Here is a 57,126-nt window from a genome sequence, read left to right as displayed (position 1 = left end):
TATCCGTCCGCCCCACCGCGACGACGTGCCGCCCAAACCGCGGTAGCGCCCAGATAATGCCCTTGAATAGTTTCCGGACGAAAAGTCCATCCCGTTGAGCTGGTGTATCTCTTCGTCAAAATACTCATTGCCGCTTTCAAGGACGATAACTTTTCTTCCATTTTTCGCGAGGCGCGTGGCCAATAGCAGGCCTGCGACACCGGCTCCAACAACGCAAAGTTCTGCCGACAAGGATGACTTTGCGATATCGATCTGGTTGAGGTTAAGTATCGCCATCAACAAAACGTGATGACTTTTTTACTGGATGTAAACACGACCAAATTGCTTATGGCGTAATGTACCGGGGCATAGGGTATGCGGCCGACACCAGCACCTTCGCATATTACGCCACTATGTCCGTCCAGAAGGCAGCGTTACTATCTGCCACGTCATACGTACAAATGAATGAGAAGCTCCGTGATCCGAACAGCAAGAACCGTTTCGATCAGGGCAACCCCTATGCTTGCGGATATTGGCGATCCGTTCATCGTCATCTCATCCCGGTGGTTCGTGAAGCGATGCGCGCTGCCTCGCCGCGAAAAGCCTCAAGGGTAGAAGGGGTGACTTGCGGAAAGATTTCACCTCTCTGCGGCTCTTGAAGGAACCGCCCGGAGATCAGATATTTTCTGCTGTTGGGAAGTAGCGGCCAGAAAGGGGCCGCGCCAGAGTGGGGAGGACATGACCGTGATCCAACGTCACCTGTTGCACAACCACATCATCGGGCCTGATGAAATTTCCAAGCTCCAGTCGGTATTTGACGAGATTTGCCAACGTCGGAAGATCGATCCGGGCGGAGAGGAAGCGGCCGGATTGGCCCGACGTATTTTTGCACTGTTCCAAACCGGCATTCACGACCCTAACAAACTGCGAGCAATGCTCGACGAGACTTAGGCCTTGCGCCTGATCTCCAATGCAGCCGGAACCAGTCCGCGACGTGCGCGTTATTGGCTGTTCTGGATGGAGGTTGCCACGATGTATGACGGATTTGTCGAGCTTTCAGTCTTGGCGATCGCCCTGCTGTTCGTGCTCTTGTTGACGATCGTGCTGTAGCAAACCGCAACGGCGCTCGACGGCGATCAAATGAGCGCGCTCGCTTCGATCAGCCGAAACAGCCTCGACGCAACTGTAGATGACAGGGCTGTATGGTGCGTCCAAGGGTTACTTTCGTTCGGTGAGGTTCGAGGGCACAATATAGTTACCGTCGCAATTAATGAGTTGAGCTCCGACGGCATTCTCTTTTCCACCGGTTCGGAATGGGAAAGCGATGATTTCCAAGTCTGGACGGAAGACGATAATTCCAAAGCACGACAAGCATAACGCCATCGAACGGATCGTCGCTGCGGTTGCCACCGAACCGTGGTTTGAAGACAGACCGCCGCAGCGGGAGGGATTACGGTTCGCACTGTCCGACCTTTATGATCGCGGCCTGGTCTTGCGGGACGAGCTTGCTCTGTTTGCGCTCGCCCTCGCCAGGAGGCGCTATTGCAGACCGGAATTGAGCGCCGGGCAATACTTGGCCAAAGAGGGCGTTTTCGCGCCGGAAGACCTCACCCTCCTTCGGGTAATTTTCGATTTTGCCAGCAAAGTCGTTCCGGCGGGTAGTGCAGAGGCGAGCGCCCTCGGGCGTCGGGTGGTGCGCTTGTACAGAGCCGGATACCGCGATCCGTCGGCAATGCTGAACCTCCTCGACACGCTGAAGCGAACATAACTTGTGACGCCCGGTGCCCCTTTCCTGGTGGCGCTACAATTACCTATGGTCGCTCGAAAGAAAGCAGCGGCTGCCTCAGCAGGCAGCGATGTAGCGACGACCATATGCGTCCCGATAATAGCAGCGCCCGGACTGGCCAGCGACGCTGCCGATTGCAGCTCCCGACACCCCCCCTATCGCAGCCCCGACCGCCGCACCGCGCACGTCATTGGTGACCGCGCCGCCGATTACGGCTCCGCTGGCTGCGCCAATGCCGGCACCTTGCTCTGTTGCCGTGCACCCAGCTCCGGCGAGCCCCAAGAGTGCAATCGTCACAAGCAACTTAGTCATGTTCCATTCCTCCTTGTCACCACGCTACTGTGGGTAACAAACAGCGGTAGAAGATGTTCCATGGGGTATCGGCTCAGTGGAACTTTCCGCCATGCGCTCGGTTTTCCTGGCGGACAACAGAGCGCACCGTGATGGCGAGCATGTTTTCAATTCTCTTGGGTGCTGCACTGGTATTAGGCGGCGTTCTCTGCTTTTTTGGGAGGCGATCACGCGGCGCCCCCTCAGCGAATCTCACGGATCCACCCAAACCGGGACCAAGCGGACGCTTGAGCCGCGCGGACAGAAGCTCAGATTTCTCGGCTTGACCAGGAACTGGGTCGGCCTGTGCATGGCCGCCGCCGGAGCGATATTGCTGTTGTCTACAGCCGTCTAAAGCGCGTCGTGATCTTTCTTGGAAAGCGTGGATTGCATCCGCACCGACCATGGCCAGACATACCAGAGACCCATCAAAAGCACCGCTGTCCCTGCTGCGGTCACTGCCGCAAAGCGATAATCCCCTAACAGTTTGACCGTAACAACATGGATATCGGCAGCCAGACCCAGGGCGAGGAATATCGTTGCGGCCAGCAGAAAGCGGCTCGCGATCACGTAAAAATCTGGAACGGTCGCGCCATCGTATACGATCCGATGGTAGGCGGCCGGCGCCATCAACAGCATGGTCGCGAGCGCGACCGATGCGAGTGCTGCCCCATGCACAGCCTGCTCCGAATGGGGCAGTTCGCCAAAAGCCGACGTCAGGACAATAGCGAATTGGAACCCCAGCAACGCTTGGGCACCGGGCAGGACGACCCGGGCTTCGGTCAGCACAAAGTCGATCTTGGCATTGACGGACGTTTTCTCTAACGGGGCCATGCGGTCGTCCTGCGGTTTCCGCCTCAACGCCAGCGGTCCATACCATAGCAGCACCGCGATCAGGCCGCCGCATAGACCAACGGTAATGCCGACATGCGTGCCGAGGCTGCGTTGAGCCGCGATTGTCAGATCGATCGTAAGAGCAATTGCGAATGGAGCGAGAATCACATCGGCCACTGCCGTGACGAACCGGTTCACGCAGACTGTCGCTTCACCCTTGTCGACGATCCTGTGGCGGGCGGCCGGTGCGATCAGAAGCCCAATGACAATCACCATCAAGTAGAGCGCAATCGCCATGTTTATGCGCTGCATGCGGGTCAGACGTGAGAATGCATCCTGAAATGGCGCGTGGAGCTGGAACCCAAGCAAAATTTGCGCCCCCAGCATCAGCATGCGCAGTTCATCAAAGGCGATCTTGGTTCTCTCGATCAGCGACATGTCCTCTTTCCCGTCGGACAGCGACGGAAGAAACAGCGCGAACCTTATGGTGGCGCCGCGAGCGACGGATGTCCGCTGTCCGATCCGGCCTGGTGCAGAAGCGTCATGAGCTCAGGCTCGTCCACCAGCAAGGCGGCATCGTTTGGTTGGAGCCACTTCCTCAGCCGCTGATGCCGTTCTTTCCAACGCGAACGGGTCCGTTTCGCCTGCAACGGGTAGACGGTTACCCGGACCGGGATGAAGCAGCGGTCGATCCTTTTCCAGTAGAAATAGCTGCCAATGGATTTGCGCGCGATCTTGCCCTCGACACCTGCCTCTTCCATCGCCTCGATGCGTGCCGCCTTGTGGTCGCTCTTTCCTTTCATTCGCCATCCCTTGGGCAGTGTAAACCGCTTGGTCTCACGCGACGTGATCAGCATAACCTCGAGGCTGCCGTCTTTGTTGGTTCGGTACGGCAGTGCACCTACCTGCTGCAAGATGGCACCGCTTTGAGCGGCACGCTCCCTTCTCCTGTTTTTGTCGTCGCTCATCTTCTGTCCTCCGGACCCTCGGCTGCGAGAATTAACTGGCGCTCAAAGGAATAGTTCCGCCGCCGGGACCCACCCTTGCAAACGGCGGGAACAAATTCCGGATTTGTTCCAGCGTCGTTTCAGCATCCAGTCGGAGACTCTCTCGATGGGCCAGTTTCTGGCGGACGCGTCGGCGGGGCACCTCTGACCCGGGAATCTTTCAGAACGGTTGGCGCCCCCAGGAACCTTGCTCCTACGAGCACGTTAGCAACCAGCGTTGAGTTTGCACCGCGATCCCCAACAACGAAAGAGGAGAAGGAAAAGTGGCTATGCAGTCAAAAGACCTCCATGACCTGTTCCACGACACGCTCAAGGACATTTTCTACGCTGAGAAACAGATTCTAAAGGCTTTGCCCAAGATGGCTCGCGCCGCCCAGTCCAACGAGCTCACGGCGGCATTTGAAAAGCATCTGGACGAGACCGAAATGCAAGTCGAGCGGCTGCAGAAGGTGTTTGAGCTGCTGGACAAGCCCGCCCGCGGCAAGACCTGTGAAGCGATCATCGGCATCGTCGATGAAGGCAAGGAGATCATGGACGACTTCAAAGGATCGCCCGCGCTCGATACCGGACTCGTTGCCAGCGCGCAGGCGGTCGAGCACTGTGAAATCAGCCGATACGGAACGTTGATCACCTGGGCAAAAACGTTGGGTCAGAAGGAGATCGCCGATCTTCTGTCCCAGACGTTGGCCGAGGAAGAAGCCACCGACAAAAATCTCACGAAACTTGCGGAGGCCTCCGGTCAATGCGAAGGCGGCGGCCTGACCGCGGATTCTCCAGCCGGTCGTCGAATGGCGACCGTCTGAGCGGGTGATAGACAATGACCAACATACGCACGCATGGTTTTGACAGTCCTGCTCAACTCCGCGAGCATTGGGCCGAGTTGGAGGACGAGGCATTCGATGCGATGAAGGCCGGCGAGGTTGAACGGCAGCTTTCCAAACTCCGCCGGGAAGTTGCCCAACTGCGCATCAGGCTTGCCGAACGGAGAAGCGCCGTCGCGTCGGTTGACCGAAGCGTTCCTTGGCTTTGGGTAACGGGCACGATCACCGCCGTCGTCGTTCTGAGCGCGCTGTTCAAGCGCCGCTAGGCCAGCTTTTGCATCCCCGCTGCGTGGGGAAATAAAATCTTGTTCGGCCCATGGTTGCTATCTTTCGTTGGCGATCACGCCCATACTCCGCCATCGTTGGCAAATGGCTAGGGCGCTGACGGCAGGGAGTTGGCTTCTTCCGCCCCCGTATGGGAGGGAGTCATGGGCTCTAAAGTCCTGCAGAAGGCATTCATCCAAAACGACCAGAAACTCGAAGAGATCGAACGCATCGTCACCGCGATCAGCCGGTACGGCTGGTTCGAAGACGAGGATCGCCACCGCACCTGGCTGCGCACTTATCTCCTAGGCCTTTATGGTCGGGGATTGGTGCTTCGAGACGAGCTGGCGCTCTGCGGACTGGCAGCCGCCAAGCATCGGTTCCGTTACGACGACACCGGGCGGGAAAGAACGGCGGCGGGTGCTTATGGCCCCGAGGATATCAAGCTGATGGGGGCGATCTTTGGTCTCGCCAACCGAAATCCAACAGTGCCGAAAGACAGCATTGAGGCGAGGACGTTGGCGCGCCGCGTCATGCGGCTGTACAAGGCCGGCTACCATGATCCCGAGAGCGTCCTCGAGCTGCTGAAGAGCCTCTAGGGAGCGGTTTTTCAGACCCACGCAGATGCCGGGTGGGCGCCCGGCGCTATGTCCGCCACTCCATCTATTTCTGGATGTGCGCCCCAGTCACCGACGCTGGGTCTTGCGGCATCGGTGCAGAACCGTGCGCGAGGCAGATCAGGAACAAGTTGGCGCACGACCCTCGCCCCGGCCGCTTCTGACTTCCCAACGACGAGCGATGAACGCACCAGCACCGCCGGACCGGTCGGGCTTTGACTGACGTGTCTCCGCACGTTTGAGCGACGTTGCGATGAATTCCGGCCCGTCGACTGGGAACAAAGCATTCACCGCCACAGTTATTGCGGTTCATTGGGCTCAAGACGACCAGAGAGTTCTGGCAGGAGGTATGAAATGGGCCGAGGTATCTTGCTGTGGCTGCTCGGTATTCCGCTGCCGATCGTCATCCTGCTTCTTTTGTTCATGCGATAAGGGGAAGCAAATGGCGACCTTTGCGGCGAAAGACGATGTGACGCCTGTTGAATCGACCAGTTCGGCGGTGAGCTGGGCAGCGGTATTTGGTGGAGCGGTTACGGCCGCTGCCGTGACCCTTATTTTGCTCCTGGTTGGTTCGGGCCTGGGCTTGACGATGGTTTCTCCCTGGAAGGCGGAGAGCGCATCGGCTGAAACGATCTCTACGACCGGAGCCATCTGGCTGGTCGTCGTGCAGTGGCTGTCCGCGGCCCTGGGAGGGTACCTGGCGGGACGCTTGCGGACGAAGTGGGTCGGGGTTCATACGGATGAGATCTATTTTCGCGACACAGCCCATGGTCTGCTGGCGTGGGCGGTGGCAACGCTTCTGGTTGCGGCGCTCGTGAGCTCTGCGGCTACATCCGTCGCCCGCGGCGTGACCGGCGCGGCGGGCGCGGTTGCCGGAGCGGCGGGTGCCACTGCAGTTGCAACGGGGGAAAATACAAACAACATCACTCAGTATTTCTCGGATGCGCTGCTGCGGCCCGCCAACCCGGCAAATCCGCCCCAGGGCCAGGTTCCATCTGGCGCTTTGGGAGAAGTCGCGCGGATTCTTTCAAATGCCGCGGTGGCCGGCGCCCTGCCGGCCGACGACCGAAGCTACTTGGAGAGGCTCATTGCGGCGCGCACCGGCTCGAGCGAGGCAGAAGCAAAGGCGCGCATCGATGCGGTGCTGAAGCAGGCCGAAGATGCAAAAGCCAAAGCGCAGAAAGTGGCGGATGACGCCCGCAAGACGGCTGCCACAGTCGCGCTCCTCGGTGCGCTTTCGCTCATGGTCGGCGCCTTCATCGCCGCCGTCAGCGGAGCCCTCGGCGGTCGTCAACGAGACGACGATCCGGATGTGATGAAGAAATACTAGAGACCCAGCCCGCGGCTTCTGGAAATGACGTCGGACCCAGCCACAAACAGGTATGCCATGAAATTTTTGACCGTTCGCAATGGAAGGCAGGCGATCGTGGCCATCCTGATTGTCTCGACAATGATCGTGGCAGCAGTGTACCTCGCCAGCCTCCCGGTCACCGAACCGGGCGGCTCGGTTGACCCAAAGGAGACCCTGGTCGGCCCTGACTAGTCCGCCTAGCGTGAACGATCCGGCTCAGTCTCGTCAAAATTTATGTCCCAGTCCCGTTCGGGTTCCTCACCCGGGGGTGTGCGATGTCCGGTCACGTCTTCCGGTCCGGTAATCACAGTCGGCTTTGCGCTGTCGACGCCGGTGCTTTCGCGGTCGGCCTGGGATTTTGCGAATTGACCTCTCGCATCCTTTTCCGGCCCGGCAGGGTCCCTCTTGATAGCGCCCGACGTGCGCTCTCGGTCCCGGTTGTTCTCGCCAACCGCATCGCGATCGATGTCGGGATCATCCTTGGCCGGAAGGTACCCGCGCGGCCGCGTTTCCTCAGGTCCTTCCCAGCGCGGGGATTGGTCGGTTGTACCAGGCGCACCGTCTCTCGGTTTGTTCATGCCCATGATCGTTCTCCTTTCTGCAGAGCCAATTGATGGGAACCGCAGAAGTTCCTCGGCTGAGTGGAGCAGCGGGGTCCGGCCACGCTTGCAGACATGCGCAACGACTATTCACCTGCCCGACAGGATCGGCTGTAGGGCACTTTTTCGCTGTTGAAATGCATCATTTGCGAGCCTCGGACGTTTAGGGCCAACGACGCCAATCGGAGGTCCCGATGTCTCAGCACCGAAACGGCGCGCGAAAGGCTCTGGTATTGGCGGCGTTGGCACTTGCGGCCGGCGCGCTGTTGCCGAAGAAAAGCGGCAAGGGCGAGCGCCGCGTATACCGTTCCGCCACGGGATCCACCCAGGGCGAAACACAGGGCGACGGCCACGGACGGCGCGCTCGGGCACCGAAGGAAATTCCACCGCCGGGTCTACGCGACGTTTTTTGGCGGCTCGTCGGCGAAGTCGCTGATGATCGCGTCACGCTGATTGCCGCGGGCGTCACCTTCTATCTGCTCCTCGCCCTGTTTCCCGCTCTTGCAGCCCTCGTGTCGCTATATGGCCTGCTCGCCGACCCTGTCGCCATCCAGGATCATATCCGGGAGATGGCGAGCGTTCTGCCGCAGGGAGCTTTCGAGGTCTTCTCGAACCAACTCCAATCCCTTGTGGAACGACGGGACACCACGCTCGGCATCGCGTTCTTCGTCGGATTAGGCGTGGCGCTTTGGAGTACGCACAACGGCACTCTCGCAGTCTTCGACGCAATGAACGTGGCCTACGACGAGGACGAAAAACGTGGGCTGCTCCGGCTTAACCTCATCGCGCTCGTTTTCACGATCGGTGCCATGCTGGCTGCGGTCATAGTGATCGGCGCCATCGCTTTGATGCCGGCGATCGTGTCCCGCTTGTCCAGCTCCTTGCAGGAAACCCTGGCACTCGTTGTTCGCTGGCCATTCCTTCTGGCGATGATGTTCGCGGCGTCGACGGCGGTCTACCGTTTCGGGCCGAGCCGACAGCCAGCCAGATTCCGATGGATCACCTGGGGTGCGGCACTGTCGACCGTGGCCTGGTTCCTGATGACCTTGGCCTTCTCGTGGTATGTCAGCAACTTCGCCAACTACAATGCGACCTACGGCACGCTTGGAGGGCTTGTCGGATTTCTGGTCTGGACATGGCTCTCGGTAGCGATCCTGATCGTCGGGGCAGAATTGAATGCCGAACTGGAGCACCAGACCGCTCGCGACTCGACGACGGGTGCACCATTGCCGATGGGCGCGCGGGGTGCGTCCATGGCCGACCATCTGGGAAAGACGGCGGACTAAGAATCTGGGATGGGCGGCGCTGCGGCATCCGGCATCTTGCCGGCCTGGCCAAGGCTCGAGGCCGGAGCGCGAGCAAGGAGCGCCGTTGTCAATTCTGCTACCAGGCGCTTGGTGTCAAAGGGCTTGGATACGAGCGGAAAATCTCGAAACCTCGCAGGCAAGCCCTCGCGCCCGTAACCGCTGACGAAAACAAACGGTATCCGCTTGGCCGCGAGCAGCTCCGCCACCTCATCCACCCGCGCACCGCCCAGATTGGCATCCAGCAGGACCGCATCAAATTCATCCCCGGCAGCCAGCTGAAGCGCGCGCTTCAAGTGGAAAGCCGTCGCGGCAACTTGAAAATTGTTGGTCCGCAATACCTCTTCCATCTCCATTGCAATCAATGGTTCGTCCTCGACGATAAGAACCCGCGGCTGGCGATGGAAGGCAAGGTCGGTGGGCTTCAACTGATCTTGCGCGGATGCATGTGCCGCGTCGGAAGCTGAAGACCGTTCCTCCGGTAACGGGAACTCGATTTCGCAGGAAAGGCCCTCGCCGGCATAGGATAGTTGTGCGCTGCCGCCATAGGGCAGAAGGCTTCGTTCGATGATGGTCGTGCCAAAGCCTGAGGTTTTCGGTGCTGCCACCTGAGATGCGCCGGATTCACACCATCGGAGCCGCAATACACGGGCGGCCATGTCCGAGACCGTCCAACTGATGTCCAAGTGGCCGGTGCCCGTCGAAAGCGCCCCGTACTTGCGGGCGTTCGTTGCAAGTTCGTGCAGGACCAATCCAAGCTGCACCGCAATGCGCGCTTCCAGCCTTACGTCCGGCCCTCGGTATGCAATCTGCGCTTCCCTTTCGCCAAGGGCGACCTGGTTTTTGACGAGTTCCTCAACGGTCGTGCCGGACATCTTCCGGTCGACCAGCAGATTATGGGCTCGCCCAAGGGCGTCAATCCGCCCGACAAAACTTTCGACGAAACGTTCCGGACTGGGGGACTTCCGCAGCGACTGCCTTGCCAGCGACTGGATGATGGCCAGTGTGTTCTTTACGCGATGGTTCAACTCGTCGAAGAGCAGGCGCTGCAATCGCTCGTGTTGCTTCCGTTCGCCGATATCCCGCGCGATCTTTGACGCTCCCACGACCCGACCCTTGCAATCATGGATCGGGGAAATCGTCAGCGACACATCGATGCGGGTGCCGTCCTTGGTGATGCGAACCGTGTCATAGTGGTCAATCCGCTCGCCGCGGCGCAGCTTCGCCAGGATATTGTCTTCCTCGTCCCGTAGCTCCGGCGGGATCAACCTCGTTATGGAGGTTCCAATCATTTCCTCAGGACGGTAGCCGAACATCCGCGTCGCACTGGCATTCCAGGACGTCACGATGCTGTCCAGGCCCTTGCTGATGATCGCATCATCCGACGTTTCGACGATCGCAGCGAGACGCGCGGAGGTCAGCGCAGCCCGATTTCGCTCGGTAATGTCGCGAGCCACTTTCGAGGCACCAACCAATCGTCCGCGCTTGTCGCGCGTCGGCGAAACCGTGATCGACAATTCTACCAACCGACCGTCCTTTGCAATGCGGACTGTCTCGAAATGTCGAATGTGTTCTCCTCGTTTCAGGCGGAACAGGATCTCGTCTTCTTCGCTCTGAAGGTCGGCCGGTATGATTTTGCGGATCGACTGGCCGATCATTTCCTCGGCGTCGTAGCCCAAAATTCTGGTCGCGGCAGTGTTCCAGGAGGTGATGACGCCCTCCAAGGTCTTGCCAATGATCGCATCGTCTGAAGAAGAGACGATCGCTGCCAGCCTTGCGTCGGCGGCTTCGGCGCCGTTGGAGTCCGCCAGTTCAATCAGGAGATTTACCGCACCAATGACTTTGCCGGTGTCATCCTTGACGATATTGGGGTGGGATTCGAACGCAACTTCGCTGCCGTCAGGGCGTTGTGCGATCATTTCCTCATCCGCAACGACCTCTCCTCTGACAACCCTGGCCATTGGACAATCGTTGCGCTGCATCGGGCGACCGTCGCCATGAAAAAGCTTCCAGGAACCGCACCATCGCTCGGTTCCCACGACAGGACGTCTGCCCCACAGAGCGGCGGCAGCTTCATTGAAAAAAGTGATCCGTCCCTCGGTGTCGGTACCGTACACCGGAACCGGGATGGCCATGAGGTGATTCAGCATTCCCCAACCTCGTTTCGTTGGTCAGCAATGCGGGATCCATCGAAAAGTTCCCGAAGATGAAGCGGAAACCTCGCTTCGTTGCAGCAATAGCGGCCGCGCAATCGGTCTGGGCCGGGGTCACGGAACACTGAGAAACCCTTCCACGTTGCTGCCGCGAATGAGAAACACGTCTGCCTCGCGGGTCGCAGCGCCGGCCGCTCCACACAAATATAGCCGCTTTCGAAAGGCGGCTGTCTTCCGCCAACTCGGCCCTGGCCTTGTTACAGGCGCAGCCGACGACGACCCGAGCGGTATTGCCACTTATTCTCAGGCTGGCGCGCAGTTCGGCTTCAATATGCTCTGGACCATGGTGTTTACCTATCCGCTGATGACGGCGATCCAACGCGTCAGCGCCAGGATCGGCCGCGTCACCGGCGCCGGCCTGGCCCAAAACATCGGCCACATCTGGCCGAAGAGCGTTGTGCTCGGACTTGTCGGTCTCCTGTTTATCGCAAATACGATCAACATCGGAGCGAACCTCGCTGCGATGGGTGCGGCCGGAGAAATGCGGTTCCGTTTATGGTGGCGATGATGTCCGTCGTTGGCAAACGCTCGGTGATGAGAGAATTCACAGCACCTCCGATGCTGAGAACCGGAGGGTGGATGGCGACGGTTGCGATGGCTGCCGCGGTCGCAGGCATGGCCCTGTTCTGACGGCAGACGCCGGCGCGATGGAAGCGAATGTCCTCGAAAACCAGCCCAAATCTCCCTGTGCAGCAGTAAAACGCCGCCGCGGGCCTCTCTTCCCATCTTAGCCGGCATGAGCAAAGGGTCTTGTGAGATTGGCGTCGAGGATGAGCGGGGCGGCAGCGCGAATGCGGGCCGCTACATAATCGTCCAGTTCAGCGCCCTGCAGCGGCTTTCCGAACAGGTAGCCTTGGCCATAGTCGCACCCATGGGCGCGCAGATAGGCGCGTTGGCGCTCGTTCTCCACGCCTTCTCCCACCACCCGCAAGCCGAGGCTATGGGCAAGGCCTATGATCGCCCTCGAGATTGCGGCACTGTCCGGGCTGGTTTCGATGTCGCCGACGAAAGATCGGTCAATTTTCAGTCGGTGCACCGGAAAGCGTTTCAGGTGGATGAGCGAGGCATAGCCGGTGCCGAAATCGTCAAGCGCGATGCTGACGCCGAGCCGGACGAGTTGGTCGAGAGCCGGGGCGATCGTGTCGACGCCCCGATCAAGCAGGATATTTTCGGTGATCTCCAGTTCGAGGCTGGAAGGCGCGATCTGGAACCGGTCCAGCATCGCTGCAACCTGCCCGACGAAGCCGTCGAGCTTTAGTTGTGCGGCTGCTACGTTGATCCCGATCGTGCCGAAGTCGAAACCCGCTTTCTGCATGGCTCTTACCGAGGCGAGCGCGGTTTCCAGCACGAAGGTGCCGAGCGGGACGATCGCGCCGGTCTCCTCCGCCACGGGGATGAATTCTTCCGGAGAAACCGGTCGGCCGTTGAAACTCCACCGTGCCAACGCCTCGAAGCCGACATGCCGTCCATCGGTGAGTGAGACCTGCGGCTGCAACGCGATGGCCAGACGCCCGGTCGAAAGATCGCCCTGCAGCGCTGCGGCGAGCCGTTCGCGCCGCTCCAGTGCCGAGCGCATGGCTGTGTCGAAGATGCGCCAACCGCCGCGATTGTTGCCCTTCGCTTCGTAGAGCGCGATATCGGCGTTCTTCATCAGGTCGTTGGGCGTGATGGCCTGATCGGGAAACAGGCTAACTCCGAGGCTGCAATTGGGCACGACCCGATGCGAGCCGATGGCGAAGGGCTGCGCGACCTCCTTGCGCACCCGGCCCAATAGCCGCTCGAGCGACGCGCGGCCGGCGATCTTCGGCAGGATGATGGCGAATTCGTCGCCGCCGAGGCGCACGACGATGTCGTTTGCGCGCAGCGCCGCAACGAAGCGGTCGGCCAGTTCCCGGAGAAGGGCATCGCCGGCATCATGACCGAGCGTGTCGTTGATCGACTTGAAATTGTCCAGGTCGGCGACGACCAGCGCGCCCATGTAGCCGCCGCGCTGGGCGCGGGCGCAGGCCCGCTGCAAGCCACCCGTGAGCACCGAGCGATTGTAGAGCCCGGTGAGCGGATCGCGCTCGGCCTGCTGCTTGATGGTGAGTTCCGCCCGCTTGAGATCGGTGATGTCGGTGCGCACTCCCACCGTGTTGCCGGAGTTCGAACGCCGCTCGCGCACCTGCAGCCAGCGATCGTCGCGCAGGTGCTGGACGATTGGGCCGGTTGGCTTGCGAAATGCGGCGAGGCGGTCGGCAAGCCAACCGGCGGCGCCTTCCTCGGAGTCGTCCGAAAGTGCGAACTGCCCGCGCTCAAGGGCGAGCTTCATCAGGTCCTCGAACCGCGCGCCCGTGTCGATATCCTGCGCGATGGTGTCATGCAGTTCTCGGTAGGCCCTATTCCAGAGGATCAGGCGCTCCTCGCTGTCAAAGGCGGCGACGCCGTCGGGAATGGTTTCGATGATGTCGCGGAGCAGGGTTTCGACGCGTTCGCGGCGTTTGTTCTCCGCGCTCAGGCGTACTTCGGCCCGCTTGCGTTCGGTGATGTCGTAGCGGATGGAGACATAGCCGCCGGTGCGGCCGGCGTCGTCGAGGTAGGGCACGATAGTGGTGTCGACCCAGTAGAGCGTGCCATCCTTTGCGCGGTTCTGGATCTCGCCGCGCCAGCTCCTGCCGCCAGCGATGTCACGCCACATGGCGGTAAAAAAATCCTTCGGGTGGTGGCCGGAATTGACGATGTTGTGGTGGCTGCCGATCAATTCGTCGCGCCCGTAGCGGCTGATGCGGCAGAAGGGTTCGTTGACATGGGTGATCCTGCCCTGGCGGTCGGTGATCGCCACGATCGCATGCTGGTCGAGCGCTGTCTTGTAGGCTTCGAGCACACCGGTCAGCGCCTGGATCGGCCGCGTGACCCGGGTAACGACGATGAAGAAGGCGAAGGCTCCAAGCGCCACGGTGATCGCCAGCGCGGTGGAGCTTACGACGAAACTACTGAGGCCGCTGGCCTCCACTTCCCTGGCGTAGTTGCCGGTCGTCTCGCCGATGACGTGCGACAGAGCGAGCAGGCTGTCGATGGCACGCGTCGCCGCCGTCACCCATTCATCGCCCCGGAGCGCATAGGGGCGGCCCTCGGCGCTCGCTTTGTAAACGCTCCGGCGCAGTGCGCCGAAGGTGCCGAAGAACTCTGCTTTGGCGGTTTCGATGGCCGTAACCACTGCCGGATCGGCGAAGGAACGGCCGGCATAGGCCTCGATCGTAGCCCAGGACTGTTCGAGCCGGCCGCGATATTCGGCGAGCGTGGCGAGGTTTTGGTCGTTGAGCCGCTCCTGGCGGGCGATCATGGCGCCGATCATCGCCCGCTCACGGCCGGCATATTCGCTGACCACCCACATCGCCTGCCTCAGATCGAGCATGACCTGGGTGCGGGCGAGCCCAGTGGCCGGCACTTCCTGTGCGGCGATGCGCAGGTCCTGTGATGACATGATGAGTGCGGTGACTGCGGGCACCCAACGGCCAACCAGAACGCTATCGCGGGCCGACGCGGGAAGCGGCAGCTGCCGATCGATGGCGCGCCGAAGCGCGACCAGCGCGTCCCGGTTCTGGAGCACGGTGGCGAGCAACACGTCTTTCCTGGCAAAATCGGGGCCGTCGCGCAGGCGTGCGAGTGCCGAAGCGAGGGCCACTTCGCCGCGGCGACGGACGACGGTGATCCGCATGAGCGTACCGGTGTCGGCAGGAGATGCGCCGGCCAGCGCGGTATTGGTCACGCCGCGTTCCGTCGCGAGCGACCCGGCGCTGGTCAGGAAGAGAGCACCAATCTCAGCATTGTGCTGCATGGCACGCGCGCTGCGCATCGTATCCCACGCCGAGAGCAAGTTGGCCGAAGTGGCAAACAGCAGACCGACCACAAAGACCGCCATGATCGACAGAAGCAAGGTGCGGATCGCCAAAGAGGTTCGGCGGTCCTGCGCCGGCTCGGCGTCGTCTGCCTTGTAGATCGTGGATACACCGAGGGTATTCATTCGACTTCCTTCAGTGGCGGGATCGCGGTGTGCCGTTCGGCGGGAGTGCGTCACTCAGGCTCCTGCGGGGTGCACTCTCCCTTGGAGCCGAAAGGGCAAAACAACGGCGGACTTCATTCTCGCTCGTTGTTCGCGCAAGCTACAGGACCGTCGCAGCAGCGGTTCGTGGGCGGGTCGTCATATATCGACTCCCGACCCCTTCCTCGATCCCACGCCGGACTGTCCGGGTCTAATCGTGATCTTCTATGTACGGCACCGTATATATGCACCGTTAATCAGCAATTAACGCGAACAACCTCAAAGGAGTATGTGTAACGCCGGTATTGCTCGCCCGAGACATCAGTATTGTCGGCATGAAGGGCTAAATTAGAGCCGAGTTCTGACGGGGAGATGCCAGGCATCACTCGCGGCCCCAAAGCAGCCCCTCAAATCCCATCAGTGATGTGACGCCATGGACCGCATGAGCATGCTCCAGCAACGATGCTGGATGGACATCTTGGTCAAGCAAAAGAATGCGCGAATTGCGCGAGAGCGGGGCGATCGAAGTGCCCTCGCCTTCGGCCAGCTATCACTTCCGGATGAACCTTCAGGATGACCGTGCAGTCCGGGGCCGCATCGAGCATGCAATGAAACTGTGCGGCGTCAGCGAGGCCTTAACGAATCGAGGCATCGCCAAACGCCATGGTGTCCAGAACGATCACCGCAATTATCTGCTCTTCCGTAAATCTCTACATCTCATTCGTCCGTCCTCAATGGGCCGGACTCTACTTCATTCTGGTTGCAGGTCAGCAGCCTTCAATTGCCCACCGCCGGAAAGATGAAACATTCCCATGGGCACACTCGTTGTCGTTGGCTCGACATGTTCACGGAGTGATGTGATTCGTTGGGTAAAAGCATTAAAACAGGCGCTTGAGCTTCCGTTTTGCGTAAGACCTTAAACGGGACAACTTGGATGTTCCCAACCGTGAAATGCGTCTTTCGATTCGATCCAATCTTCCATCGAGGCTTGCATTCATTGCAATGAGTTTCTTGAGGCGGCTATCACGCTTGCGATTGCTTGCAGTTAGTCTTTCTGCTTTTCGCTCGCTCTGCGTGACCTGCTTTTCCAACTTGCGGAGTGTCAAAAGAGTCTCACGGCGGAATTTCCCCAAACGTTCAATGATTACGTCCGGAGCACAGGTCTCCGCTGCCTTTGGGAACCTCTCGGTAGACAGACGACGGTCAAACTCTTCCGCTTTGCCAGGAAAATCATAAATGCAAGGCAGATTGTTCTTTTTGATAAACTTGACGTAGTTCTCAAAAAGTGCCGAATGACCATTCAGCATTCTTGAAAAATCCGCTGACTCAGCCAACTCTCTTGCGTCAAGATTTTCATCTATTTCGTCCATTCTTCGATATGGAATATGGAACAACTCGGCAAGCTCACGTGTACGAGAATCGGGTGCTAAGATAAATGCAGGGGTTCCACCCAGTATCGATGCGATATTTCCATGTAATCTTGTGCCGAAGGAAAATTGGAATTTGCTCAGATAGTCAAACCAAGTCGATGGATCAACGAAAAATTTTGCTCGCTTATTCGCGGTAAGTTCGTAAATGCTTTCCGGAGAAATCCCATCAAACTCCGAACCTTTTCCGCCTCCCCACAGCATCGTTGTCAAAGAGCGCGATTCTTGGCAGATTACAACTGAGTTACGGTACTTCTGGATATGATTGTCCGCTAGGTGCAGCATCAAATCCAGCCCATTGCGGAAGCATCCCTTCTTAAAAGCAGATGTCACGTTAATGGAGATAGGTGAATCCAAAGAAATTGTGCCAGGGTCTCGAATTGCAAGATTTTCTCCGTACATAAACATCGATGGACAACCAATGATGTCGATGGACGATTCAGGGAACCCCAGTTTCTTCAGGTACGCCGCTGAACATTCCCCTCGAACGCCGATTGAAGCGGAACGATCCAATACAGCGGAGACAAAGCGCCGCGATATATCATCAATCGGTTTTAGGTTGTCGAGGTTGTAGTCTAAGTCAGTTTGAACTCCTACGCCGGCTACGATTACAGGAATCTTCAGTCGGCGAACTAGTTCATAATAGTTCTCAAGTGCCGGGGCCCATGCGACGCGGAAGCTATTTGCCATCGGTAACACAACGGCATCGTAGTTTTCATTGATAAAGTCTGCTCGCTTCGGGTTCGCTCCATAGCCGTGCCTACCGATTTCAACATCATCGATGGAAAGGGTCTTAAACACGGATTGTGCAAACAACATGTTCCCAGAATTGGTGCCTGCGACGTCCCTCTCGTCAGATTCCAGTATGTTTACGACTTCAAAAGGAGCTTTCCCAATTCTTAGAAGAATTCTTTTAGGCACAGACGGTTTTCCCATTTTTCGAGGACCGAACTCCCGGTCCAAATTCAATTACACGTTTAGCTCTCGCAGTCAGTTGATCTGGGCGAGTAGGCGGTAAACCCAAGATTGCATATGATTCGAGCGCAGGTAGTATCGGCCGTTGCAGCGCTTCACGATCTCTTTCATCATGTGCCGCAAGTTGGGCGTCGTTGTAAAGAATTTGATCTAGGCCTTTTTATAGAATTTTTGCGTAGTGACCGCGGACGACTCTGCGAACGCAGTTACGGGCTGGCCGTTGCGATCGAGAACCTCCGGCAGCGCAAGCAAAACGTCGCCTGCCCGGGGGCCCTCATGACCTGGGATCAGTCCTTGCTCTCTACCCGGCGATAGGCAATGCGGGCCGTTATGGCCGTCACTGTGATCAGGGTCAGGATGACCGAGATCGCCGCAATCGCCGGGTCGATGTTGTCGCGCAGTCCCATCCACATCAGGCGCGGCAGCGTGATGGCATTGACGCTGGTGATGAACAGCGTGACGCCGATCTCCTCCCAGGACAGCACGAAGGACAGGAGCCATGCGGTTGCTATTCCGAACTTGATGTTGGGGATGATGATCTTCGTCGCCCGCTCCCATGTGGACGCGCCGAGACCGCGCGCGGCAAGGTCGATGCGCCGGTCGACCTGGCTTAGCGACACCAGGATCAGCACCACGGCGAAGGGCACGGTTACCACGACGTGCGCAAGCACCACGCCCAGCCAACTGTCATAGCCGATGGCGCTGCCGATACCCGACATCGACGTTAGCAGGAAATAGAGCGTGATCGCCGAAACCACCGGCGGCACGATCATCGGCAGAAGCACGAAGCCGACCAGCAGCGCGGCGAAGCGCGGTCGGAACATCCAGATGCCGAGACTGAAGGTCAGGGCGAACAGCGTCGCCAGCGTGCTGGAAACGATGCCGACGCGCAGGCTGAGCAGGATGCTGTCCAGCCAGCGCGGGTCTTCGATCAGGGTGCGGTAGTGCCGAAGCGACAACCCGCCCGTCGGCATGGACAGCATGCGCGACGGCGTCAGCGACACCGGCACCACCGCCAGCAGCGGCATCAGCAAGAAGACCGCCACCAGAATGGCAACGAACAACGCAACGTGACCCGGGCGATAACCGCTCATGTCAGCCTGCCATCTCTGAGGGCCGCAGGTAGCGGAACAGCGCCGCCGTCAACAGGCCGACGATCACGACCAGGGTAATGCTGATGGCAGCACCCAGACCCCAGTCCGGACTCTGGAAAATACGCAGGTAGACGAGTTCCGCCACCATGACGCTGCGGCCGCCGCCGAGGATCGCCGGCGTGACGAAGAAGCCCAGCGCGAAGACGAAGACGATCAGCGCCGAACCGATGATGCCGGACATGGTCATGGGGACGAACACCGACCAGAAGATGCGCGTGCGGCTGGCACCCATGCCACGCGCGGCCAGCAGTACCCGCTCGTCCAGAGCCCGCATGGCCGATGCGATGGGGAATACCGCAAATGGAATCAGGAAATGCATCATGCCGACGACGACGCCGAATTCATTGCGCACGAGCGCGAGCGGTTCGCTGAGAAAACCGATGGAGCGGAGCCAAGTATTGATCAGCCCCTGGTTGGAGAGGAGAGCCACCCAGCCGAACGCGCGCGTCAGCACCGAAATCCAGAAGGGCACCAGGATGCAGTACTCGGCCGCCAGCCGCTGGCCCGGCGTGCCGCGTACCCAGATGTAGGCAATGGCATAGGCGGCGGCCACCGCTGCGATCGTCACAAACGCGCAAATGCGAAAGGTGCGCACGAACACCGATTGCACCAGAGGATCGGTGAGCAGCGCCTGATACTGCCCGAGCCCCGGCTCGGGCAGGGTGAAGCTCCATTTCAGGACGCCGACAAACGGGATGCCGTAGGCGAGCCCGAGGAGAAGAAGCAGCGGCGCCAGAAAGAGCGCCGCGCCGATCGGGTTGGAGCGACCAAGCATCTGCCGGCTCAGGCGGAGATGATCTTGGTGAATTCGTCGAGCGCCGGGCCGTAGTGCTCGGCGTACCATTCCATGTTGAGCGCGATCTGCTTGCTCATATTGGCGGGGTCGACCGGGTTGAAGCGCTTCTTGTCTTCGGGGACCAGAGCATCGGTCGCCGGGTTGGCGGGGCCTTGCCCGAGGATATCGAACATGACGAGCTGCTTCTGCGGATCCTGCGCGCTGGCGATGAACTTCATCGCCGCGTCGCGGCCGCCGGGGTTGCCCTTGATGACGGCCATCGCGCCGGGCGACAGCAGGCCCTGGTCCCAGATGAACTTGATGCGGCCGCCCGAATCCTGCTCGATCAGCGAGGCGCGGGTCGACCAGACGAGCGCCATCGAGGCTTCACCATCCAGCAGCAGCGACTGGCTTTCCGAACCGCCACCCCAGTAAGCGACGACGTTCTCCTTGAAAGCCGCGATCTTGTCATGCGCGCGCTTGAGATCGAGCGGATAGAGCTCTTCCGGCGCCACGCCGTCGCCGAGAAGGGCGGCCTCCCACATGCCGCTGCCCCATTTGTAGAGCGAGCGCTTGCCCGGGAACGTCTTCACGTCGAAGAAGTCGGCCATGCTCTTCGGCGCCTGGTCGCCGTACTTCTCCGAATCATAGGCGATCACGTAGGAGAAGAAGTAGCTCGACGCGGCGTAGTCCCAGCCGAAGCCCGGGCGCATCTTGTTCTTGTCGACGACCGCGTAGTCGATCTCTTCCACCATGCCTTGCTTGCCGAGCGTGAGCGCCGAGAACGGATCGGCATCGACAATATCCCAGCTCGGCGCACCGCTCTTGAACTGGGCGGTGATGGCGCCTTCGGTCGGACCGGAACCGTCCTGCTTCACCACGATGCCGGTTTCCTGCTGGAACGGCTGGCCATAGGCCTTGTCGTAGGCGGTCACGGCGTCGCCGCCCCAGTTCACGAACACCAGTTGCTTGTCTTCCGCCGAGGCACCCGTGGCCCGGAGCGCCAACGGCGCGCCGGCAAACAGCATCGCGGCGAGCTGGGCAAAGCGCCTGCGGGTGATCTGGCCGCGCTTCACCTTCTCTGCGAGGATTTCGAGGCAGTCTTTCTGAAAAGCTTCATTCATGGTCATTCCCCCCTTTGTTGTCTTCGATAATCTGCTGGGACGCGACTTGCGGCTTGATGCTTGTCCGCCCCTTAACCCGCCGGCAACAGGAAGCCCGCCTCAGCCGGCCATGTCAGCCAGACGCTCTTGCCTCCCTCAAGGGCGCGCTGCGCGGTTTCCGTCGGCACGCAAACACTCAGCTTGCAGCCACTGCGGGTCGCCAATTCCAGACGCGTCGCCGCGCCGAGATAGGTGGAGGACGTCACGGCGACGGCGACCCCGTTTTCCTGCGGTGCCGGCTCGTGTGCGATCGACATGTGTTCGGGACGTACGGCCAGGATGGCATTGCCATCAACCGCGCTTTGGGCAAACCGCAATGCGATCTCACGGTCCTCGTGCAGCCCTCTGGCGCCCTCGCCGTCAGCGCGGATTTCGCGTAGCGGCAGCATGTTGATCTCGCCGAGAAACTCGGCAACGAAGCGGTTGCCCGGGCGCTCGTAGACATCCTGCGGCGTTCCCACTTGAAGGAGTTCGCCATGGTTGAAGATGGCCACGCGCGACGAGAGGGCCAGCGCTTCGCTCTGATCGTGGGTGACGAAGACGAATGTCGTACCGGTTTCCTCGTGCAGGCGCTTCATCTCGGTCTGCATCTGGCCGCGCAGGCTCTTGTCGAGTGCGGAAAAGGGCTCATCGAGCAACAGCACGCCCGGCTCGAAAGCGAGCGCACGTGCCAGCGCGACGCGCTGCTGCTGGCCACCGGATAATTTGGAGGGCAGCTTGTGTTCATGGCCCTGCAAGCCCACGCGCTCGACCATTTCGGCGACGCGGCGCTTGATCTCTTGTTCGGATTTGCGCCGCACCCGCAGCGGAAAGGCGATATTGGCGGCCACACTCATATGCGGGAACAGCGCATAGCCCTGAAAGACCATGCCCGATGAGCGTCGTTCAGCCGGCTGGTCGGTGATGTCGACGCCGTCGTTGAACAGCCGTCCCCGGCTGGCACGTTCGAACCCGGCCAGGATCATCAGGAATGTCGTCTTGCCGGAGCCGGAAGGACCAAGCAGGGTCAAGAACTCGCCCCGGCCGATATCCAGCGAAATGTCCTTCAGCGCGTGGAAAGCACCGAAGCTTTTTCCAATACCGACAGCCTTGAGTTCTGCTGCCTGTCCGGCTTGCTGCATAGGCTTCCCCTCACCTTTTTCAGAAGCCTAAGCCACGCAATCAGCTCACGGCAACCGAATTATTTTCGCCTTATTGGGAAATTCTATTCACCTATATAGCTCCCCGAGCGGCCTTGGGCATCAGCCGCCTCATCCGCGAGGCTGGTCCGTAGCCAGTCACGGAAGGCCGGGAGGACCGGATGATCCGACTTGGCCAGGTCCACGACCAGGTAATAGGATCGTGATGCACGGATCGCCATATCGAAGGGGCGCACCAGCCGACCCTCGCTCAACGCCTTCTGCCCGGTGAGCTCGTCGCCCATCGCGATTCCCTGTCCCGCGATGGCCGCCGAAAAAACCAGGTTCATGTCGGAAAAGATTATGCCGCTCGCCGGATCCGCGTTTTCCACCTTGGTGAGCGACAGCCAGCGCGCCCAATCCTCGAAATCGTTGAGGTGAAGCAGATTTGTGCGCAACACATCGGCCGGCTTGGACATGCCGCCGATCCTGTTGAGCAGGCTCGGACTGCAGAGCGGCGTGAAGCGCACATCGCAAAGAAGTTCGACGCTGCGGTTCGGCCAGTTGCCGTCGCCAAAGGCGATAAACGCATCGACGTCGGGGATGCTCACGTCGTCCAGACGGCGCGGCGTCAGGATGGACAGTGAAACGTCAGGGTACATTTCCTGGAATGCAGCGATATGGGTGCAGAGCCAGAGCGAAGCGAACCCCGGTGTACAGCAGATCCGGAAGGATCCCCCGATGCCGCCGTCCCGGTATTGCGCGCCGGCATCGCCCAGCATCGTCAGCGCCTTGTGCACGTCATGGGCATAGCGCCGGCCGCGCGCGGTGAGCGCCACGCCCTTGCCGACACGCTCCAGCAGATCAAAGCCCAGGTCGCGCTCCAGGAGCCTCAACTGGTGGCTGACGGCACTGCGCGTCAGATGCAACTCCTCCGCCGCTCGCCATACGCTGCCGTGCCGGGCAAAGCTTTCGAGCGCGCGCAGCGCCTGTGTCGATGGTATCCGCAAGGACTCCCCCGTCTGGTGAACGAAATTTGCGCGAAACGATAAAACATATCACTTTTTGCGCAAGCAATTCACTGCTTTGCTCTGCATCCAGGCACAACATCGAAAAATTGGCAGGGACATGAGCAAGAGCTTCGCAGAGGACACCGCCACACGCTGGGTCGATGAGAACACGGCCGAGCTATCCAAGTGGACCAGCGAGATCTGGCACAAGGCCGAGACCGCCTGGCGCGAATACGAGTCGGCTGCCTGGTACGTGGAACGCCTGCGCGCCGAGGGCTTCGAGGTAGAGGAAGGTTCGGGCGGCATGCCGACGGCTTTCGCCGCCTCCTGGACGAATGGCGACGGTGGTCCGGTCATCGCATCCTATGCCGAATACGACGCCGTTCCCGGCAACTGCCAGGCGGCCAGCACCGTCAAGGCGCCGCGAGAGGGCTTGAACGAGCATGCCGGCGGCCACACCGATCCGCATTCAGCGCTCGGCATGAGCGCCTTTGGCGGTCTGCTCGCCACCAAGGCGGCCATGCAGGCGCACGGCATTCCGGGCACGCTGAAGTTTTTCGGCGAGCCGGCCGAGAAGGTGCGCGGCTCCAAGCCGATCCATGCCGCCAAGGGCTATTATGACGGCCTCGACGCGATGATCAGCTTCCATCCCTGCTACATGCTGCCGCTGTGCAACACGGTGAACTGGGACACGCATTGCGGCGCAGCCTATGCGATGGTCTACCGCTTCGTTTGCGACGAACCGGAAACATGGCTGAAGCGTGCCGACGGCCTGCCCATTCCGCAGGCGCACAGCGCCGTGCGCGCGCCGGGCGCCAACGACGCGCTGTTCTACATGTACAACGCCTCCAAGGCGCTGCGCGATTCCATGCTGCCGCACATGGGCGGCTGGTCGATCAGCGAGGCGATCCTGACGGCCGGGCAGGCGACGGCGGACAACCTGCCGGCGCGGCTTTCCGAGATCCAGTACATCATCCGCGTGGCGACGGTAGAAATGGCCGAGCAGGCGACGCTGATCCTCGACCGCAACGCCGAGGCCGCCGCCAAGCTTGCGCACTGCCGCGTCGAAAAGATTTGGGTGTCGAAGTCGCGCCCCGGCCTTGCCAACCACGTCATGGCCGAGCTGGTCTATGGCAAGCTTGCCGCCGTCGGTGCCCCGACATGGGGGGAGCGTGCCAAGGAAATCGCCCGTGAGATCCAGTCCAATCTCGGGCTGGAGCCAATGACCGAGCCCTTCCTGCCCGATTGCGAGACGCTGGTGACCCCGCAGGAGGCCGAGCGCATCCTGCGCCAGGACCTGCCGCCCTCGCAGATCAACTATACCTCGGACGACTACACCGACATGTGCTGGCACGCGCCCACCGCGCGCCTCTACATCGCCCGCCCGATGCTCACCGGTCCGGCCGGCTTTGCCTATCCGGACTGGGTGATGAACGCACTGGGCGGCATCCCCGAAACCATCGACCCGATGGTGGTCTGCGCGTCGAAGACCATCGCCCACTCGATACTCGAGCTGATGCAGAACGCCGAGCTGCGTACCGCGGCCCGCAAGGAGTTCGAGGAGCGCACCGGCGGCGGCGTCGGCGGCACCAAGTGGATTCCGCCGCTGGCCGACTACGAGGCGCCGATCGGCTTGCGCTGGCCCGAATATGTCACCACCGTGCGCGGCCGTGAATGGTGGATCCCGAGCGCCGGCTATTGAGGCCGGCACTCACGCTTTTCTTCTGACAGGTAACCGATCATGCGCGTTCTCTACGATCACCGCCCGAGCCACTCGGCCCGCAGCGCTTATGCGGACCTCGTGCTCGTCAACGGCCGCGTCTACACCGGCGATCCGGGCTTGCCCTGGTGCCAGGCGCTGGCGGTGGCGCGCGGGCGCATCGTCGCCCGCGGCGAGCGTGCGGATGTCGAGCATCTGATCGGTGCGCAGACCAAAGTGATGGATCTCGGCGGGCGCTTCGCCATGCCGGGCCTCTACGACATGCATACCCATCCCGACCTCGCGCTGGCGCCGCGCTATGCCGAGGATCTCGACATTGGCATTGTCGACCCGACGCCTGACCAGGTGCGCGATGCCATCCTGGCCTATGCGGCCAAGCACCCGGATCGCGACTGGATCTACGGCCAGTACTTCGTCCGCTACACCTTTCGGCAGGCCGGGCTCGTTCCCGGCAAGGACTGGCTGGACACGGTGATGCCCGACCGTCCGGTGGCGCTGCTCGACCGCATGTGGGGCACCATGATGGTCAATTCCGAGGCGCTGCGCCGTGCCGGCATCGCCGCCGACACGCCCGACCCGGCCAATGGCTATCTCGAGCGCGATCCGGTCAGCGGCGAGCCGACGGGCCTTCTGATCGACGGCGCCTACGCACTGATCCATGCGGCCATGCCGCCGACGCCGGTGCCGGTGCTTCGCGCCGCCTATCGCGACGGCGTGCGCTATCAATCCGCGCGCGGCGTGGTCTCGACGAAATATGTTCACGTCTGCGAAAACCGGCTCAATGCCTTGCAGTCGCTCGACCAGGCCGGCGAACTCACCCTGCGTGTCGAGGCCGCCATCAGCTGGCAGGACGATATCTTCCCGGTGCGCCGGCGCTGGGAACTGCTCGCCGGCGAGCGCCACTACTACCGCTCGGCCCGGCTCAACGCCAATGCGGTCAAATTCCACTTCGACGGCACGGTCGAGCCGCGCTCGTCCTATCTCATCACACCGTGGGATGGTGGCAATGCCGGCTGGAGCGGCAAGCTCAACCTCACGCCCGAGCATCTTGCCGACATGATCTGGGACATGGACCGGCAGGGCATCCGCGTCATCGCCCATTGCACTGGCGACGCTGCCTCCGACACCTTCCTCGACGCAGTTGAAGAAGTGCGCCGGCGGCCGGGCGGGCTGAATGTGCGTCATCAGTGCGCGCACTCGACCATCCTGCACGGCGGCAACCTGAAGCGCTTCCGCGATCTCAACGTCACGGCCGAATTCTCGCCGGTGTCGTGGTATCCGTCGAAGTTTGTCTCGGGCGCCCGCTCCGGCTACGGTCCGGAGCGCCTGTCGCGTGCCTACAACATCAAGGGCGTGCTGGAGGCCGGCGGCGTCGCCGTCATCGGGACCGACTGGCCGGTCAGCCCGCTCGATCCGTGGATCGCGCTCGAAACCATGGTCACCCGTGCCAATCCGTGGGGCGAAGGGGAAGGCCGCTTCGGCGAGCCGATCTCACTGAAGCAAGCCATCGACGTGATGACCAAGAACGGCGCCTGGTCGATGGGCATCGAGCACGAAGCGGGTTCGCTCGAAGTCGGCAAGTCGGCCGACATCATCGTGCTCGACCGCAACCTGTTCGAGGTCGAGCCGCAGGGCAACATCCACTCCACCAAGGTGGACCTCACCTTCCTGCAGGGCCAGCTGGTGCACGACCGGTTGAACGAGAACTCCTATGCCGTATGGCAGGGCGAGGCGCCGCAGCTATGGTGACCAAGGGCGCGCCCATACCGGTCACCGTCATCGGCGGCTTTCTGGGCGCGGGCAAGACGACACTCGTCAACCACATCCTGAACGGCGACCATGGGCTGAAGGTCGCGGTGCTGGTCAACGACTTTGGCGCGATCAACATCGACGCCGCGCTGATCACCTCGACCGAGGGCGGCCTTTACAGCCTGTCCAACGGCTGCGTCTGCTGTGGCCTCAATCAGGGCTTTGTCGAGCAACTCGAGGGGCTTCTGGCCACCCGCACCGACATCGACCACATCGTGATCGAGGCGAGTGGCGTGGCCGATCCCTCCCGCATCATGGACACGGTGCGCTATGCGCGCTTTGCCGCGCGCCTGCGCGCGGACGCCATCGTCGTGGTGGTGGACGCAGCCGGCTTCGACGATGCGATTGCAGCTGCGCCCGGCCTCGCCGAAGCGCAGATCGGTTCGGCCGACCTTCTGGTTCTCAACAAGACCGATCTGGTCGACCGCGAAAAACTCGACGTCTGGCACGCACGCTGGACCTTTCCGGACACCCGCATCGTCGAAACCACCAGTTCGCGCGTGCCCTTCGACATCCTCTTTGCCGGCCAGGTTTTGCCGTCCGGCATCGCCTCGACATTCAGCGCTGAACCCGTTCATGAACCGGCGGTGAGTGCGACCTGGCGACGTGAGGGCGCCGTTGATCTGAAGTGCCTACAGAAGGTTCTGACCGGCCTGCCGACAGCGGTCTACCGCGCCAAGGGTTTCCTGCGCACGATCGGTGGCCGGCGTTTCGCCGTGCACTTGGTCGGCACGCGCCTTTCCTTCGAGCCGATGGCAAACGCGCCGGAAGGCCTCGACGCGGACAATATCCTCGTGCTCATCGGCTTCGGTGAGCGTTCCGCGTTTGAGACCATTATGGCGCATCTCGACGGCTGCGCCGAACCGATCCCGCCCACCGCGACGGGCGCTGGCTGAGAGGGGTCGGAACTATCTGCTCGAATTGCGCCAGCGCTGTTTGGCGTTCCCGCGTCAGTCCGGCCTGCCTTCGGGGTCAATGGAACAATATTGATGCCGCACTAGCTGGCGTGCACTCTTAAGGAAGGGCGCGGCGCACTGGCGCCGCGCCTTTCCGTTACTTAGCCGCCGTAGCCGACGACGCTCTTGATCTCGAGGAAATCGTGGATGCCGAAATCAGCGTATTCGCGGCCGTTGCCCGACTGCTTGTAGCCGCCGAAAGACGCCATGGTGTCCCATGCCGGATAGTTCAGGTAAACGGAGCCGGCGCGCATGCGTGCCGCGACCCGGCGGGCCCGGTCGATGTCCTGCGACTGGACATAGGCGGCCAGCCCGTAGACGGTGTCGTTGGCGATGCGGATCGCATCCTCCTCATCCTCATAGGAAATGATGGAAAGGACCGGCCCGAAGATTTCCTCCCGCGCGATCGTCATGTCGGGGGTCACGTTCCCGAACACGGTCGGCCGGATATAGTAGCCACGATTCAGGCCGTCGGGTCGTCCGGGGCCGCCGGTGACGAGCGTCGCGCCTTCGCTGATGCCCACTTCGATCAGGCGCTGGATCTTGTCGAACTGCAACTGGCTGACGACGGGGCCGAGGTTCGTCTCCTCGGAGTTCGGGTCGCCCGTGCGAAACGCCTCGGCGACAGCCTTGGCGATGGCAAGCGCCTCGTCGTGACGATCCTTCGGAACCAGCATGCGCGTCGGCGCGTCACAGGACTGCCCGGTGTTACTGAAGCAGCCACGAACGCCCTTCGTTACTGCGGTCTCGAAATCGGCGTCGGGGAGGATGATGTTCGCCGACTTGCCGCCGAGCTCCTGCGCCACCCGCTTGACCGTGTCGGCCGCCGCCTTGGCAACGATGACCCCGGCTCTCGTCGATCCGGTGAAGGAGACCATGTCGACATCGGGATGGGAGGCCATGACCTGTCCAACGTCCGGGCCGGTGCCGTTGACGAGATTGAACACGCCCTTCGGCACGCCCGCCGCATGCATCACCTCCGCAAAGACGATGCCCGAGATCGGCGCGATCTCCGACGGCTTGAGCACGACAGTGCACCCGGCCGCGATCGCCGGCGCGACCTTGCAGACGATCTGGTTGAGCGGCCAGTTCCATGGCGTGATCAGGGCGCAGACGCCGATCGGCTCCTTGACGACCATCGTCGTGCCGCGCGTCTCGCTGAACGAATAGGTCTCGAACGCCTTGATCGTGGATTCGAGATGGCCCCGTCCTGCCCATGCCTGTGCATCGCGGGCGAAGGAAAGCGGAGCGCCCATTTCCGCGGAGACGGCCTGCGCAATGTCTTCGAAGCGGTCGAGATAGACCTCGAGGACGCGCTTGAGCAGGGCGAGCCGTTCGGCGGGGCTCGTGCGCGAGAACGTCTCGTACGCGGCCTTTGCCGCAGCGACTGCCTTGTCCACGTCGGCCGCAGAACCGACGGAGATTCGGGTGAAGGGTTCCTCTGTCGCCGGATTGATGACGTCGAGGGTCTGCGGCTTCGCGGGGGAAACCCACTCACCATTGATGTAGAAATTCTCGTGATTGCTCATCAGAGCTGTCCTTTCTCTGTCTGTGAAGATTGCGACCGGTAGCCGGACGTCACGCGAGCACGATGCCACCCTCGACGATCGGCCCTGTCTTCTCGAAGCGGTCGAGTGCGAACGGCTTCATCCGGTGGTCGATCCGGCCCTTTGCGATCGCTTCCGCCAAGAGCTTTCCGGCGGCCGGAGCACCTGCGAACCCATAGGACCATCCGGCCGAGAACCAGAAGTCCTTCAGGTCCGGATGTTCGCCCAGCAGCGGGGCGTAGTCGGAAGACGCATGAAGCTGGCCGGCCCAGTGGCGCAGGATGCGGACCTCGCCGAGTTGCGGGAACATGTCGAGGTAAACCTTAGCCATGTTCGCCATCACCGGAACATCGACCTTCAGCGACATGCGCGGTCTTTCCGGCACCTCGGTTCCGCCGACAACCTCACCGCGCGAGGTCTGGTGGAAATAGGCGAGGCTGTCGATCAGGGCGATGGCCGGCTTGATGAGCGGCCGGGTGGGCTCGAGCGCCATGGCTTCGATACGCATGCCGAAGCCATTCAGCGGCACGCCGGCCATCGCGGCGATATCCGGATTGTTCGGTCCGGCGCAGGAGACGACGCAATCCGCCTCGATGCGGTGGTCGCCGACCAGCACGGCGCTAACCCGCGAGGCCGTCCGCTCCAGCCCGGTGATCGCGGTCCGATAGCGAACATCGACACCGTTGCGCTGGCAGAACGCCAGAAGGCCCTTCATCACCGCGTGATGCGGGGCAACGCCGCCGTCCGGCTGGTGTTGCACGGCCCTGACGCGCGACTTGTTGATCGCCGGCAGAAGTTCGTCGATCTCCCGACGCGACAACATCCAGCTGTTGACGCCGAGGCTCTTCTGGACTTTCAGGCCCTCGAGAAGCATGGCCTCGCTCTTTTCCGCCTCCGACACCACGGAGTATCCGCGCCGCGTGAACATGACGTTCTCGCCGAGACGCTTCGACCAGGTCTGCCATTCGTTGACGGTCAGGACGAAGAGCTCCGTCCAGGCCACGGATGCGAAGCCGGGCCGGATCAGCGTGCCATTGCGACCGGATGCGCCGCCCTGCCAGTAGCCAGCATCGAGAACGACGATGTCGCGCTGGCCCTGCTCCACCAGATTGAACGCGACGGAGAGGCCCTGCACGCCGCCGCCGATGATGACGACGGAGGCCCGTTTGGGAAGAGGTTTGCTCATCGGTCAGGCTCCACGAGTCCGGCAAGTCCGGCCGCCTGCGCGACCGTTATCGAACGTCGCGGTGGCCGATGGGTGGGGCGGGCGAACGCTTCCGGCTCGACGCCTATGCGCGCCGCCAGCATCGCCAGCATATGCTCCCAGCACGGAAAACCCTGGCACGTGCCCATGCCGCAGGACGTCAGTCGCTTGAGGACTTCCGGATCCGTCTCGCCGTCATCGATGTGGCAGTAGAGTTCGCCGGCCGTCACGTCCATGCACGGGCAGATCAGGGTGTCGGGGTGAAGATGTCTCCGGGCGGAAATGCGTTCGTCGCCCAACGCCACTGCACCGACGACGGACATCGTTTCCGGCAAGGGATGCGCCTGCACCTGGAACATCCCCTCGCCCGAGGCCTGGAAGCCAAGGCTCGGGTCGATCCGCCACGGCCCGGCATGAACCACGGCATCGCATCGAATTCCGGTGGCGGCGCGGATCGCCGCGACACGGGCCCGGCCCGTTATTTCGATGAGTTCCTCGACCGGCCCGCGGTGAACCACTTCCACGCCGAGAGAGCCGAGCCTTTCCGCGATGGCGTCTTCGGCTCCTGTCCCCACCACCGCGACGCGGCGTCCCGGCAGGACGCGGTGGACGGCCGCAAGCTGAAGTGCGGAATGAGCATCCAATACGCCCGGCAGCTGATTGCCCTTGACCAGCGGCGGTATGGACCGACGTCCGGTGGCCAGCACGACGGCACGGGGATCAAACGCGACAGCGCCCCGGGTGTTGTCATGCGGCGCGCCGACCAGGAGCGTGCCCTCGCGGTAGACCCCGAAAAGCTCCATGCCGGTGAACAGTCGGACCTGCGGGCTGAGCGGCTCGACCACGGCTCCCAGGGAATCTGCGAAACGGGCGACACGATCACCTCTCGTGACAAGCGCGACCGTCTCGCCCAACTGGACCCGCCGGTTGGCTTCGGCGATTCCGGCGGGACCGCCTCCCACGACGAGGCAATCCACTGAAACGCGCTCGCCGGGGACGGACTGAGGCTGAGCGGCGATGTCGGCCGGACGGGCCACGCCCGCGAGATTCGCCATTGCGCGTTCGGCCAGGCGATAGCCGAGCCCCGCCTTCGGCATCCAGTCGCCATGTTCGAAGCCACCGTAGACGGCCTTCGACGGCAGGAGTTGGGCAAACTTGAGCAGATCGAAGCGCGGCGATGGCCAGGTATTCTGCATCTCGACGGAAAGGCCTTCTCGCACGTGGACCTGATCGAGCCGGACATTCGGACGCCCGTTCACGCGGGCAAGGACGCCGGTCGGATACGAGCCGCTGTAGCCAAGCGGACGGTGCAGCTTGCGCGAGCGGGCGAGCGTGGTGATGCCGGCGCGCCACAGGGCGGCGGCGACGCTATCGCCTTGCCGCGCCTTGATGCTGGAGCCGTTCCAGAGGAACGATACCTCCGGCTGTTGGTTGTCATGGCTCATGTTCGTCCCCTCCCCGCCTGCTCACCCGCCGATGACCACGAGGTCGTCCGCGCTCCAGGCCAGGCCAATCCTGTCACCGGCGTGCATCGACGCGATGGAAGCCACATCCCGGCTACGAAGATTGATCTTGCCGCCATCACCCATCCGGACGACAAGCCTGTATTCGACGCCAAGGTAGATCTTGTCCTCGATCACTCCCTCACCGGCGTTTTCCGTGGCAGAACCCGCCGCGACGGCATGGATGCGCTCGGGGCGCAGCACCACGCAGGCCTTCTGGCCGGCTTTCAGAGCCTCGGACCGGGGATCGCCCTTGGGAAGGCTGGCCTTCCAGCCCTCGCCTTCCACGACAACCCCGTCCGCTGTCGATCGGGCGTTGCCACGCATTAGGTTGGCCTCCCCGATGAAGTCGGCGACGAATTCGGACCGTGGCTGCAGATAAAGCTCGTGCGGCGTGCCGATCTGCTCGAGCCGACCGTCCTTGAAGATGGCGATGCGATCGCTCATGACCAGCGCCTCCTCCTGGTCGTGCGTGACCGAAACCACGGTCGCGCCGACCTGCCGGGTGATGTGCATGATCTCGATCTGCATCTGCCCGCGCAGCTTCTTGTCGAGGGCGGCCATCGGTTCGTCGAGAAGGACGATGTCCGGCTTGAAGACGAGCGCGCGGGCAAGCGCGACGCGCTGCTGCTGGCCGCCGGACATCTCCTTGGGGTAGCGCTTCGCGCAATGCGCCAGGCCGACGATCTCGAGCATCTCCATGCTGCGCTTTTCGCGCTCGGCCCGCTTGATGCCGCGCGTCTCCAACGGATAGCCGATGTTCTCCAGGACAGTCATGTGCGGGAAGAGAGCGTAGTCCTGGAACATCATGCCGATGTTGCGCTTCTGCGGCGGAACCGCGGTCATGTCGCGGCCGTCGATGAGCAGCCGGCCGGATGTCGGCTGGATGAAGCCGGCGATTGCCCGCAGTGACGTCGTCTTGCCAGACCCGGACGGGCCGAGCATGGTCAGGAACTCCCCTTTCCGAAGTTCGAACGACACGTTGTCGAGCGCACGGACGGCCCCGTAATGCTTCGAAACCCCCTCGAGCTTCATTGCCGTTCCCGCGGTGTTCTGATGAGCGGCATTCATCATCTGGATTCCCTGAATTTGTACGAGAGGAGAACGCCAAGCGCCGACAGCACGATGAGGATCGCTGCGACGGCGGCCGTGGCCGGGTCGAGATTGGTCCGCACCTGGTTCCAGATCATGATCGGAACCGTGCGGGTCTGGGCATCGGCGAGAAACAGCGCGATCACCACCTCATCCCAGGACGTGATGAAGGCGAACACCGCGCCCGACAGCACGCCGGGCATGATCAGCGGCAACGTGACTCGGCGGAAGGTGAACCAGTGGCCCGCCCCCAGGCCGAGGCTGGCAGGCGCCAGCGAGGGGTTCACCATTCGCGAACTTGCCAGCACCGAGACGACGACGAAGGGTATCGCAAGCACCGTGTGGGCGAGGACAAGCCCGAGCCGGGTCGCGACCAGCCCCCATCCGGAGAAGACCATGTACATTCCCACCGCGAGCACGATCACGGGCGTGACCATCGGGCTGAGAAGCAGCCCCATGACGATGGTCTTTCCGGGGAAACGATGGGTGTGCAATGCGAGCGCGGCTGCGGTGCCGATGACGGTGGCGAGAACCGATGCGGCGAAGGCAATGACCAGACTGTTTAGGAGTGCTCCCTGCCAGTCCGACGCGCCGATGACCTTTCCATACCACTCGAGGGTGAAGCCGACCGGAGGAAACTCCAGCGTGGTCGTCGTCGTGAACGACATCGGAACGATGATCAGCGTCGGCAGCAGCAGGAACAGCGCCGTAAGCGTGACAACGAGCCAGAAGAGGATGCGTCTCAGCTTGTCCATGTCAGGCTTCCTCCTTCCGGCGGCCACGCAGCTGCAGGGCGGCCCGCACGGCCCCGAACAGCCCGAAGGCAACGGCGGTCAGCACCATGAGGACGACGGCGAGCGCGGCTCCGAGACCGAAGTTCAGTTGCTCGTTGAACTGACCAGCAATCATCTGGGCGATCATCATGTCCCGCGGGCTGCCAAGCAGAGCTGGGGTTATGTAGAAGCCGAGCGCCAGGGTGAAGGCGAGGATTGCGGAGGCCATGACACCCGGTAGAGACAGCGGGAAATAGATGCGCGCAAACCCTCTGAGCCAGCTTGCACCGCAGATGGACGAGGCCTCCATGAGACGGAGATCGATCTTCTTCATGACCGTGTAAAGCGGGAGGACTGCATAGGGCAAAAGGATATGGACCATGCCGATGATCACCCCCATCGGGGTCCGGATAAGGCGAAGCGGTCTGTCGATCAATCCGGTAGCGATCAGGAAGTCGTTGACCAAACCGCTGTTCTGAAGCAGCACGATCCACGAGAAACTCCGCAGCAGAAGGCTCACCCAGAACGGAATGAGCAAGGCGATCGTGAGGACGAGCAGCATCGCCCGACCCCCATGCGCCATGGCGTAGGCGTAAGGATAGGCGATTGCGACCGTGACGACGGTTACGATGAGCGACACCCTGAACGTTTCGCCGATGACCCGCAGGAAGACCGGAGTCGTGAAGATCTGGTGGTAGTACTCCATGCTGCCATCGGGCAGCGAGATCGCCACCAGCTTCAGCAACGGAAACACGAAGAAAAGGGCGAGGAACAGGACAGACGGGACGATCAGCCAGAACGCCGGCGGTAACCGGAAGCCCCGCGATGATCCCGCCTTCACGGGCACGCTGCGATCGTTTGTTGTTGCGGTCATCGTAATTCCGAAGGAAAAGTTGGGATGGAGCCCGCCTGGCGATGCAGGCGGGCCTCTTTTCGTAATGGCTTACTGGAGGAGCCACTCCTGGAAGCGGAGATCAACCTTCGCACCGTTTGCCGCCCACCACTCAGCGTCCATGAGCACGCGCGTGTCGAGGTGGTCGGTCGGAAGGTTGCCCTTGAACTTGCCGTCGACCGAATCGAGGGCATTCTTGTTCGACGGACCGTAGGGCATGTACTTCGTGAATTCGATCTGCTGGGTGGGCTCGGTGAAGAAGTTGATCGCCTGCATCGCGGCTTCCTTGTTCTTCGTCCCCTTCGGGACCACCCAGTACCCGGTCTGCGACGTCCAGTTCGTCCAGTCGATCTTTACGCCTTTTTCGCCGACGCTGAGCGCGCGTGAGACCCAGACGAGCGCCATGTTCGCCTCGCCGCTCGCCAGCAACTGCTCGGACTGCGAACCGCTTTCCCACCACACTAGGTCATCCTTGATCGTGTCGAGCTTCTTGAGCGCCCGCTCCACGTCGATCGGGTAGAGGTCTTCCGGCTTCACGCCGTCGGCGATAAGGGCGGCCTCGAAAATGCCCGAGGCCGAGTACTTCCAGACGGCGCGCAGCCCCGGAAACTTTTCGGTGTCGAAGAAGTCCGCAAACCCGTTCGGCGCCGCTCCGCCAAATTCCTCGGCGTTGTAGGCCAGAACCGTAGCCTCGATGTCCGAAGCGATGCGATATGTGCCAGCCGCCCCTTCGATGAACTTCGACTTGTCGATGATCGAGTAGTCGATGGGTTCGAGCCACTGCGCGTCGGTGTCGAGGCCGAAGCTGTCGTCGGTCAGCATCAGGTCGAGCGTGACGTTGCCCGTTTCGACCATGGCCTTGAGCTTGGCGTTGCTCGACGCGCTGTCCTCGACGATCTTGATGCCCGGATTCTGCGCCATGAAAGGCTGGAAGTACGACTTCGACTGTGCCTCCTGGTAGCCGCCGCCGTAGCTGGAGATCGTCAGGGTCGTGTCAGCGGCACTGGCCGCCGTGCCAGCAACAAGCGCTGCCAGGGCTGTGATTGCAAAGGTCTTACGCATTTTGGTTCCCACCCTTGTACTTTCGAGTTGATTGGTTTGGTGTTGGTTTCAGGATTCGACTGCAGCTTGCAGCGCGATTTCGACGAGGATGTTCTCGGCGGCGAGATTGGCTTCTACCGTCGCCCTCGCAGGCAGCGCGTCCTCAGGGATCCAGTCTTCCCAGACCTGGTTCATGGCCGCGAAATCCGCGACGGCATGCTTCAGCCAGACCTGCGCGAAGAGGATCTTCGACTTGTCCGTGCCGGTCTTGGCGAGAAGTTCGTCGATCCGCGCCAGAACCTGGGCCGTCTGGCCGGCGACGTCCTGGCTGCGGTCCGCCGGCACCTGGCCGGTGACATAGGCGATCCCATTATGGACGAGCACGTGGCTGAGACGTTTTCCATTGGGTTCGAAACGTTGGATCGGCATGTTTCCTCCTGAGAATTGGCTATTGCTGTGGTTTGTTCTTCACCGCGCCTGGGGTTTCAGTCCCTTTGCCGCGCTCGATACCGCTCGGGCCGCATTGACGACCTGTGGAGCAAGCTCAGAAATCACGTCCTCTCGACGCCAGCGGCTGGAGGGCACGGAAATGTTGATCGACGCCAGGGGCTGCCCTTCGGCATTGACGACACATGCGCCGACGGCGATGTCTCCGACGTAGATTTCCTCGGTGATCAGGGCAAATCCGTCGGTCCGCGCGCGCCGCAGCAGTCCCAGCAGCTCTTCGGGAGCCGTTACCGTATGCGCTGTGTACGCCACCCGATTGGACCGCTCGATGTAAGACGTCGCGGCTTCGGTCGACAGGGCGGAAAGGTAGGCGCGCCCGGCCGCAGTGCAGTACATCGGCAGGCGCTGCCCGATCGGGACATGGATCGGCATTTCCTTGTGGCTCGTGAAGCGAGCCACATAGACCATGTCCGTGCCCCACGGCTCGAGCAGGTTGCAGCTCTCGCCCGTCTGGCGGTTCAGTTGCTGGACGAAGGGATTGGCCCTCTCGATCAACTCGGCCGTCTGGAGATACCCGGTGCCGATTTCCAGCGACTTGACCGTCAGCCGGTATCGTTTGGAGCCGCCCTCACGCGCCAGATAGCCCATCGCCTCGAGCGTGAACACCGAGCGCTGGATCGTGCTCTTGTTCAGGCCGGTGGCTTCAGCCAGTTCAAGCAGGTTCATGGCGGGTCGCGAAGGGCCGAATGCCGTCAATACGGACAGGCCCTTGGCAAGCGCGGTAACGTAGAGAGGCGACTCTTCGGCATCTGCCATCGCAGTTGACCCCATGAGTTTGGACGGAGTTGCGGTCATCGCACTTCCTCTTCTGCGAATACGCCGGGAGGACCGCCCACCGGCACTTTCGGCCAACCGCCAATGGCTGATCGGGTGTCCTTCGATAGCACTTGCGAAAGCTTCCGCATGAACGTCACCCTGCCCTGCGCGCTTCGCGGGCGTCCTTGGCGTGCAGCCAGCGATACGCCATCCACTGACCCAGCCGTATGAAGGAGGCGAACGGGTAGCGTTCGGGCTCACGGGTGAGAAATGTCGCGGACGTCTCGAACGGGCGGCCAGCGGCCAGCATCGCCAGTTTCGTGCCCAGGTGGATCGAGAACGAAACACCGCTGCCGGCGTATCCACCCGCCGTGAACACGTCATTCGCTCCCGGCACCCTGTAGCAGTACGGCAGGGAATTCCGGGAGACGGCGACCCAACCGCCCCACCAGTGCTCGACATCGATTCCGGCAAGGGCAGGAAACTTCCGCACCATCGCGTCGTAGAGGTACTGACGGTGACGCGGGGCGGCGGCATCGTTGCCGGAGATGGCGCTGCGTCCGCCGAACAGCATCCGGTTGTCCGGCAGCCGGCGATAGTAGAAGAGCAGTTCGCGGGTATCGAACATGCACTTTCCGGACGGAAGGCTCGCCTCCACCTGTGCGGCGCTCATCGGAGCCGTCACGATGATCTGCGAATGAACGGGCAGAACCCGCGCGGCAAGCGAAGGGTGCAATCGCGACGACGTGTAGCCGTTCGTCGCCACGATGACGCGCCTGGCGCGGATCGTGCCCGTGGGCGTTACGAGCCGATTTGCTCCGCCGTCACTGATCCAGCGCGTCACGGGTGAATTCGTATGGATCCGGGCACCATGGTCGCGAGCCATGCGGTGCAGACCGCGCGCCAGTTCCAATGGGTTCAGCGAGAACCCATCCGGCAGGTACAATGCCCCGTGGCTTTCGGAGCCTTCGTGGATGCCGCGCAGCCCGCTCGCGCCGATGTAACGGGCCGGATAGCCGAGAACCCCGTTGTACAGCGCCTCCTCTCGGCGAAGCGCGTCGGCATGGGTGCCGAAGGTGGCCACCTTGTAGACCCCATCGGGCTGCTTGTCGCAGGCAATGCCTCCGTCCGCGATCAGGGCGCGCACGGTATCCAGACCCTGCCTGAGCTCCTGAAAATACGCGCGGGCGACATCCGGCCCATAGGTCTTGACGAGCTGCGACCACGGAACGCGGCCGCCGGAGATCCGGGCAAAGCTCCCGTTCCGCCCGCTGCAACCCCAAGCGGACGACCGCGCCTCCAAGACAGTTGCCTTGATGCCGTGGTCACGGGCGAGTGCGAGCGCCGCCGAAAGACCTGTATAACCGCCGCCGATGATCGCGACATCGACCTCAGCATCTCCGGCCACCGGCCCGTCGTCGTCAGGCGCCGCCGCCCCACTTACCTTCAACCAATAGGAATCCGGATCCGGCTGGCTTTTGTCGGGAAAGGGGTGAACGAGAGGATCATACATCCGTGCCGCCTGTTATCGCTGTGCGATATCTAATAATCGATACATGAATAAGACAGGCCTTATTCCGATTTGTCAATATCGACACCTGTGCACATCCTTGGGAACTTGTGACCGGAGGGCATAAAGCCCACCGGCGTTCTCGCGATCTGCCGGTGGTCTGTGCTTGGAAGTTGCTATTGGCAAATCGCGTAAGCCGAGGGCACTGAGGAATCCCTGCGCAACGTCACAGGGGAGTAATTCCCGCAAGCTCCTCAAGCCGCCACGCCGACGATCCGATGTTAACGCGCAGCCAGATCGGAGCGGCCTAAAATCGCCTTTACGACATCGCCCCACAATCCCACGACGATCTGACCCGCGTTGGACCGCTGCGGGGCGATTGGCGCACCCGTCAGCAGCGTCTTGTCCTGCCATGCGGGGAAGATGCGCGGCGCGTGCAGTTTATGTCAAAACGGTAGACAAAACCGCACGGCCTGCCGCAACGACCGAACGAATGATAATCTTGCATTATCGTTCGTTCTGTTCAGTATAAAGAAATGTCCCGACTCAGCGATCAAAACCCTGAAATTCACGCTAGGCAGCGCGCCGCGCCGCCGCATGGCCAGCCGGCGGCCGAGGCGATGTCGGCGGCCGACGTGCCGGCGCCCCCTCCCCCGCCGGCGCAATTGCAAGAGCTCGCCGACCGCGCCCGCGGCTACGTCGAGGCCGCGAATTCTGCCAACACGCGCCGCGCCTACGCGTCCGACTGGAAGCACTTTGCCGCCTGGTGCCGCCGATCCGGGCTCTCCCCCCTCCCCCCGGATCCGCAGGTCGTCGGCCTCTACATCACTGCCTGCGCCGCTGGCGGCGGTGGTGGCACGACTTCCGGCCCGGCCGGGCGTGGCAGAAGGCCGACCAGCGTTGCGACGATCGAGCGGCGCCTTGCCGCCATCGGCTGGAACTGCACGCAACGCCGCCACAATCTCGATCGCCAGGATCGCGCCATCGCCACTGTGCTCGCCGGCATCCGCAACCGCCATGGCGCCCCGCCGCGCCAGAAGGAGGCGATCCTGCCCGACGAGCTGATCGCCATGCTAGAGACGCTCGACCGCGGCACGCTTCGGGGCTTGCGCGACCGTGCCATGCTGCTGGTCGGTTTTGCCGGCGGCCTGCGCCGCTCGGAAATCGTCGGCCTCGACCTTGGCCGCAGCCAGAGCGACGATGGGCGGGGCTGGATCGAGCTGTTCGACAAGGGCCTGCTCGTGACGCTGCGCGGCAAGACCGGCTGGCGCGAGGTCGAGATCGGCCGCGGCTCGTCGGAGGCCACCTGCCCGGTCGTCGCTGTCGAAACCTGGATCACGTTTGCGAAACTCGCCAAAGGCCCCCTCTTCCGTCGTGTCACCGGCCGGGGCAAGAATGTCGGCGCCGAACGGCTGCACGACCAGGAGGTGGCGCGCCTCGTCAAGAAGACGGCGCTCGCCGCCGGCGTGCGCGGCGACCTTTCCGAGTCTGAACGGGCGCTAAAATTTGCCGGGCATTCGCTGCGCGCCGGCCTCGCCTCCGCCGCTGAGGTGGACGAGCGGCACGTGCAGAAGCAGCTTGGCCATGCGTCGGCCGAGATGACGCGGCGCTACCAGCGCCGCCGCGATCGCTTTCGTGTCAATCTGACGAAGGCAGCCGGTCTTTGAGGCGGGACGCGGATTTCTGATCGCCTTCCGCGCGGCAGCTCTTTGCTCTGCGCATGCCGTTTCGCGGAAATCGGCTCCGACTGTTTGGCAAGCCGCTTTCGGCCGTACCATCATTGCTCGCGAAGCAATTGCGTTAGCGATGTCGAGGTAAGTGTCCACCCAATGGCCAGGGCGATGGGCTGTGACCATCGCCGGCAACCGATCGACCCCCGCACCGGCATGTCGGACGCTTGTCGACCAGAAGGTCTAAGCGCTGGGGCGGGAAGTCGCCTCCCCGCCCCGATCTGATGCTACTTGGCGGAAGCGTAGAACTTCGCCATCTCCGACAGGCGCTTGGCGCGTATCTTTGAGGCCTTGCCGGCGGTGCGGAACGCCTCAAAACGCTCCTTGCAGACCTCAGTCATCAGCGCCGTGGCCGGCTTGAGGTAGTTGCGCGGGTCGAAGTTTTCCTGATTTTCGGTGAAGTTCTTGCGGATCGTGCCGGTCATCGCCAGCCGCAGGTCGGTGTCGATGTTGACCTTGCGCACGCCGAGCGGGATCGCCTTCTGGATCTCCGACACCGGCACGCCCCAGGTCGGCTTCATCTTGCCGCCATAGGCGTTGAACAGGTCCTGCAGGTCCTTCGGGACTGACGAGGATCCGTGCATGACGAGGTGCGTGTTCGGCAGTTTCTTGTTGATCTTGGCAATCGTCTCGATCGACAGGATCTCGCCGTCTGGCTCGCGGGTGAACTTGTAGGCGCCGTGGCTGGTGCCGATGGCGACGGCCAGCGCGTCGACGCCGGTCTTTGAGACGAAGTCGAGCGCCTGGTCCGGATCGGTCAAAAGTTCCTCGCGCGACAGCTTGCCTTCAAAGCCGTGACCGTCTTCCTTGTCGCCCGCGCCGGTCTCGAGATTGCCGAGACAGCCGAGCTCGCCCTCGACCGATACGCCGGCCGCATGCGCGATCTTCACGACTTCCGCCGTGACGTCGACATTGTACTCGTAGCTTGCCACTGTCTTGCCGTCCGCCATCAGCGAACCGTCCATCATCACCGAGGTGAAGCCGTTGGTGATGGCCGAGATGCAGGTCGAGGGCTGGTCGCCATGGTCGAGATGAAGGCAGATCGGGATATGCGGATACTCTTCCGCCGCGCCCAGGATCAGGTGCCGCAGAAAGGCATCGCCCGCATAGGCGCGCGCGCCGCGGCTCGCCTGCAGGATCACCGGCGAATCCGTGGCGTCGGCCGCGCGCATGACGGCCTGAATGTATTCCAGATTGTTCACGTTGAACGCGGGCAGCGCGTAGTCGTTCTCAGCAGCATGATCGAGCAACTGCCGCATGGTAATCAACGCCATTCCGTTTCTCCCTTTTCGAGTAGCCTTCGTCGACGGCACTAATCACAGATGCGCCGAGCCTGGCAACAGCCCGCGGCGCATGAAAATATCACCAAATCGATTGAAACAGATTCAAATCGATTAGCAATAAATTTCAACATGTTGGTATCCACATAGCGGGTCACGATACCCGCTTGCAACATCGCGGCTAGGAGCGTGTGCGGTCAAATTCCACTGCCTTGGGATAAGACAGAGTTACAGCTGGAACGCTCTGGGAATTTATGCTGCATTTTCAGCGTGCTAGGCTGGGATTGACCGTTCAGCCCTGGGTGTTACGGCTTAATTGCGTCTGCCGCGACCGGCGCAGCGTTTCCCGGGACCTTGAAGTCGGAATGGCCGCATTGGGTCTAGTTCGGCCGCCGGCCGAAAAGCGCAAGGGCGGCTGGATGCGCCGCCCTCGCCCGCTCTTGTTGGTTAGGTCCGATCCCGCTCGAAGCGAGCCATCAGCGCCGGCAACTCCGCCGCCAGCCACTCGGCAAGCCCCGGCGACCGTCGATCGTCGATCGCAAACCGCGTCACGGTCCCGGCCCGTTCGATTACGACGGCGTCCTGCCCTGCCTCGTCCTTGATCGCGCTTTTGGTAGACGCGGGCTTCTCCTTTGCCTCCAACAGTGAAAGCAGCATGGCAAAGCGCGCGTCGCTGTCGGCGCTCAGCCACTTGTCGGAGGACATCAGGCCGTTTGCCGCCGACGAGCGCCCGGCCGGCAATTTGCGCTCAGAGAAATGTGCTGCAAGCTTTTCCCACTTCGGCCGTCCGGTCTTCGGCGCCGGCCCGATCTTGCGCACGATCTCGGGCGCCAGCGTGGCGGCTAGCGATGTGAGGATCGAGATGTAGGCGAGCCCCTTGTCCTCGCTGCGGCCGAGGGCGGCGGCAATCGTCTGCCGGTCGAAGCTGCGTTCTTTCAATTCCTGGGCGAACAACGCCTGCTCGATGAAGGAGAGATCCTTGCGCTCGCTGTTCTCCTTGCCCTGGGCGATGACAAGCGCGTCATCGGAGAGGTCGCGCACGATCGCCTTGATCGGCCGGTTCAGCGTGCTCGCTGCGCGCCAGCGGCGATGACCATAGGCGATCTGGTAGTGGCCGGTCCGGTCCGGGTGCGGACGAACGAGGATCGGCACCTGCTGCCCGTGCTCGCGCAGGCTGCGGACCAGTTCATCGAGGCTGGGATCGGCCTGCTCGTCCATGCGGTCGCGCACGAAGGAGGGTGAGAGCTGTTCCGGCGCAATCTCGATCACGGCCTCGGAACCTGCGATCTGCTCGCGCAACCGTACATTCTCGTCCTCGATCGCCGAGAAGGAATCCTGCATCGAACGCACCGCGCCGGAGGAGACGCGGCGGCCCGATTGCGAAAGCGGCGAGGGGGCGACGGCGGCAGCAAGCTCTTCCGGATTGATGCCGCCAAACATGGCCTTCATTCTCTTGGAGCGGTCACTGGCGTTGTTCATTTGCGTCCCCAGACGATCTTGATGTGGCGGAAAATCTCAGCGTTGACCGCATCGACGGATTCGAGCGCCCGGTTGAGCGTGTCGCGGCCGACACTGCCCCGGGTCATCTCGTAGAGGCTTTTCTTCTCCAGCCCCGCGCTGGCAATGGCCGTGGTGTCGACCACGGATGCGGCCAGCACGTCCTCGCCGAACAAGGATCGCAGCAGCGCAACGACGTTCACCTGCGGCACGTCGTGCGGATTGTGGCGCGTCAGCACGTAGCGAATGAAGTCATGCTCCAACACGCCGCCGGCATCCTCGATGACGCCGAGCAGGTCGCTCGTCATGGCAAGGAACTGGTTCATTGAGGCCACGTCGAGCATGGCCGGATGGACCGTGATCAGCAGGCCGGTCGCCGCATAGAGCGCGCCGAGCGTCAGGTATCCGAGCTGGGGCGGGGCATCGATCAGCACGACGTCGTAATCGTCCTCGACCTCGCCAAGCACCGTTTTCAGGCGGCGGAAGAACATGCCATCGCCGCGCGACAGGCCCTTGGCGATCGCCTGTGGCGTCTCGTGCTCGTATTCCATCAGCTCGAGATTGCCCGGCACGATGTCGACGCCGTCGAAATAGGTCTTGCGGATGACCGCGGACAGCGGAAGGCGCTCGTTGTCGTCGTAGCGGATCGCCGCATAGAGCGTCTGGTTGGCGTCGACGTCGAATTCGGGCTGATAGCCGAACATGGTGGACAGCGACGCCTGCGGATCGAGGTCGATCGCCAGCACGCGCAGGCCCTGGAGCGCCAGATAATGTGCCAGGTGCACGGTCGTCGTCGTCTTGGCCGAGCCGCCCTTGAAGTTGGCGATCGCCAGCACCTGCAGCTTGTCGCCCGGGCGGCGGCGCGGCAGGAAATCGAGCGCGTCTGCCGGGCGGCGATTGGCCAGATAGGTGCGGATCTCGTTGATTTGCGCCAGCGTGTAGACGCGCCGGCCATTGTCCTGCCGATCGGGGACCACGGCTGCGCCATCGAGCGACATCTGCCGCAGCGTCGACTCGGCGACGCCGAGAAGTGCCGCCGCATCCTTCGACGAGAAGGTCTTCAGCGACTTCATCGCTTCCGGCGGGTACATCTGCTGGCGAAGGTTCTGCAACTGGGCCGACAGCAGCTGCGAATGGCGCATGATCCGGTCGGCAGAGGAGGGAAGGTCCTGGGGGCGTCTGAGTGTATTGTCCATGATGTCCGACGGTTAGTGGAGGAAAAGCGGAAAAAATCCGTCGCGACTGTTTTTCAACTGATTTGCGTGCTTGGTCAAACCCTTTATCGTTAACAAGAGGTTAACGCCCACAGCCGCGTGCCTCCGTGCTGCGCCGCAATTCCGACGACACCGCTCTCTCGCTGTAGGAAGGAATGGGGAGGGGAGGGGATAACGCGCCACGCCGAAGTATTCGCGGCTTAAAAATTTACCGTTTGTGAATGGAAACGGAGGAAGACCCCGGCTCCAGCCTCAATCGACCGCGGAAAACCCGATTCTGGCGGGCTGATGCGGCTGCGACCTCGCAATTGAATGCAATAACAAAAGAATTGAAAATACCGTGCGCCAACCTGCACCACCTCTCCAGTCCGCAGATGGACCCCACCCTTCGAAACCCCACACCGGACACAGCCTTGCACATTCCTTGAATCATGACCGGGCCTCGGCCGGGCATGATGATGCGTTTTGGATCGATGCGGTCGATGCCGTCCTTATCGTTGCCGTCACCGATCCCGATGGCACGATCCTCTATGCCAATCAGAAATTCTGTGACATCAGCGGATACACCCAGCAGGAATTGATTGGCGCGAACCACCGCCTGCTCAACTCCGGCGCCCATGACAGGCCGTTTTTTGGAGAGATGTTCCGCACCATCCGGAATGGGCAGACTTGGCGAGGAGAGATCTGCAACAAAGCCAAGAACGGCTCATTGTATTGGGTGGCGACGACAATTATTCCTCGGCTCGATGTCGATGGCAAAGTGACACACTATGTCGCCTGCCGCTTTGATATCACCGCGCAAAAACACGCCCAGCATCGTCTGGCAGAAGCGGCCAGCCTCGATCCCCTTACCGGTCTTTTGAACCGCTTCGCGCTCCAAAAGGCGCTTGCGCATGAGATCATGCAGGCTTCCAACGTGTCCGGCCAAGCCGCTGTCGCGATGTCAGACGTGGACAACTTCAAGGATATCAATGATATATACGGTCATCAGACGGGTGACGCGCTCCTGAAAATCATCGCCGGCCGCATAAGGCAGGCGGTGAGACCGACCGACATCGTTGCTCGATTCGGTGGCGACGAATTTGTGATCGTTCTCAAGTCGATTTCCGGCGAAGGTGAACTCCGGGACGTGTTGGACAATGTCCAGCGGACTATCCAGCTGCCGCTCGATCTTGACATCGCCAAGACGATCGTTTGCGCAAGCATTGGGATTGCGCGCTTCCCGCGCGATGGCAGCAATTCGACCGACCTGATCAAGAACGCTGACATCGCCCTTTACAGTGCAAAAAGACTTGGCCGCAATCGCTATGAGTTCTTCCAGGAAGGGCTCGAAATCGCCACGACCCGGCGGCTGACGCTTCAGGAACAAGCGCGCAACGGTCTGGCGAACGGCGAGTTCCTGCTCCACTATCAACCGATCGTTTCCCTGTCGACCGGGGCCCCGGAAAGCATGGAGGCGCTGTTGCGCTGGCAGCACCCCGAGCACGGCCTTGTTGCGCCTGGCCGCTTCATGGAGGTCTTTGACGATCATCGCATCACCGCTTCGATCGGCAGCTTCGTTCGCCAGGCGGTTGTCGCGCAAGCGGCCGAATGGCAGAGACGCGGAGTTCCGTTCGGCAAGATCGCCATCAACACGACGGCCGCGGATTTCGCGAGACCCGGATACACGGAACGCCTGTTGGAAGATTTGCGCGTCCGCGGGCTTGGCGCGGACACGATTGCGATCGAGGTGACCGAGGGCATGTTCCTCGGCAAGCAGGCCGTTCGGGTGCGGGAAGAAATAGACCGGCTTCATCACGCCGGTTTTGAGATCGCCTTTGATGATTTCGGTACCGGCTATGCCTCGCTCACGCATTTGAAGGAATTGCCGCTCGACCGCATCAAGATCGATCGCAGCTTCATAACGGGCCTGGTGGTGGACGAAAGCGATCGAAAAATCGTGCGGGGCATCATCGATCTCGCCCACAGTCTCGGCCTTATCGTCACCGCGGAAGGTATCGAGAGCGAAGAGCAGATGGCACTGCTCAAAGAGATGGGCTGCGATCGGATTCAGGGCTACCTGATCTCAAGGCCGCTGGCAGTCGCAGCCGTACCGGCCGCGTACCAGTCAACAATGTTGCGAAGAATGCTTCAGCAGGATCGTCCGCTTAAGACAACGGAGGCGAACGTATTTGCTGCGTCATTTAACGCCTGAAATGAAAGGTATCGTGAAAACGGAATCGGCGCTTCCTTGAAGGTATCCGACGTCGGTTTTCCGCCGCGCGCTGTCGGTCGAAAGGGCTCGATCGTCCCGTTAACCTGACGGCGCAAGGCTCTCCTTGCCAGGTGCCGCCCATAGCTAGATCGACCAGGGGATGGGCGATGTCCGGCCGCAAGCGGAGAGTCGGTTAGCCCCGATGCCGTCGCCGCCGATAGGCCCTGACTGACGCTACTTCGAGCTGGCTCGTCCTCGTTCAGACCTTGGCGACATGGCGCTCTCCATTGCGCCAAGGCCTGCTTCCAGCTGTTTCAATCCGCCCGCACCGAGCACAGCGACAAGTTCGCGCTCATAGGCGTGCGCCAAAACCACCATCTCCCGATAGATCCGAGTTCCAAGGGCGGTCAGCTCCAGATGCTCGACGCGCCGGTCGTTCTCATCGAGGCTCCGCTTCAGCCAGCGGCGGTCCTCCAGCGCCTTCACCGCGCGGGAAACCTTCGTCTTGTGCATCGTCGAGTTCGCGCCAATCGCGGTCGCCGTCATCCGTCCGTAGGAGCCGAGGGCGGCGAGCGCCCGCCATTCCGGGCGGGTCATGTCGTAGCGCGCCTTGTATTGCGCGGCAAAGCGCAGGCTGACCATCTCTGCCGCCCGGTTCAGCCGATAGGGCAGGAACGCGTCGAGGTCGAAATCCTCGTCGCCTGCGCCATATTTCGACATATCGCCATTGGAACTCCGGTTCATAGGTCCGCCTTGATAGTTACAAAATAGACAGTTACGAATGTAACCAATTCCTGCGATATGGCAGTTTTGCAGAGGAGGTGCAAGCATGCTGGAGAAGACCGACAAGACGGTCGCCGGAGGCACGACCACGTCCAACAGCGTCAACTACATGCCGGGCTTCGGCAATGACTTCGAAACGGAAGCGCTCCCGGGTGCCTTGCCGCAGGGCCAGAACAGCCCGCAGAAGTGCAACTACGGTCTTTATGCCGAGCAGCTTTCGGGCTCACCGTTTACCGCGCCACGCGGCACCAACGAGCGCTCCTGGCTCTACCGCATCCGTCCGAGCGTCCGTCACACCAAGCGTTTTGCCCATGCGAGCTATCCCTATTGGAAGTCGGCACCCTGCCTGGACGACCATTCGCTGCCGCTCGGGCAATTGCGCTGGAACCCACTTCCAGCCCCGACGGAGGCGCTGACCTTCCTTGAAGGCATCCGCACCATGACGGCCGCCGGTGACGTCATGACACAGGTCGGCATGGCCGCTCATGCCTACACCTTTAACGCCGACATGGTGGACGACTACTTCTTCAACGCCGACGGCGAACTGCTGGTCGTTCCGCAAATCGGGGCGCTGCGGGTCTTCACCGAAATGGGCATCATGGATGTCGAGCCGCTGGAGATCTGCCTGATCCCGCGCGGCATGATGTTCAAGGTCTCGCGACTGGGAGAAGGGGAGGCGTGGCGCGGTTATATCTGCGAGAACTACGGCGCCAAGTTCACCATGCCCGACCGCGGTCCGATCGGCGCCAACTGCCTGGCCAACCCGCGAGACTTCAAGACGCCGGTTGCTGCCTTCGAGGACAAGGAGACGCCCTGCCGGGTGCATGTGAAGTGGTGCGGCAAGTTCTACGTCACCGAGATCGGCCATTCGCCGCTCGACGTCGTCGCCTGGCACGGCAACTACGCGCCGTTCAAATACGACCTCAGAACCTTCTCGCCGGTCGGCGCCATCCTGTTCGATCACCCCGACCCGTCGATCTTCACGGTGCTGACGGCGCCGTCGGGCGAGGAGGGGACGGCGAACGTCGACTTCGTCATCTTCCCGCCGCGCTGGCTGGTCGCCGAGCACACCTTCCGCCCGCCCTGGTACCACCGCAACATCATGAGCGAGTTCATGGGGCTGATTCACGGCCAGTACGACGCCAAGGAGGAGGGGTTCGTACCCGGCGGCATGAGCCTGCACAACATGATGCTGCCGCACGGCCCGGACGCCATGGGGTTCGAGAAGGCCTCGAACACGGAACTGAGGCCCGTCAAGCTCGACAACACCATGGCCTTCATGTTCGAGACCCGCTTTCCCCAGCAACTGACGAAGTTCGCCGCCGAACTGGAGACACTACAGGACAACTACATCGACTGCTGGGACGGGCTGGAGCGCAGGTTCGACGGCACGCCGGGCCTCAAGTGATGGCGAAAACGTACCTTTCCGTCACCCCGGACTTGATCCGGGGTCCAGCAGTGCCACGTCGGCGGAGCGAAAGACTCTATTGCGCTCTAGGACTTGAGCGTGCTGGATGCCGGATCAAGTCCGGCATGACGGGGGAGGGGAGGGCAACCGCATTCTCGAAGACTGCTACTGTAAACGTGTTGTCACCAACAAGTCCCTCAGCCGCCCGCCTGCCAGGTCTTCACCACCTCCAGCGGCCAGACGAGCATGAGGATGTTCAGCGCCAGGCCGTCGCGGATCAGGTAGATCGTCAGCGTCTCGAAGAAGATGATGATCGCCACACTCGTCCAGACCGGCAAGCGTGCGGCGAGGAAGAAGCCGAGCACCATGGCGGCGATGTCGGCGGCGGAATTGATGATGCTGTCGCCATAATAATCGAGCGAGATCGTCGCCTCGCGGTAACGGTTGATGATAAGATCGGTGTTTTCAAGGATCTCCCAACCGCATTCGACGACAAGCGCCAGCGCCAGGCGGGTGACGATGCTCGCCTTCGGAAACAGCCAGGTAAACAGCGCGTAGAACAGGATGCCATGGATGATATGGCTCGGCGTGTACCAGTCGGACAGGTGCTGCGAGTTCTCCGACGAGACGACAACGCCGTGCCACAGCTTCACGTAGCCGCACTTGCAGATCCAGATGCGCCCCATCAGGTGCAGGATTACAGCTGTAACGGCGATGGCGGCTGCGGCAACGCCAAGCGATTTCGGCAGGGTGCGGTTCACGCGGATGACTTCCTTGGCAGGGTGCGGGCGCACCGAAGGGGAGGGACGGGTCGCGGCGAAGATGCCATACTGGTGCGGGAAAACACAAGATCGGGGAGAGAGCATGAAACTCGCCACACTCAAGGATAGCACCCGCGACGGCAAGCTGGTGGTCGTTTCGAGGGATCTGACGCGCTGCTCGGAGGTGGGCCATATTGCCCGCACGCTGCAGGCGGCCCTCGACGACTGGGCCCATGCCGGACCGCGGCTTGCCCGCGTCGCCGAAGGTATCGAGACCGGCTCACAGCCGGCCATGCGCTTCCACGAGCACGAGGCGGCTTCGCCGCTGCCGCGCGCCTACCAGTGGGCCGACGGCTCGGCCTACGTCAACCACGTCGAACTGGTGCGCAAGGCTCGCAACGCCGAGATGCCGGCGAGCTTCTGGACGGATCCGCTGATGTATCAGGGTGGCTCCGACAGCTTCCTCGGGCCGCGCGATCCGATCGTCATGGCCGACGAGGCCTACGGTATCGACATGGAGGGCGAGGTCGCCGTCATCGTCGACGACGTTCGGATGGGCGCCAGCGTCGAAGAGGCAAGGCGCGCGATCAAGCTCGTCATGCTCGTCAACGACGTGTCGCTGCGCGGGCTGATCCCGGCCGAGCTCGCCAAGGGCTTTGGCTTCTTCCAGTCGAAGCCATCGTCGGCCTTCTCGCCGGTGGCCGTGACCCCGGACGAGCTGGGTGACGCCTGGGACGGCGGCAAGCTGCATCTGCCGCTGCTCGTCTCTCTGAACGGCAAGCCCTTCGGCCGCGCCAATGTCGGGATCGACATGACCTTCGACTTCGGCCAGCTGGTCGCGCATGCGGCCAAGACCCGGCCGCTCGTCGCCGGCTCGATCATTGGCTCCGGCACGGTCTCCAACAAGCTCGACGGTGGTCCCGGCAAACCGATCGCGGAAGGTGGCGCCGGCTATTCCTGCATTGCTGAGATCCGCACCATCGAGACAATAGAGACGGGCGCGCCGAAGACGCCCTTCATGAAGTTCGGCGACACGGTGCGCATCGAGATGAAGGACGAGGCCGGGCACTCGATCTTCGGCGCGATCGAGCAGACGGTGAAGCACTCCGAAAGGACTTGAGGTCCGCGGCTGTGCCGGACGACACGGGCGTGGGGTGTGGGACCTGGGAAGGATGCCGGGCGGAGTACGGCCGGGCGCTGAAGCAAGCGCTCGGCGCCGGCTCGACAAAGGAAGGGCGCCGATGAGTGAAACCATTCTCTACGACTACTGGCGCTCCTCGGCCAGCTATCGCGTGCGCATTGCACTGAACATGCTCGGCCTCGACTATCGCACCGTGCTGGTCAACCTGCTGGAAGGTGCGCACAAGCTGCCGGAACACCTGATCCGCAATCCGCAGGGCCTGGTGCCGGCACTCGAAATCGATGGGCGGATGATAACGCAATCACTGTCCATCATCGAGTATCTTGCCGAAACGCGCCAAGCTGCCGGACTTCTTCCTGCCGACCCGCCGGGTCGCCAGCGCGTCCGTGCGTTGTCATATGCCGTTGCCATGGACATCCACCCGATCTGCAACCTCGGAGTCGTCGGCCATGTGATGGAACTCACCCGCGGCGGTGACGCGGTGCGCTCGGCCTGGATGAAGAAGTTCATCGGCGAAGGGCTTGCAGCGGTAGAGAAGATGCTGGACGACCCGCAGTCTGGTCACTACTGCCACGGCGATGCGCCGACGATGGCCGACCTCTGTCTTGTGCCGCAGCTATACAATGCCGGGCGCTGGGGCGTCGACATCACCGGCCTCGCCCGCATCCGCCGCATCGCTGACGCCTGTTCGCGCCTTCCGGCGTTCATGGCGGCGCATCCGGACACGGTGAAGCCTGCGGAGTAATCGGATGTGCGCATGATAATCGCCGCGCCGAATAGACGGGTGTCCCCGACCGTCATCAACAGAGTGGGGCTGAGTGAGCCAAAATTTTTCCTGGTGTCATCGCCAGGGTGTGGCAGACCCTTCCCTTACTCGTGTATTTCGCAAGTTAGCTATCGCTGCGCAGCGATCTGCCCCTCAGCGGGGGCGCGACAGATTGTCCTTCGGCACAAAATACCGGATACACGACCAATGAGCGAACCGAACCATCTGCCAATCCCGACTGTTGCCGACGACCGTCTGCTGCCGCGCAACACCCGGCGGTCCTTGCCGATCGCGTTGCTGCGGGCACGTGAGGCGGTGATGAGCCATTTCCGGCCGATGCTGGCCAAGCTTGACGTGACGGAGCAGCAATGGCGCGTGATCCGCGTTCTGGCCGAAGCCGGCACGCTCGACGCGTCGGACGTGGCAGAAAAAGCGTTCATCCTGGCGCCAAGCCTTACCCGCATGATCAAGTCGCTCGAGGAGCGAGGCTACATCACGAAGCACAAGGACAAGGGGGACGGGCGCCGCGTCCTTCTGCAGATCGAACCGGCCGGGCTGGAGCTAATCAACACCGTGGCGCCGGACAGCCGAGCGATCTATGACAACATCGAAGCCCGCTACGGCCGCGAACGGGTCGAGCATCTGATCGATCTGCTCAACGAACTGGCGACGGTAAACGACGACGACAACCGATAGGCACGAGCAAAGCCACTGGCGTTGGCTTTGCCGACGGTCGGCAATCCCTCACTGCCGACCGCTTTGCCTCCCCGGGGAGGCTCAACCGTTATTATGCCATCAGGCCAGGTTGCCCATGCAGAGATACTTCATCTCCAGATAGTCGTCGACGCCGTGCGTGGAGCCTTCGCGGCCGAGGCCGGACTGCTTGATGCCGCCGAAGGGGGCAGCCTCCGACGAGATCAGGCCGGTGTTGATTCCGACCATGCCGTATTCCAGCGCCTCCGCCACCTTCCATACCTTCTTCAGGTCGCCGGCGAAGAAGTAGGCTGCCAAGCCGAACTCGGTGTCGTTGGCCTGGGCGATCACGTCGTCGACGGTGTCGAAGCGGAAGAGCGGCGCAACGGGACCGAACGTTTCCTCGCGCGCTACCTTCATCGTCCGATCGACGCCGGTCAGGATCGTCGGCTGGAAGAAGGTGCCTTCGTCGGCAAAGCGCTTGCCGCCGGCAGCAACCTTCGCGCCTTTGGCGACAGCGTCGGCAATGTGCGTCTCGACTTTCGTGATCGCCGCTTCCTCGATCAACGGACCGATCGTGACGCCCTTGTCAAAGCCGTTGCCGACTGAAAGTTCTCTCACCTTGACGGCCAGCTTCTCGGCGAAGGCGTCATAGACGTTCGACTGCACGTAGATGCGGTTGGCGCAGACGCAGGTCTGGCCGGCGTTGCGGTACTTCGAAACGAGTGCACCCTCGACGGCGGCATCGATATCGGCGTCGTCGAAGACGATGAACGGTGCGTTGCCGCCGAGTTCGAGGCTGACCTTCTTGATCTGGTCGGCGCACTGGCGCATCAGGATGCGGCCGACCTCTGTGGAGCCGGTAAAGGAGATCTTGCGCACCTTGGGGTTGAAGCAGAGCTCCTTGCCGATCGCCGGACCGTCGGTGCCGACGACGACGTTGAAGACGCCGGCGGGAATGCCAGCCATGTCGGCAAGCACGGCCAGCGCAATCGCCGACAGCGGCGTCTGCTCGGCCGGTTTGGAGACGACCGTGCAGCCGACGGCGAGCGCCGGCGCCACCTTGCGGGCGATCATCGCGGCGGGGAAGTTCCACGGCGTGATCGTGCCGACGACGCCGACCGGCTGCTTGATGACGAGCATCCGCTTGTCGGCCGACGGGGCTGGGATCGTCTCGCCGTTGATGCGCTTGGCCTCTTCCGCATACCATTCGACATAGGAGGCGGCGTAAAGGATCTCGCCCCTGGCGTCGGCCAGCGGCTTGCCCATTTCGGCGGTCAGGATCGCCGCGAGCTCGTCGGCATTGGCGATCATCAGATCATGCCACTTGCGCAAGAGCGCGCTGCGCTCCTTGGCCGGACGCGCTGCCCAGGCGCCTTGCGCCTTATAGGCGGCGTCGATGGCGGCGGATGTTTCGGCCGCCCCCATTTCCGGCAGCGTCGCCAGCTTTTCGCCGGTCGCCGGGTTCAGCACGTCGAAGCTCGCAGCGGCCTTTCCGCCGGTCCAGTTGCCGTCGACATAGCCAAGATCGCGCAGCAAGTCGGCGGACTTCAGGTGTTTGGTCAGTGCGTCGTAGAAGGCCATTTCACTTACCTCTAAGGCCCGTTGTTGGGCATGAACCGGGGGTCGCCCGGACAGGTTGTCCGGGCGTGCCGCCACCTTGAAGATTGGGTCGGTTGCGCTTCGCCTTTTCAGGCGGAGCGTGCTTCCAGAATCGAAGCCTCGAGGATGTCGAGCGCCTCGGCGAAGATGTTGTCCTGAACCGTCAGCGGCGCGAGGAAACGGATGACGTTGCCGTGCACGCCGCAGGTGAGGAGGATCAGGCCCTTCTCCAGCGCCTTCAGCCGCACCTTGTTGGCAAAGTCGGCGCTCGGCAGCTTCGTCGTCGCGTCATTGAACTCGACCGCGTTCATGAAGCCGGGGCCGCGCACATCGACGATTTCCGGGGCCTTTTCGCGCAGCGATTCGAGGCGCTGCTTGAGGCGGTTGCCGAGGCTGGTGGCGCGGTTGCAGAGGTCCTCGTCCTTGATGACGTCGAGGACGGCATGGGCGGCTGCGACGCCGAGCGGGTTGCCGGCATAGGTGCCGCCGAGGCCGCCGGGGCCGGGGGCGTCCATGATTTCGGCGCGGCCGGTCACGGCTGCAATCGGGAAGCCGCCGCCAAGGCCCTTGGCCATCGTCGTCAGGTCGGCGACGACGCCGTGATGCTCCATGGCAAACAGCTTGCCGGTACGGGCGAAGCCAGTCTGAACTTCATCGGCGATGAGCAGGATGCCGTGCTGGTCGCAGATCTCGCGAAGCTGCTTCAGGAACGCGGTCGTGGCCGGGTAGAAGCCGCCTTCGCCCTGCACCGGCTCGATGATGATCGCGGCGACCCGGTTCGGGTCGACGTCGGCGGCAAACAGCTTCTTCAGCGCGCCAAGCGACTGCTCGGCGGTCTGGCCGTGCAGTTCGACCGGGAAGGGGACGTGGAAGACGTCGCCCGGCATCGCGCCGAAACCAACCTTGTAAGGAACGACCTTGCCCGTCAGCGCCATGCCCATGAAGGTGCGACCATGGAAGCCGCCGCCAAAAGCGATGACGGCCTGGCGGCCGGTCGCGGCGCGGGCGATCTTGACCGCGTTCTCGACGGCCTCGGCGCCGGTGGTGACGAAGATCGTCTTCTTGGCGAAGCTGCCGGGAACGACCTCGTTCAGTCGCTCGGCGAGCTCGACGTAGTTCTCGTAGGGAACGACCTGGTGGCAGGTGTGGGTGAAGCGGTCGAGCTGCTTCTTCACCGCCTCGATGACGCGGGGATGGCGATGACCCGTATTGACGACGGCGATGCCGGCGGCAAAGTCGATGTAGCGCTTGCCTTCCTTGTCCCAGATTTCCGAATTCTCAGCGCGATCTGCGTAGATCTGCGTGGTTACGCCAACCCCACGGGAGATGGCGGCGTTTCTACGGTCGGCAAGGGATGTGGCGGTCATGATACGGCGTCCTAACTCTGGAAGAATTGTCATATCTTGCATTTTTTCTGCAAGATGCGGATGGAATAGCTACATTTTTTCTGTAAGATTGCAACGGGTATTTTTGCGGCCGTCGATGCAATTTTCCACTGTCCCGGAAGGCTTGCCGTCGCTGCAACCCGCAAGCTGCTATAAAGGCAGGATAACACAAGAATTAGGGTTCATTGGCATGAACGGGCCGGAAACGGTGTATTACAAGGTGGCCGAGGCTGCGCGCCTCGCCGGCGTCTCCGCGTCCACGCTACGCCTGTGGGAAAGCCAGGGTCTCGTTGTTCCCGAACGCTCGGACACCGGGCACCGGCAATACAGCGGCGTTGACGTCGCCCGGCTGAAGCGGATCGCCTGGTTTCGCGCCGAGCGGGGGTTGAACCCGGCCGCGATCCGCGAAGCGCTGGAGGCAGAGGACGGCCAGTCCGAAGCGCACCACGGTACGGCGGCGAGCGAGGGCGACGCGCCGCCGGGCGTCGGCCGAAAGTTCCGGGCGCTGCGGCACGCCGCCGGCAGGACGCTGGAGCAGGTGGCGGGCGACATCGGCATCGCCACCTCCGTGCTGTCCACCTTCGAGCGCACCTCGCAAGGCGTGACCTTCCGAGTCATGCACGATCTTGCCGCATACTACGGCACCACCGTCTCGAAGCTCTCCGGCGAGGATGAGGCGGAGCGGCGGAGCGTCGTGCGGGCAGGGGAGTGGAAATTCTGGCCGGAGACCTCGCCCGGTGTCACCGTGCAGGTGCTCGCCGACGGCCGCAACATGATGGACTGCCATCGCTTCGTGCTCTCGCCCGGCGCCTGCAGCGACGGCGCCTACCGCCACGAGGGCGAGGAGTTCATCCACGTGCTTTCCGGCCACGTCGAGATCGTGCTCGACGGTGACGAGTTCCATGACCTCGGCCCCGGCGATTCCCTCTATTTCGACAGCCGCCGCCACCATTCCTGGCGCAACCGCCACGACGGCGAGACCGTGCTCATCTGGATCAATACCCCGCCGACATTTTGAGCCGCGCGGGCATTGCCGCCCCGTCGACGTCCTGGGGTGCGGCTGTCGCGTCATGCTGACCATTCCGGCTATTGAACCGCGGCGCAGACGAGCGTCGACGGCTCGTTGAGCGACATTGGCACCGGCTCGGCCTCCTCGGGCGGGGTGCACTCGATGGTGACGCCAACAATGCCGTCCCAGCCATTGAGGATGGTCTCTCTTGCCCGATCCTGCTGCTTCGCCGTTGGAAAGACCGGTCGGATGCGCCCCTTCTCGTCTCCCAGATCGGGCAGCCGCTCCTGCAGGCTTACAGGGATCTTGCCATCGTGCACGAGGCTGTCAAACCGGATCGGATTGCAATGACCGCCCAGCAAGGTGAGCTGTCCTTCGTCCGAATAGAGATATTCCATCCAGAGCCGGGCGGCATTCGGATGCCGGGCATGCGCGCTGATGGCCTGCACATAGATGCCGGCGACGAGGCCCGTCCGCGGCCAGACGACCTCGATCCGTGCCTTGTCCCTGTGCGCTTCGCGATCAGCAAGTGCGAGATAGTCCCAGCGAATCAGGATGGGCGTGCGACCGTCGAGAACGCTTTTGGTGCTGCCGACGATCGGCACGAAATTGCCGCGCCTGTTCAGTTCGGCAAAGTATTCCAGGCCGCGCTCGGCGGCTCCATCGATCCTTCCGCTTGTGGCCGACAGGCCGGCGCCGATCACGCTTTGAACGGCATGGTTCGATCCCAGCGAGCCGGCAAGGCCGACCGATTCCTTGTATTCTGGCGAAGCCAGATCGGCCCAGTCGGTCGGCAGCCTGGAGACGCGGTCGAGGTTGACCTCAAAGGCGAGCAATCCGTAATAGTCGCCGTACCAGTACCCCTCCGTATTCTTGGCCGCATCCGGGATCGTTTCCCATGTCGAGACTTTGTACGGCTGGAGCAGGCCATCGCTCCTCGCCGACGTCGCGAAGGACAGGCCGATGTCGATCACGTCGGGCGCTTGCGGATCGCCGTTGTCACGAGCGGCCCTGATCGCGTCGAGCTCCTCTTCCGACGTGGCTTCCGGGCTCAGTTCCTCAACTGCCAGCCCGTATTTCGCCTTGAAGCCGTCGATGATGCGCCCGTACTGGCACCAATCGCGGGGAAGGGCCATCACGGTGAGCTGGCCCTCTTTTCTCGCCGCGGCGAGAAGCTCGTCCGTCGAGGCGGCGCAAACCAACGAAGTTGATGACAGCAGGACAAGCGCCGATGCCGGCGCCGCGAGAAAGGTCGTTTTCCACCGTCGTGCCATTGTCGTCCCCTCCGTCCCGGCTGGACAACTGAAATTTCAGTTTAGCACCGTCCAAAGAGCGACAACACTGATAGTTGGCGGCACCCGATCCACGTGGGCAGCGGCAATTTAGGTGGTATTTAAAATAATTTGATATTCAAATGATTTTAATGTACAAACTTACATGAACAGGAAACAGCAACTGCCCCGCTTTCGTTTCGGCCTCCAATTTTCCCTTCTCGCCCGCCAATGGCGGGGCGCGATCGAAAAGCGGCTCGAGGAAGCCGGACTGACGGACGCCACCTGGAAACCGTTGGTCCACCTGGCCGCCGCCGGCGACGGCATCACCCAGA

At 62.1% G+C, this 57,126-nt stretch carries 52 protein-coding genes and 1 pseudogene (2 of these 53 only partly in view); 21 read left to right on the top strand and 32 right to left on the bottom strand.

Features of this window, described 5'->3' with window-relative positions; all coding sequences use genetic code 11:
- Positions 1-276: the start of a GMC oxidoreductase gene (locus J2Y48_RS11420; protein WP_310417373.1), read on the bottom strand. It extends 1,317 nt beyond the left edge of the window; only the first 276 of its 1,593 coding nucleotides appear in the window; it begins with the start codon at positions 274-276; its stop codon lies off the left edge, out of view.
- A gap of 441 nt (positions 277-717) precedes the next feature.
- Here J2Y48_RS11420 and J2Y48_RS11415 point away from each other — a divergent pair, with 441 nt between their 5' ends.
- The 3 genes from J2Y48_RS11415 (at position 718) to J2Y48_RS11405 (ending at position 1,747) form a co-directional block, all read left to right on the top strand.
- Entirely contained in the window at positions 718-930 is a 213-nt protein-coding gene (locus J2Y48_RS11415; protein ID WP_310417369.1) for a hypothetical protein, read from the top strand.
- Between the two features lie 3 nt (positions 931-933).
- Entirely contained in the window at positions 934-1,089 is a 156-nt protein-coding gene (locus J2Y48_RS11410; protein ID WP_310417365.1) for a hypothetical protein, read from the top strand.
- 214 nt (positions 1,090-1,303) lie between these two features.
- Positions 1,304-1,747, top strand: a complete 444-nt coding sequence (locus J2Y48_RS11405; RefSeq protein WP_310417362.1) for a hypothetical protein — start codon at positions 1,304-1,306, stop codon at positions 1,745-1,747.
- A 75-nt stretch (positions 1,748-1,822) separates the two neighbouring features.
- On the opposite strand, the gene J2Y48_RS11400 is transcribed toward J2Y48_RS11405, so the two are convergent.
- The 3 genes from J2Y48_RS11400 to J2Y48_RS11385 all read right to left on the bottom strand — a co-directional run bounded on the left by J2Y48_RS11400 (position 1,823) and on the right by J2Y48_RS11385 (position 3,897).
- Complete coding sequence (locus J2Y48_RS11400) at positions 1,823-2,077, bottom strand: YMGG-like glycine zipper-containing protein (RefSeq protein WP_310417360.1); 255 nt, start codon at positions 2,075-2,077, stop codon at positions 1,823-1,825.
- A gap of 369 nt (positions 2,078-2,446) precedes the next feature.
- The gene (locus J2Y48_RS11390; protein ID WP_310417357.1) at positions 2,447-3,367 is read right to left on the bottom strand and encodes a DUF6328 family protein; all 921 of its coding nucleotides are present in this window, start codon (positions 3,365-3,367) and stop codon (positions 2,447-2,449) included.
- Between the two features lie 44 nt (positions 3,368-3,411).
- On the bottom strand, positions 3,412-3,897 hold the full coding sequence (locus J2Y48_RS11385) for an NUDIX hydrolase (protein ID WP_310417354.1): 486 nt from the start codon (positions 3,895-3,897) through the stop codon (positions 3,412-3,414).
- 308 nt (positions 3,898-4,205) lie between these two features.
- On the opposite strand from J2Y48_RS11385, the gene J2Y48_RS11380 reads away from it, so the two are divergent.
- From J2Y48_RS11380 to J2Y48_RS11360, 5 genes are all read left to right on the top strand, one after another.
- Positions 4,206-4,739, top strand: a complete 534-nt coding sequence (locus J2Y48_RS11380; RefSeq protein WP_310417351.1) for a ferritin-like domain-containing protein — start codon at positions 4,206-4,208, stop codon at positions 4,737-4,739.
- A gap of 14 nt (positions 4,740-4,753) precedes the next feature.
- The gene (locus tag J2Y48_RS11375) at positions 4,754-5,023 is read left to right on the top strand and encodes a hypothetical protein (RefSeq protein ID WP_310417348.1); all 270 of its coding nucleotides are present in this window, start codon (positions 4,754-4,756) and stop codon (positions 5,021-5,023) included.
- Between the two features lie 162 nt (positions 5,024-5,185).
- Positions 5,186-5,620, top strand: coding sequence for a hypothetical protein (locus J2Y48_RS11370; protein WP_310417345.1), 435 nt, complete (start codon positions 5,186-5,188; stop codon positions 5,618-5,620).
- Between the two features lie 460 nt (positions 5,621-6,080).
- Positions 6,081-6,968, top strand: coding sequence for a hypothetical protein (locus J2Y48_RS11365; RefSeq protein ID WP_310417342.1), 888 nt, complete (start codon positions 6,081-6,083; stop codon positions 6,966-6,968).
- A 57-nt stretch (positions 6,969-7,025) separates the two neighbouring features.
- Positions 7,026-7,181, top strand: coding sequence for a hypothetical protein (locus J2Y48_RS11360; RefSeq protein WP_310417340.1), 156 nt, complete (start codon positions 7,026-7,028; stop codon positions 7,179-7,181).
- Between the two features lie 5 nt (positions 7,182-7,186).
- Here J2Y48_RS11360 and J2Y48_RS11355 read toward each other — a convergent pair whose 3' ends face one another.
- The gene (locus tag J2Y48_RS11355; protein WP_310417778.1) at positions 7,187-7,399 is read right to left on the bottom strand and encodes a hypothetical protein; all 213 of its coding nucleotides are present in this window, start codon (positions 7,397-7,399) and stop codon (positions 7,187-7,189) included.
- Positions 7,400-7,782: 383 nt separating this feature from the next.
- On the opposite strand from J2Y48_RS11355, the gene J2Y48_RS11350 reads away from it, so the two are divergent.
- Positions 7,783-8,874 (top strand): YihY/virulence factor BrkB family protein, encoded by a 1,092-nt coding sequence (locus J2Y48_RS11350; RefSeq protein WP_310417338.1) that lies wholly within the window; start codon positions 7,783-7,785, stop codon positions 8,872-8,874.
- Here the strand turns inward: J2Y48_RS11350 and J2Y48_RS11345 are convergent.
- Positions 8,871-11,042 carry a PAS domain S-box protein gene (locus J2Y48_RS11345; RefSeq protein ID WP_310417335.1) on the bottom strand — a complete coding sequence of 724 codons (2,172 nt, stop codon included), beginning with the start codon at positions 11,040-11,042 and terminating at the stop codon, positions 8,871-8,873. The genes J2Y48_RS11350 and J2Y48_RS11345 overlap by 4 nt on opposite strands.
- 157 nt (positions 11,043-11,199) lie before the next feature.
- Here J2Y48_RS11345 and J2Y48_RS11340 point away from each other — a divergent pair.
- Positions 11,200-11,589 (top strand): annotated as a pseudogene (locus J2Y48_RS11340) (divalent metal cation transporter); the annotation flags it as partial.
- A 243-nt stretch (positions 11,590-11,832) separates the two neighbouring features.
- On the opposite strand, the gene J2Y48_RS11335 reads toward J2Y48_RS11340, so the two are convergent.
- The 8 genes from J2Y48_RS11335 to J2Y48_RS11305 form a co-directional block, all read right to left on the bottom strand.
- Positions 11,833-15,108, bottom strand: coding sequence for an EAL domain-containing protein (locus J2Y48_RS11335; protein WP_310417332.1), 3,276 nt, complete (start codon positions 15,106-15,108; stop codon positions 11,833-11,835).
- A 400-nt stretch (positions 15,109-15,508) separates the two neighbouring features.
- Entirely contained in the window at positions 15,509-15,616 is a 108-nt protein-coding gene (locus tag J2Y48_RS25350) for a hypothetical protein (protein ID WP_405030206.1), read from the bottom strand.
- A gap of 388 nt (positions 15,617-16,004) precedes the next feature.
- Entirely contained in the window at positions 16,005-17,474 is a 1,470-nt protein-coding gene (locus J2Y48_RS11330) for a polysaccharide pyruvyl transferase family protein (protein WP_310417329.1), read from the bottom strand.
- Between the two features lie 341 nt (positions 17,475-17,815).
- Positions 17,816-18,622, bottom strand: a complete 807-nt coding sequence (locus tag J2Y48_RS11325) for an ABC transporter permease (protein WP_310417326.1) — start codon at positions 18,620-18,622, stop codon at positions 17,816-17,818.
- A gap of 1 nt (position 18,623) precedes the next feature.
- On the bottom strand, positions 18,624-19,457 hold the full coding sequence (locus J2Y48_RS11320; protein ID WP_310417323.1) for an ABC transporter permease: 834 nt from the start codon (positions 19,455-19,457) through the stop codon (positions 18,624-18,626).
- Between the two features lie 8 nt (positions 19,458-19,465).
- Positions 19,466-20,581, bottom strand: coding sequence for an ABC transporter substrate-binding protein (locus tag J2Y48_RS11315; RefSeq protein WP_310417320.1), 1,116 nt, complete (start codon positions 20,579-20,581; stop codon positions 19,466-19,468).
- Between the two features lie 71 nt (positions 20,582-20,652).
- Positions 20,653-21,741 carry an ABC transporter ATP-binding protein gene (locus J2Y48_RS11310; RefSeq protein WP_310417317.1) on the bottom strand — a complete coding sequence of 363 codons (1,089 nt, stop codon included), beginning with the start codon at positions 21,739-21,741 and terminating at the stop codon, positions 20,653-20,655.
- Between the two features lie 83 nt (positions 21,742-21,824).
- Entirely contained in the window at positions 21,825-22,748 is a 924-nt protein-coding gene (locus J2Y48_RS11305; RefSeq protein ID WP_310417313.1) for a LysR substrate-binding domain-containing protein, read from the bottom strand.
- A gap of 118 nt (positions 22,749-22,866) precedes the next feature.
- Here J2Y48_RS11305 and J2Y48_RS11300 point away from each other — a divergent pair, with 118 nt between their 5' ends.
- Genes J2Y48_RS11300 through J2Y48_RS11290 form a run of 3 tightly spaced genes read left to right on the top strand, consistent with a single transcriptional unit; the run spans position 22,867 to position 27,173 of the window.
- A complete protein-coding gene (locus tag J2Y48_RS11300) occupies positions 22,867-24,450 on the top strand; it encodes an amidohydrolase (RefSeq protein WP_310417308.1) in 1,584 nt (527 codons plus the stop codon).
- Positions 24,451-24,489: 39 nt separating this feature from the next.
- A complete protein-coding gene (locus J2Y48_RS11295; protein ID WP_310417306.1) occupies positions 24,490-26,217 on the top strand; it encodes an amidohydrolase in 1,728 nt (575 codons plus the stop codon).
- The gene (locus tag J2Y48_RS11290) at positions 26,211-27,173 is read left to right on the top strand and encodes a GTP-binding protein (RefSeq protein ID WP_310417303.1); all 963 of its coding nucleotides are present in this window, start codon (positions 26,211-26,213) and stop codon (positions 27,171-27,173) included. The genes J2Y48_RS11295 and J2Y48_RS11290 overlap by 7 nt, the downstream gene beginning before the upstream one ends.
- Positions 27,174-27,334: 161 nt before the next feature.
- Here J2Y48_RS11290 and J2Y48_RS11285 read toward each other — a convergent pair whose 3' ends face one another.
- The 10 genes from J2Y48_RS11285 to J2Y48_RS11240 form a co-directional block, all read right to left on the bottom strand.
- Positions 27,335-28,762 (bottom strand): aldehyde dehydrogenase family protein, encoded by a 1,428-nt coding sequence (locus tag J2Y48_RS11285; protein ID WP_310417300.1) that lies wholly within the window; start codon positions 28,760-28,762, stop codon positions 27,335-27,337.
- 49 nt (positions 28,763-28,811) lie between these two features.
- Complete coding sequence (locus J2Y48_RS11280; protein ID WP_310417297.1) at positions 28,812-29,966, bottom strand: FAD-binding oxidoreductase; 1,155 nt, start codon at positions 29,964-29,966, stop codon at positions 28,812-28,814.
- The gene (locus J2Y48_RS11275) at positions 29,963-31,429 is read right to left on the bottom strand and encodes a 2Fe-2S iron-sulfur cluster-binding protein (RefSeq protein WP_310417293.1); all 1,467 of its coding nucleotides are present in this window, start codon (positions 31,427-31,429) and stop codon (positions 29,963-29,965) included. Before J2Y48_RS11275 ends, J2Y48_RS11280 begins: the two co-directional genes overlap by 4 nt.
- 21 nt (positions 31,430-31,450) lie before the next feature.
- Entirely contained in the window at positions 31,451-32,557 is a 1,107-nt protein-coding gene (locus J2Y48_RS11270; protein ID WP_310417290.1) for an ABC transporter ATP-binding protein, read from the bottom strand.
- Positions 32,557-33,333 (bottom strand): ABC transporter permease, encoded by a 777-nt coding sequence (locus J2Y48_RS11265; protein WP_310417287.1) that lies wholly within the window; start codon positions 33,331-33,333, stop codon positions 32,557-32,559. The genes J2Y48_RS11270 and J2Y48_RS11265 overlap by 1 nt, the downstream gene beginning before the upstream one ends.
- Position 33,334: 1 nt before the next feature.
- Complete coding sequence (locus tag J2Y48_RS11260) at positions 33,335-34,225, bottom strand: ABC transporter permease (RefSeq protein ID WP_310417284.1); 891 nt, start codon at positions 34,223-34,225, stop codon at positions 33,335-33,337.
- 69 nt (positions 34,226-34,294) lie between these two features.
- Entirely contained in the window at positions 34,295-35,305 is a 1,011-nt protein-coding gene (locus J2Y48_RS11255; protein ID WP_310417282.1) for an ABC transporter substrate-binding protein, read from the bottom strand.
- A gap of 48 nt (positions 35,306-35,353) precedes the next feature.
- Positions 35,354-35,713, bottom strand: coding sequence for a RidA family protein (locus tag J2Y48_RS11250; protein WP_310417279.1), 360 nt, complete (start codon positions 35,711-35,713; stop codon positions 35,354-35,356).
- Between the two features lie 39 nt (positions 35,714-35,752).
- Positions 35,753-36,586 carry an IclR family transcriptional regulator gene (locus J2Y48_RS11245; protein WP_310417277.1) on the bottom strand — a complete coding sequence of 278 codons (834 nt, stop codon included), beginning with the start codon at positions 36,584-36,586 and terminating at the stop codon, positions 35,753-35,755.
- 115 nt (positions 36,587-36,701) lie between these two features.
- A complete protein-coding gene (locus J2Y48_RS11240; protein WP_310417275.1) occupies positions 36,702-38,060 on the bottom strand; it encodes an FAD-binding oxidoreductase in 1,359 nt (452 codons plus the stop codon).
- 533 nt (positions 38,061-38,593) lie between these two features.
- Between J2Y48_RS11240 and J2Y48_RS11235 the strand changes: the two genes are divergently transcribed.
- Positions 38,594-39,724: a tyrosine-type recombinase/integrase gene (locus tag J2Y48_RS11235; protein WP_310417272.1), complete on the top strand. Its 1,131-nt coding sequence runs from the start codon at positions 38,594-38,596 to the stop codon at positions 39,722-39,724.
- Between the two features lie 290 nt (positions 39,725-40,014).
- Here the strand turns inward: J2Y48_RS11235 and fba are convergent, their stop codons facing one another.
- The 3 genes from fba to repA all read right to left on the bottom strand — a co-directional run bounded on the left by fba (position 40,015) and on the right by repA (position 43,760).
- Complete coding sequence (gene fba, locus J2Y48_RS11230; protein WP_310417269.1) at positions 40,015-41,061, bottom strand: class II fructose-bisphosphate aldolase; 1,047 nt, start codon at positions 41,059-41,061, stop codon at positions 40,015-40,017.
- A gap of 453 nt (positions 41,062-41,514) precedes the next feature.
- Positions 41,515-42,546: a plasmid partitioning protein RepB gene (repB, locus tag J2Y48_RS11225; protein ID WP_310417267.1), complete on the bottom strand. Its 1,032-nt coding sequence runs from the start codon at positions 42,544-42,546 to the stop codon at positions 41,515-41,517.
- Entirely contained in the window at positions 42,543-43,760 is a 1,218-nt protein-coding gene (repA, locus tag J2Y48_RS11220) for a plasmid partitioning protein RepA (RefSeq protein ID WP_310417264.1), read from the bottom strand. The genes repB and repA overlap by 4 nt, the downstream gene beginning before the upstream one ends.
- 442 nt (positions 43,761-44,202) lie before the next feature.
- Between repA and J2Y48_RS11215 the strand changes: the two genes are divergently transcribed.
- A complete protein-coding gene (locus tag J2Y48_RS11215) occupies positions 44,203-45,972 on the top strand; it encodes an EAL domain-containing protein (protein ID WP_310417261.1) in 1,770 nt (589 codons plus the stop codon).
- Between the two features lie 234 nt (positions 45,973-46,206).
- Here J2Y48_RS11215 and J2Y48_RS11210 read toward each other — a convergent pair whose 3' ends face one another.
- A complete protein-coding gene (locus J2Y48_RS11210; protein ID WP_310417259.1) occupies positions 46,207-46,716 on the bottom strand; it encodes a MarR family transcriptional regulator in 510 nt (169 codons plus the stop codon).
- 85 nt (positions 46,717-46,801) lie between these two features.
- Between J2Y48_RS11210 and hmgA the strand changes: the two genes are divergently transcribed.
- Entirely contained in the window at positions 46,802-48,163 is a 1,362-nt protein-coding gene (gene hmgA / locus J2Y48_RS11205; RefSeq protein WP_310417256.1) for a homogentisate 1,2-dioxygenase, read from the top strand.
- Between the two features lie 197 nt (positions 48,164-48,360).
- Here the strand turns inward: hmgA and J2Y48_RS11200 are convergent, their stop codons facing one another.
- Positions 48,361-48,930 (bottom strand): DUF2585 domain-containing protein, encoded by a 570-nt coding sequence (locus J2Y48_RS11200; RefSeq protein WP_405030215.1) that lies wholly within the window; start codon positions 48,928-48,930, stop codon positions 48,361-48,363.
- Between the two features lie 97 nt (positions 48,931-49,027).
- Here J2Y48_RS11200 and J2Y48_RS11195 point away from each other — a divergent pair, with 97 nt between their 5' ends.
- From J2Y48_RS11195 to hpaR, 3 genes are all read left to right on the top strand, one after another.
- On the top strand, positions 49,028-50,044 hold the full coding sequence (locus tag J2Y48_RS11195) for a fumarylacetoacetate hydrolase family protein (RefSeq protein WP_310417248.1): 1,017 nt from the start codon (positions 49,028-49,030) through the stop codon (positions 50,042-50,044).
- A gap of 121 nt (positions 50,045-50,165) precedes the next feature.
- The gene (gene maiA, locus J2Y48_RS11190; RefSeq protein ID WP_310417245.1) at positions 50,166-50,810 is read left to right on the top strand and encodes a maleylacetoacetate isomerase; all 645 of its coding nucleotides are present in this window, start codon (positions 50,166-50,168) and stop codon (positions 50,808-50,810) included.
- Positions 50,811-51,038: 228 nt separating this feature from the next.
- A complete protein-coding gene (hpaR, locus tag J2Y48_RS11185) occupies positions 51,039-51,527 on the top strand; it encodes a homoprotocatechuate degradation operon regulator HpaR (RefSeq protein WP_310417242.1) in 489 nt (162 codons plus the stop codon).
- A 99-nt stretch (positions 51,528-51,626) separates the two neighbouring features.
- On the opposite strand, the gene J2Y48_RS11180 is transcribed toward hpaR, so the two are convergent.
- Complete coding sequence (locus tag J2Y48_RS11180; RefSeq protein ID WP_310417240.1) at positions 51,627-53,108, bottom strand: NAD-dependent succinate-semialdehyde dehydrogenase; 1,482 nt, start codon at positions 53,106-53,108, stop codon at positions 51,627-51,629.
- A 107-nt stretch (positions 53,109-53,215) separates the two neighbouring features.
- Positions 53,216-54,493: a 4-aminobutyrate--2-oxoglutarate transaminase gene (locus tag J2Y48_RS11175; RefSeq protein WP_310417237.1), complete on the bottom strand. Its 1,278-nt coding sequence runs from the start codon at positions 54,491-54,493 to the stop codon at positions 53,216-53,218.
- Positions 54,494-54,701: 208 nt separating this feature from the next.
- Here J2Y48_RS11175 and J2Y48_RS11170 point away from each other — a divergent pair, with 208 nt between their 5' ends.
- On the top strand, positions 54,702-55,529 hold the full coding sequence (locus J2Y48_RS11170) for a MerR family transcriptional regulator (RefSeq protein WP_310417234.1): 828 nt from the start codon (positions 54,702-54,704) through the stop codon (positions 55,527-55,529).
- 68 nt (positions 55,530-55,597) lie between these two features.
- Here J2Y48_RS11170 and J2Y48_RS11165 read toward each other — a convergent pair whose 3' ends face one another.
- The gene (locus J2Y48_RS11165; protein ID WP_310417232.1) at positions 55,598-56,794 is read right to left on the bottom strand and encodes an ABC transporter substrate-binding protein; all 1,197 of its coding nucleotides are present in this window, start codon (positions 56,792-56,794) and stop codon (positions 55,598-55,600) included.
- Between the two features lie 163 nt (positions 56,795-56,957).
- On the opposite strand from J2Y48_RS11165, the gene J2Y48_RS11160 reads away from it, so the two are divergent.
- Positions 56,958-57,126, top strand: the 5' end (the start) of a protein-coding gene (locus tag J2Y48_RS11160) for a MarR family transcriptional regulator (protein WP_310417229.1). 299 nt of this gene lie beyond the right edge of the window; the window shows 169 of its 468 coding nt (coding positions 1-169); it begins with the start codon at positions 56,958-56,960; its stop codon lies off the right edge, out of view.

This window comes from Mycoplana sp. BE70 (assembly GCF_031455855.1).
GTDB lineage: Bacteria > Pseudomonadota > Alphaproteobacteria > Rhizobiales > Rhizobiaceae > Mycoplana.
The sequence above is the reverse complement of the archived record's forward strand: the minus strand, read 5'-3'. Positions and strand labels throughout refer to the sequence as shown.

Excerpts from the sequence above, each read along its gene's own strand:
- J2Y48_RS11165 (WP_310417232.1), bottom strand. The coding sequence starts at position 56,794 with ATGGCACGACGGTGGAAAACGACCTTTCTCGCGGCGCCGGCATCGGCG.
- J2Y48_RS11360 (WP_310417340.1), top strand. The coding sequence starts at position 7,026 with ATGAAATTTTTGACCGTTCGCAATGGAAGGCAGGCGATCGTGGCCATC.
- J2Y48_RS11250 (WP_310417279.1), bottom strand. The coding sequence starts at position 35,713 with ATGCCGATCCAACGTTTCGAACCCAATGGAAAACGTCTCAGCCACGTG.
- J2Y48_RS11385 (WP_310417354.1), bottom strand. The coding sequence starts at position 3,897 with ATGAGCGACGACAAAAACAGGAGAAGGGAGCGTGCCGCTCAAAGCGGT.
- J2Y48_RS11295 (WP_310417306.1), top strand. The coding sequence starts at position 24,490 with ATGCGCGTTCTCTACGATCACCGCCCGAGCCACTCGGCCCGCAGCGCT.
- J2Y48_RS11240 (WP_310417275.1), bottom strand. The coding sequence starts at position 38,060 with ATGTATGATCCTCTCGTTCACCCCTTTCCCGACAAAAGCCAGCCGGAT.
- J2Y48_RS11350 (WP_310417338.1), top strand. The coding sequence starts at position 7,783 with ATGTCTCAGCACCGAAACGGCGCGCGAAAGGCTCTGGTATTGGCGGCG.
- J2Y48_RS11320 (WP_310417323.1), bottom strand. The coding sequence starts at position 19,457 with ATGCTTGGTCGCTCCAACCCGATCGGCGCGGCGCTCTTTCTGGCGCCG.
- J2Y48_RS11370 (WP_310417345.1), top strand. The coding sequence starts at position 5,186 with ATGGGCTCTAAAGTCCTGCAGAAGGCATTCATCCAAAACGACCAGAAA.
- maiA (WP_310417245.1), top strand. The coding sequence starts at position 50,166 with ATGAGTGAAACCATTCTCTACGACTACTGGCGCTCCTCGGCCAGCTAT.
- J2Y48_RS11375 (WP_310417348.1), top strand. The coding sequence starts at position 4,754 with ATGACCAACATACGCACGCATGGTTTTGACAGTCCTGCTCAACTCCGC.
- J2Y48_RS11290 (WP_310417303.1), top strand. The coding sequence starts at position 26,211 with ATGGTGACCAAGGGCGCGCCCATACCGGTCACCGTCATCGGCGGCTTT.
- J2Y48_RS11210 (WP_310417259.1), bottom strand. The coding sequence starts at position 46,716 with ATGAACCGGAGTTCCAATGGCGATATGTCGAAATATGGCGCAGGCGAC.
- J2Y48_RS11180 (WP_310417240.1), bottom strand. The coding sequence starts at position 53,108 with ATGGCCTTCTACGACGCACTGACCAAACACCTGAAGTCCGCCGACTTG.
- J2Y48_RS11335 (WP_310417332.1), bottom strand. The coding sequence starts at position 15,108 with ATGAATACCCTCGGTGTATCCACGATCTACAAGGCAGACGACGCCGAG.
- J2Y48_RS11175 (WP_310417237.1), bottom strand. The coding sequence starts at position 54,493 with ATGACCGCCACATCCCTTGCCGACCGTAGAAACGCCGCCATCTCCCGT.
- repA (WP_310417264.1), bottom strand. The coding sequence starts at position 43,760 with ATGGACAATACACTCAGACGCCCCCAGGACCTTCCCTCCTCTGCCGAC.
- repB (WP_310417267.1), bottom strand. The coding sequence starts at position 42,546 with ATGAACAACGCCAGTGACCGCTCCAAGAGAATGAAGGCCATGTTTGGC.
- J2Y48_RS11260 (WP_310417284.1), bottom strand. The coding sequence starts at position 34,225 with ATGACCGCAACAACAAACGATCGCAGCGTGCCCGTGAAGGCGGGATCA.
- J2Y48_RS11300 (WP_310417308.1), top strand. The coding sequence starts at position 22,867 with ATGAGCAAGAGCTTCGCAGAGGACACCGCCACACGCTGGGTCGATGAG.
- hmgA (WP_310417256.1), top strand. The coding sequence starts at position 46,802 with ATGCTGGAGAAGACCGACAAGACGGTCGCCGGAGGCACGACCACGTCC.
- J2Y48_RS11270 (WP_310417290.1), bottom strand. The coding sequence starts at position 32,557 with ATGAATGCCGCTCATCAGAACACCGCGGGAACGGCAATGAAGCTCGAG.
- J2Y48_RS11345 (WP_310417335.1), bottom strand. The coding sequence starts at position 11,042 with ATGCTGAATCACCTCATGGCCATCCCGGTTCCGGTGTACGGTACCGAC.
- J2Y48_RS11245 (WP_310417277.1), bottom strand. The coding sequence starts at position 36,586 with ATGACCGCAACTCCGTCCAAACTCATGGGGTCAACTGCGATGGCAGAT.
- J2Y48_RS11315 (WP_310417320.1), bottom strand. The coding sequence starts at position 20,581 with ATGAATGAAGCTTTTCAGAAAGACTGCCTCGAAATCCTCGCAGAGAAG.
- J2Y48_RS11380 (WP_310417351.1), top strand. The coding sequence starts at position 4,206 with ATGCAGTCAAAAGACCTCCATGACCTGTTCCACGACACGCTCAAGGAC.
- J2Y48_RS11310 (WP_310417317.1), bottom strand. The coding sequence starts at position 21,741 with ATGCAGCAAGCCGGACAGGCAGCAGAACTCAAGGCTGTCGGTATTGGA.
- J2Y48_RS11265 (WP_310417287.1), bottom strand. The coding sequence starts at position 33,333 with ATGGACAAGCTGAGACGCATCCTCTTCTGGCTCGTTGTCACGCTTACG.
- J2Y48_RS11280 (WP_310417297.1), bottom strand. The coding sequence starts at position 29,966 with ATGAGCAAACCTCTTCCCAAACGGGCCTCCGTCGTCATCATCGGCGGC.
- J2Y48_RS11365 (WP_310417342.1), top strand. The coding sequence starts at position 6,081 with ATGGCGACCTTTGCGGCGAAAGACGATGTGACGCCTGTTGAATCGACC.
- fba (WP_310417269.1), bottom strand. The coding sequence starts at position 41,061 with ATGGCGTTGATTACCATGCGGCAGTTGCTCGATCATGCTGCTGAGAAC.
- J2Y48_RS11195 (WP_310417248.1), top strand. The coding sequence starts at position 49,028 with ATGAAACTCGCCACACTCAAGGATAGCACCCGCGACGGCAAGCTGGTG.
- J2Y48_RS11325 (WP_310417326.1), bottom strand. The coding sequence starts at position 18,622 with ATGAGCGGTTATCGCCCGGGTCACGTTGCGTTGTTCGTTGCCATTCTG.
- J2Y48_RS11405 (WP_310417362.1), top strand. The coding sequence starts at position 1,304 with ATGATTTCCAAGTCTGGACGGAAGACGATAATTCCAAAGCACGACAAG.
- J2Y48_RS11285 (WP_310417300.1), bottom strand. The coding sequence starts at position 28,762 with ATGAGCAATCACGAGAATTTCTACATCAATGGTGAGTGGGTTTCCCCC.
- hpaR (WP_310417242.1), top strand. The coding sequence starts at position 51,039 with ATGAGCGAACCGAACCATCTGCCAATCCCGACTGTTGCCGACGACCGT.
- J2Y48_RS11235 (WP_310417272.1), top strand. The coding sequence starts at position 38,594 with ATGTCCCGACTCAGCGATCAAAACCCTGAAATTCACGCTAGGCAGCGC.
- J2Y48_RS11255 (WP_310417282.1), bottom strand. The coding sequence starts at position 35,305 with ATGCGTAAGACCTTTGCAATCACAGCCCTGGCAGCGCTTGTTGCTGGC.
- J2Y48_RS11170 (WP_310417234.1), top strand. The coding sequence starts at position 54,702 with ATGAACGGGCCGGAAACGGTGTATTACAAGGTGGCCGAGGCTGCGCGC.
- J2Y48_RS11415 (WP_310417369.1), top strand. The coding sequence starts at position 718 with ATGACCGTGATCCAACGTCACCTGTTGCACAACCACATCATCGGGCCT.
- J2Y48_RS11390 (WP_310417357.1), bottom strand. The coding sequence starts at position 3,367 with ATGTCGCTGATCGAGAGAACCAAGATCGCCTTTGATGAACTGCGCATG.
- J2Y48_RS11400 (WP_310417360.1), bottom strand. The coding sequence starts at position 2,077 with ATGACTAAGTTGCTTGTGACGATTGCACTCTTGGGGCTCGCCGGAGCT.
- J2Y48_RS11275 (WP_310417293.1), bottom strand. The coding sequence starts at position 31,429 with ATGAGCCATGACAACCAACAGCCGGAGGTATCGTTCCTCTGGAACGGC.